Genomic DNA, 57,671 nt, shown 5'->3' with positions numbered 1-57,671 from the left:
CACGCCCAACATCGGCTTCCACCTGCACAATAGTTCCTTCAATGCCGCTGAGGCTGACTGCAAGAGCTGTACCGACAGTCATCTAGCAGTCCCACATGATCGCGTCGCTGATTGCGGGAATGTACGTAACTGCAACGACTGGAGGACCGGACGAAGGGCTGGACACTGTGACTTCTGCGCAGTCGATAACTACGGACTCTAACCAGTAGGTAGAACTCTCTGACAGCCACTGTGCCGCCGCCTTGCGCAAATGACGAAGCTTGGCTGCTGTGATGGACTCTCTGCCGTCCCCAAACTGACTACTTCGCGAGCTGCGCCGCGTTTTTACCTCCACAAAATGCAGCCTGCCGTCAACATCTTCAGCAATAAGATCGAGCTCATAGCGCCCCACCCGCTCATTCCGAGCAATAACTTCCCACCCCTGATCCTCCAACATCTCGGCGACGAAATCCTCCCCAAACGCGCCGAGCTGTCTCGTGGTTAGTTCTTCAAAGCTCTGTGTCATAGCCCCCGGTCCCCCTGGTTCCCCGTTGAATTGTGCCTAGGCTGTTTAGTGCCTAGACTTTTGCCGCCTTGGCGGTTCGGAAACACTCTTGCACAGCGGGCATGACAAAGGCCTTCCGATAGATGCTCGGAAGGCCCAAACTGTGGATAATTTTTCGACTGTGGATAACTGTTAGCAGCTAGCTATACCAAGAGATGAAAAGCTATAAAAGCTACGGCAGTCGTAGGTCAGGCTTATCCAGTTCCTCGATATTGACATCCTTGAAAGTGATAACGCGCACGTAGCGGACAAACCGAGCCGGGCGATGGACATCCCACACCCACGCATCCGACATCCGCAGCTCGAAATAGACCTCGTTTTCGCTGTTGTGCGGAATCAGCTCCACAGCATTAGCAAGGTAGAACCTGCGCTCCGTCTCAACAACGTACGAAAACTGACTAACGACATCGCGGAACTCCTTGTACAGGGATAGTTCAACGTCGGCCTCGTAGTTTTCTAGATCTTCTGCGCTCACGACCGCGACGGCTCCTTCGAGTGTTTACATGTTGCTCTTTTTGTACATGTTGGTCTATTCGGGGTGCTCAAGATACTCCGCGTGTGCCAAGCGCACATTGCGGTATGACCACCGATGCTCCGGGGTTGCGCCATGGCGTGAAATCGCTTCCATATGCGATGACGTGCCGTAGCCCTTATGCCCCGCCAGACCATAATCCGGATACTTCTCCGATAGGTCAACCATAATGCGGTCGCGGGTGACTTTGGCTAAGACACTCGCAGCAGCAATACATCGGCAAGCGGAATCACCACCAATCACGGGCAAATAGGGTGCCGTGAAGCCAGACACTTTGAGTGCGTCGGTAAGCACATAGCCAGGACGCTGTCCCAACCCGGCTACCGCGCGGCGCATTCCAGTGACATTCGCGTCCTGAATGCCGAATTGGTCGATGTAGGACGCGGGAATCGTCGTCACGCAAAAAGAGGTAGCGAAGCGTTGGATGAGCGGAAAGAGCCGTTCACGTGCGGCCGGCGTGAGCTTTTTAGAATCGGTGAGCTTATCCAGCTCTGCGATAGGGCGTTCTGGAAGGCAGCAGGCGGCGATAACTATCGGGCCTGCACAGGCGCCGCGACCAGCCTCGTCGACCCCGGCTACAGGTCCAAAGCCGCGCTTTGCCAGCGCGACCTCTATCGTGCGCGACTGCTTCAGCCTCCGCAGTTTCGGCGCCGGCGGCGTGAGCAGACTGTGCTGACTAGTTGTGCTGGATGTCCGGATCATCGACGCCACCGATGCGGTTAAACGGCAGGATGATTGCCTGCACCTTGCCGACGACGTTATCCAGCGGCACAGTACCCTGCAGCTCGTCGCCCATGTGATAGCGAGAGTCCGCAGAGTTGGTGCGGTTATCACCCATGACCCACAGATTCCCCTCCGGCACTGTTACCGGCCCGAAGTACGGGCCACCACACTGCTCTGAGCCAAGATTATCCACCACCGGCTTGTCTGCCGGAGTTTTAATGAAATCCTGCTCTGTCATCTTGCCGTCAACCATGATGCCGGGATCTCCTGGGCGACACTGCACAGTCTGCCCACCCGTAGCAATCACACGCTTGACCAACGCATTTTCATCCGGCGCAACAAGGCCAATCCAGGAACCAACCGTCTGCAGCGAGTTCGCCACCGGGTTAGTTGAACGCTGTGACACGTAGTTACTATTCCAGGACTCCGGGCCATTAAAGACGACAACATCGCCGGGCTTGGGATCTGAGAACTGGTAGGAAACCTTATCCACCCAAATGCGGTCACCGGTGCACCCGACACATCCGTTGAGCGTCGGCTGCATCGACTCGGATGGAATCACGTAGACGCGGCCGATAAAGGACTGCACACCGGCACTGATGAGCAGGGCAATCACGATAATGATTGGAATCTCGATGTACCACGGAGTGTGCTTTTCAGGCTCCTCGTCGAGTTTCCGGAAGCCTTTCAAGCCTTCAGTACGGTCTTCTTTTTGGCCGTCAGTCTGTTCGCGAGAATCGTCGTCGGTCATGGGAAAAGACTATACGCGATAGAAAAATCCCCACCGAGCTCAACACTCGATGGGGATTATTTTGCGCCAAAAGACTAGCGGCGCTCCTTGATGCGTGCAGCCTTACCGCGCAGGTTGCGCAGGTAGTACAGCTTCGCACGGCGAACGTCGCCCTTGAAGACAACGCGAATCTCGTCGATGTTCGGGGAGTGCACCGGGAAGGTACGCTCAACAGCGATACCGAAGGATACCTTGCGGACGGTGAAGGTCTCGCGGACGCCGCCGCCCTGACGACGGATAACGACGCCCTTGAAGACCTGAATACGCTCGGTCTTACCCTCGACAATCTTTACGTCGACCTCGACGGTGTCACCAGCGCGGAACTCCGGAATGTCGTCGCGCAGGTATGCTGCATCAACCTTGTCAAGAATGTTCATGGAAACTTATTCCTTTACTTTTTGCATAGACAGAGGACCCTGGCGGCGCTTTCCCACAGAGGGACGCTCGGCCGGTTCATGCCCGAAACAGGTAAAGCTGCCTATAAAGACAACCTGGAAATTATTACACACCCCCTGGTCAGAAACCAAACTCTTCCATGTTCGGCGGGTCTTGCGGGTCTTGGGGAGCTTCCGAGTCTTGGGGGTCTTGCGGGTTGGGAGTATCGGTGTCTTCTCCCCTGCGCGCTTCCTCGACCAGCTTCCGTGATTGCTCTATCAGCTCCTGGCGATACTCGTTATATTCTGCCAGCGCCTGCGTCATCCGCAGTCCCCGTTTGTCGAAAGTGTAGCGCCCGTGCCCGGCAAGCGGCCCGTCTTCCAGGCTCACCGCCTTTTTGCCCGTGCTTGACGACGTCCACAGTTCCACCCCATCCCGATCACGTGCAACATTCCACAGACCAGCTGTTTTCATGTTGTGGTGCCGGCGGCAGAGGCAGTGGAGGTTCGGCGTTTCTGTTGCCCCGCCCTCCTCTGGGTGCTCTTTGTCGTACGGCTCAATATGGTCAATGTCGCAGAGCTCCGCGGGTACATCACACCCCGGAAAGCGACACGTTCCGTCCCGACCTTTAACGAAGGCTCTCTGACTTTCGGTTGGGGCGTAGCCCTCCGCGGTTTCGTCGGCAAGCATACGAATATGCGTGACCTTATCAATCCACGCCTGCGTAGCTAACTGCGAGATCCAGCCAACGCCGCCAAGCCAGGCGGTGCGGGGACGCTCCTCTGTGGCAGGACAGTATAGGTTGAGTACGATTTTTGCCTCGGCGGTGCCGCGGATGAGGTGTGTCAAAGCTTCGACTCGAGTGCAGCCAGCTGAGCTGGAGATGGACTCGAGGGTGGTTTTGAATTCGAGAGCGCGGGTCTTTTCCAGCTCCATAAAAACTTCCGCGAAGTTGTCGCTCTCTTCAAAACCGATACTCTCTCCTACTATTTCGCGTTCTCCTGCAGGAAGCAGCGGATCGACATCACCCGGAAGGTTTTTGGGGCGAAGCTGAGGTTCAATTTCTTCGATAACCCGTTGCAGGAATTTATGTAGGCTGCGAACTCCCCGGAGTGCCTCGCCATGCTTTCGGGGAATGACAAAGCGGGCAATTTCTTCTTCAACAGCTGCACGCACCTCTGGATCGTGGAGCGGCGCTGTCGCGCGAGCAATGGTGATCAGATGCGCAAAGGGCAAATGAGCTCGAGCTTTAATAAAGGCACCCAGCCGGGGCATACGCGCTAACTGAATGCCGACCTCTACATACTCGAGCGCCTTACCGCGGGAAATACCCAACTCGGGTGCGATTTCAGCAATGTATGCATCCACATCAATCTCAAGCGACTTCGGCGTGCAACCGCAAGCTATACCCAGTTCCAGGCGATTGCGTTGGATACCCGCCACCGCCAACTGGTTCGTGGATGACTCGTGGAAAAACTGCGGCGCTTCAGGCAGCAGAGCCGCTTGGTAAACATCGGACGGTTGTTTGGCCGGACTATCTTTTTCAGACATTGTTCCCCCAAAGCCCCAACCCCGCTCAGTGTCGATAACCAGTGAATACCACTAGCCCAACGCCAAGAAGAGAAGCTCAAGCACTTTGTTCTTGATGCCTCCATTTTAGCACACCCATTCGATTGCGCAACCCCTTTAATAAAACTTTTTCGCTTGTACATTCGAGTGAATTGTTGAGCGTGTTATCAAATGTCACGAGGTGCATCTTCTGGCGAAACTCCGCGCACACTAAGACGGCACGCTACAACCGCTCGCTACAACGTCACGCTGATACAGCACTCCAATAACGACCGCTGCCGACCGTTGCTACAAAGCCCCCCCCCCAACTGCTAGATTGTCTCCATGCAGCAGATTCCACGCTTTGACCCCTGGATTGTTCGAGGAACAATCATCGCCCCGTGCGTTCTGGCGATTGCACAGCTTCTGTGGGTAATTGCCATTTCCGACCGACTACCGGAGCAGTTAGCAACGCATTGGAGCGGTAGCGGCACTCCCAACGGTTTCATGCCGCCAATTCAAAGCACATTGATTATGGCCATCATCGTCATCGCATGTGCGCAGATCGGTTGGCTCGGTGCAAAGACCAGCACGCCGCTTGTCGTGCGCAAGCCAATTGCAATAACCAACCTCGCCCTCTGCGGCTTCTTAATCGGCATTGAATTCGCGATTATCATCCCGCAGATCGGCACGACGGACCCTACGACCGCCCGAATCGGCTGGATCTATGCAATAGCCGGCGTCATCATCGGCCTAGTAGCGGCCCTGCTCGTGACGCGCCGCCTCAAGGACTACTCCTCGCTTACCGACGCCACGGTCACCGAGCCGACATCGCCACAGTTGCCCCATCGAGAAGGAGCCCCGACTCCCATCGATGTCAGTGTGACCATCTCTAAGGGGGTCAAGGTCACCCTCGCAGTCTGGTGCGTGGTGTCTGTAGCGCTCGCAGTGTTCCTGCCAAGCCTCGGCATTGTTTTTCTGCTGTGCACGCCGCTATTCCTCATCGCATATGAAACCGGCATGACACTAGACACGGACCCGAAGACAGATTCCATTACCGTTTTTAACGGCTGTGGACCGCTGAAGATGAAACACCCCATTGAGCTTCGAACCATCAAATATGCGAAGCCGGCCACTTATAACTGGGCCGACGGTGGCGGTATTGGGCTTCGACTTGGCAATGATGGCCGCATCACCGTGGCGGCACGGTCAGGCGAGGCAGTCAAGATTGAGACCTCGGGGTCCGATTACACCATCGTCGTACCGGATGGAATGGCTGCGGCTGTCGCGGGTGAGATCAACAGCCGCATCGACGCTATGCGCCAATAGGCTATGCGCTAATAAATCAAGCGCTAACAGATCAGGAGCTAAAAGCCTGCCCTGCGCAGCGCGTCGGCCATGGAACCGCCCTGCTTCTTGTTCTGGGAACCGCGCTTGCGCCCCTTGCCGCGACCATCACCACGACCATCACGGCGACCGCCGTCACGCTTTGGCTTGGCATCCGAGGCGTCGTCGTCAAGCCTGAGCGATAGACCGATGCGGTTGCGTTCGACGTCAACGTCGAGAACCTTCACCTTGACCACCTCGCCCGAGCGGACGACCTCGTGCGGGTCGGAGACGAAACCGCGGGCCATGTTGGAGACGTGGACGAGGCCGTCCTGGTGGACTCCGACGTCGACGAAGGCGCCGAAGGCCGCGACGTTGGTGACGGTGCCCTCGAGAATCATGCCGGGCTGAAGATCGGAGACCTTCTCCACGCCTTCCTTGAAGGTGGCGGTGACGAACTCGGGACGCGGATCGCGGCCGGGCTTGTCCAGCTCGGTCAAGATGTCCTGGACGGTGGGCAGGCCGATACCTGCGGACTCGTCGACGAAGTCTGCAGCACGCACCTTGGACAGGACACGGGAGTTGCCGATGAGCTCCTGGACACTAACGCCGGTCGAAGCGGCGATGGCATCGACGACGCGGTAGGACTCCGGGTGCACGGCGGAGGCATCCAGCGGGTTGTTAGCGCCGTGGATGCGAAGGAAGCCTGCGCACTGCTCGAAGGCCTTCGGGCCAAGACGCGGAACCTTCAGCAGCTCCTTGCGGGAGGTGAAAGCGCCGTTTTCGTCTCGGTAAGCGACGATGTTGTCCGCAACAGTCGAGGACACGCCAGCAACGCGACCGAGCAGCGGCGCAGAGGCGGTGTTGACCTCCACGCCGACAGCGTTGACGGCATCCTCGACCACGGCATCGAGAGAGTGCTCGAGCTTGGTCTGGGAAACGTCGTGCTGGTACTGGCCGACACCGATGGACTTCGGATCGATTTTGACGAGCTCAGCAAGCGGGTCCTGCAGGCGGCGGGCAATCGATACGGCACCGCGGAGAGATACATCCATGTCCGGGAACTCAGCTGCTGCCAGGGACGATGCGGAGTAGACGGAAGCACCGGCCTCAGAAACCACCACAGGGGTCGGCTTTTTGCCGCCGGCCTGAGCTATCAGGTCAGCGATTTCGCGGGCCAGGGTTTCGGTCTCGCGGGAAGCGGTGCCGTTGCCGATGGCCATGAGCTCCACGCGGTGCGTGGCGCAGAGAGTGGCCAGTTGCTCCTTGGCGCCGGACCAGTCATTGCGCGGCTGGTGCGGGTAGACGATGGCAGTGTCGAGCACCTTGCCAGTGGAGTCGACAACGGCGCACTTAACACCATTGCGGTATCCCGGGTCCAGGCCGAGAGTGGCGCGCTGGCCAGCCGGTGCGGCCAGCAGCAGGTCACGCAGGTTACGGGCGAAGACATCCACGGCTTCGGCCTCGGCGCGCTCCTTCAGTCGAGTGCGGGCATCGAGGGCAGCGGACACCTCCAACTTGGTGCGCCAACCGAAACGAACGGCCTGGTCAATCCACTTGGAGGTACCGCCGTCGGGAAGCTCAAAGGCCTCACGGATCATGTGCTCGTAGGTCTCATCCTCACCCGCATCGATGTTGAGCGTCAGGATGCCCTCGGCCTCACCGCGCAGCACGGCCAACACGCGGTGGCTAGGCATGGTGTCCAGAGGTTCGTTGTGCTCGAAGTAGTCACGGTACTTCGCACCCGCAGTCTCCTTGCCCTCCACCACGGCAGCGGCGGCGGAACCGGAGGACCACACCTGCTCACGGACAGAGCCAACCAAATCAGCATCGGTAGCGAAGCGATCGACCAAGATGGCACGGGCACCGGTCAGAGCGTCCTTCGCATCCTTACCAGCTGCCTCGCCGTACTTAGTGGCCAGAGTCTCGGGGTCCGCGGCTGGGTCGGCCAGCAGCTCCTCCACCAGCGGTTCGTACCCGGCCTCACGTGCAATATCGGCCTTGGTCTTGCGCTTCTTCTTGTACGGCAGGTAGAGATCCTCCAACCGCGCCTTAGTGTCGCAGGCGAGGATGGCGGCCTTCAGGTCGTCGTTAAGCTTTCCCTGCTCTTCGATAGCGGCGAGAATCGTTTGCTTGCGATCTTCTAGTTCGCGCAGGTAGACGACGCGTTCCTCGATGAAACGCAGCTGTGTGTCATCGAGTCCGCCGGTTACTTCCTTGCGATAGCGGGCGATGAAAGGCACGGTGTTGCCTTCGTCGAGAAGCTTGATAGCGGCGGCGACGGCACTTTCGGCAACGTCCGCACCAGTGGCGGCGAGTTCTCGGGCAATTACTGATGAAATCACCCGGGCAACTTTACTATCGTGGAAGTACCAATTGGCGAACGCCCCACAGAAGGCTCGCAGTAATCACCGGAAAAGGAGCCCCATGAAGCAGAAACTCTGTGCCGAATACCTGCGCATTTCCGATGAGGAGGCAGCGCGGTTAGTTGAGGTCGCAGCACCTGCGGCGACCAGCGACGGCGGCACGGCGGGGCTTGTTACCGACGGCGCGGAGAAGATTATCCTGCAGCACTTCGTCGACGTTCCGGACGAAGATGCCCTGGACATCGACACGGACTGGGAGTCCCTGCTGCGCACGTTGACCGGCAATCCCATCGACGGCCAGGCACTCGGCGACCCGCTGGCGGAGGCCATCCTCGGTGCCGACCGCGTCTGCCGCAAGCCGCTGTCTGCAGTCATCCGCGCCGATCGCGTCGGCGACGTGCACCAGACGCTGGCAAGCATCGATCTTGCCGCCCGCATCACGGACAATGGTTCGCTTATCGACGAAGCCACTGCGACACAGCGGTACCGCGAACTCGTGGCCTTCTACGAGGAGACTAAGGCAGCGCGTAGCGCCGTGCTCGTGGCCATCTCCTAAGAACTAGCAGCGCAACTGCTAAGCCGATAACTCCGGCGATGAGGCCGCCGATAACATCGGTGAGCCAGTGCGCCCCGACCCACACGCGCGACAGTGCCACAGCGCCGATAAGCGCGATGATGGCCAGGTCGAGCAGCTTGCGGGCTGTGCGGCGCAATACGGGGATGGCAAGCTGCATCGCGGCCATGCCACTGGAGGTAACCGCTGCCACATGTGCAGAAGGAAACGCCGCATCGTGCAGGTTGACCAGTGAGAACTCCTCTCCCGGTCGGTCGCGGTCCAAAAACCACTTCATGGCATAAGTCACCGCAATTGACGAACCGAATGACGCCGGCAGTAGCAACGCCCACGCACGGAAGCGGAACCACAGGAGTGCCGCAGCAACAAGCGTGACCGGCGCGATGTAAATCGGCCGGATAATCTCGCTCAAAGCCAGCATCACACTATCGACGCGGCCATCCCGCGCCCCATGCAGGTCACTGACCCAGCCCGCAAACGACTGATCCATACTCCCCGCCAGCTGCGTCTGAGTGAACCACGCCAGCGCCCCAAGGACAGCTAGCCAACCAATGACGTGCCGAGGTCGCGCAATTCGAACACGTGCCACTAGCAGTTCTCCTCGGTTACTTCCCCAATGACTCCCTGGATTATTTCCCGGTCACGGGCGCTGAGGTCGACGTCGGCAAGCAAATCGGGACGACGTTCGGCCGTGCGGATGAGCGATTGGTCGCGCCGCCAACGGTCCACCAGCGCGTGATTGCCGCTGAGGAGAACGTCCGGCACTGTCAGTCCACGCCACTCGCGCGGCTTGGTGTAGGACGGCCCTTCGAGCAGACCGTCAGAGAAAGAGTCCTCCTCGTGGCTTTTGCGATTGCCCAACACACCCGGGATCAACCGCACGACGGACTCCGCAATCACCAGCACCGCCACTTCCCCGCCGATCAGCACATAGTCCCCAATAGAGACCTCACGCACGCGGTAACGATTAGCGGCATCATCAATAACTCGCTGGTCGATGCCCTCGTAGCGCCCGCACGCGAACACAATGTGCTCCTCGTGTGAGAACTCCTGCGCCATCTGCTGCGTAAACGGCTCGCCCGCCGGGGTCGGGACGATCAGCAGGGGCTTCGCTGAATCTTCTTCGCTTAACGACGGCACTTCCGCTGCAGCATAGGAAGATTCCTCGACCAAGCCCAGTTTCTGATCATGGCGGACATTGTCCAAATGTGGCACCGCGGACGTGAGCGACTGCTCCGCTTTCAGCGTCGCCACCTCGTCGAGGGCGGGGCCCCAGACATCCGGCTTCATAACCATGCCGGGGCCACCGCCGTAGGGCGAGTCATCCACGGCTTGATGTACACCTGGCGCCCAGTCGCGCAGGTTGTGCACTCCGACACTCAAAATGCCCTGCTCAATTGCCTTGCCCAGCAGCGCATGACGCAGTGGCTCGAGGTACTCCGGGAAGATTGTGACTACATCGAGACGTAAGCTCACAGCTCCAACAGTCCTTCCGGCGGGGTGATGGTGACAGTAGAATTCTCAAGGTCAACTTCCGGAACGATGTCCTCTACCAGAGGGATGAGTACCTCCCGGGCCCCGTCGTCAAGCGTGACTTCAAGGAGACGATGAGCGGGCGCGCGGACGATAGAAGTGACCTCGCCTATATCGGTGCCGTTATGGACTACGCGCAGGCCTTCAAGTTCAAAGTCATAAAAGTCCTCGTCTTCGAAGACGGGCTCGGCATAAAACTTCATACCCCGATGACGCTCGGCCTCATTGCGGCCCGGAATCTCCTCGAAGCGAATCAGCAAACGCCCCTGGTGCGGGCGTGCCGTTTTCACAGTCAGCTGTTCCTCACGGCCGGCCTGTACACCCAACAGCGTGGCCCCGACTGCGAAACGCCCTTCCGGATCATCCGTTGTCGCATCGACGACGACTTCCCCGCGCACACCGTGGGGCTTGATCACTCGGCCAATAAGCACCATGTCAGCTACCGACACGCGCACACTCCCTCTCTTATAAAGGCTCTGTAAAACACCCTGCGTAAAGCAAAAAGGCGCCACCCAACACTTCGTCTTGAAGTATAAGGTAGCGCCCGGATTAGCTAAGCGGCGTACTCAGCGTCCTTATTACTCGGCGTCCTCGGAAGCCTCGGACTCAGCAGCCTCAGCCTCGGCAGCCTTTGCGGCCTCCTCAGCTTCCTTAGCAGCCTTAGCTGCTTCCTTGGCCTCGCGGCGCTTAGCGGTGATGGCCTCAGCGGACGGGCCATTGTTGGCCTCTTCCAGAGCCTTGTTGAACAGCTCGAGCTTGGTCGGCTTCGGCTCAGCAACCTTCAGAGTGCCCTCTGCACCCTCGAGGCCCTTGAACTTCTGCCAGTCGCCGGTGACCTTCAGCAGAGCCAGAACCGGCTCGGTCGGCTGTGCACCGACGCCCAGCCAGTACTGAACGCGCTCGGAGTCAATCTTGATGATCGACGGCTCTTCCTTCGGCTGGTAGATGCCCAGGTTCTCAATGACCGCACCGTTGCGACGGGTACGAGCATCAGCAACGACGACGCGGTACTGAGCAGTACGAATCTTACCCAGGCGCTGCAGCTTAATCTTGACTGCCATGAGGAGTTCCTCTTTCTTCTATGTCACTGGACAATACTTATGCATCCGAGCTCACGAGTAATTACTAACGAAGTGCCTCGGACCGGTTTTGCCCTTGGGATATTTACACTGCGCGTGACCACCGGGCGGCCGTGGCCGGATCCGATGAATTCGCAGTCGTGCCTCAGCTGAGGATTCTCATTGAGACAACTCGAGGTATGTTACCAGCAGTTTTTGGAAATTAACAAAACTGCGCACTCGAAACGCTGCATACCCACTAATGCTGAACGTCGTTGACAGTGCGGTAACGTAACATTCTATGAAAACCACCGGCACCCAATATAGGTATGACTTGGACGGACTACGGGGCATTTCGATTGCCCTCGTAGTCCTTTTCCACGTTTACGTCGGCCGCGTTTCCGGTGGTGTGGACGTATTCCTCTTGCTCTCCGGGTTTTTCTTCTTCGGCGCGCAGTACCGCAATGCCATCAATCCCCGGCAGTCCATCAATCCATGGTGGAGCATCTGGCGCACGCTGCGTCGCCTAATCCCGACACTAGTGCTGGTCCTCTTTGCGACAACCCTGTTTGTCATTTACTTCATTCCATCGCTTCGCACGATCGACATTGCCCAGCAACTCCGCGCCAGCCTGCTCTACTACCAAAATTATGAACTGGCACTCCAGGGCTCGGACTACGCAGCCGCAGAGAGCGAAACCTCCCCACTGCAGCACCTGTGGTCAATGTCGGTACAGGGCCAGTTTTATCTCGGCTCCATTTTGCTCATCTCCCTACTCGCCTGGATGACGCGCTCACCCCAGATTGTCGGCGCGGTTACCTCACCGGTGGAGGCGAAGCGCACCGACGCTACCGGCGGTAAACTCCGCCGAATCCTCACCCCTTTGCTGGCAGTTATCACTCTCGGCTCGCTTGCCTATGCCTTCTATATGCACTCCGAAAACCAGGGCTGGAACTACTACTCCACTGTCAGCCGCCTCTGGGAACTCTGCCTCGGCGCACTACTCGGACTGATTCTTGTCCGGGGCTCCATCCCCATGCCCAAGCCACTTCGAGTGCTGTTAGCCAGCATCGGCCTCGCACTGGTAGTCTCCACCGGTTTCATCTTCGACGGCGCCGCACAGTTCCCAGGCCCTTGGACCCTATGGCCCCTCGGTGGTGCTGCGCTGATTATTATCGCCGGCCCTGAGGCGGGCTGGATCTCCAAGTTCCTGGCCAGCCGCCCAATGCGCGAAGTAGGCCAGAGCGCCTACGCGCTCTACCTGTGGCACTGGCCTCTTCTCATCCTGGCCATAAACTACCTCAACCGCGATACTCCGGGGCTGAAACTTGGCACCACAGTGATCGTCGTTTCCTTTATTTTGGCCAAACTCACCAACAAGTATGTCGAGCTGCCGCTGGCTCAATCGACTCGCCGACCGACCCGGACTCAGCCCGTCGTTGGCGATGCAATCCACGCAATGAAGCATCGTCGCCCGGCTCGTCGTCTAGCGGCAGTCGGCACTGTTGTCGTCATTGCGTTGGTCGGCATGTCCAGCCTTGTCAACGTGCAACAGGTGCGCGTCGATCGCGCCTCCGCCACCAGCCTAGATCCAGAGGTCTATCCAGGTGCACTCGCGCTTACCGACGGGTACGAGGTCCCCAAGGCAGCCACAAAGCCGAATACCGATTTCATCACGGACCTTTGGCCGGAACCTGCCCTCGATGGCTGCCTTGCGACAGGCGGTGAGGACGTCGGATACTTCCCGCCGAATCGCCGTTGGCGCGATGAGACCCAGCCGTGTGTCTACGGTGATGCAGATGCTAGTGAATCGATTGTCATCGTCGGCGGCTCGCACATGGAACATTGGTTTGCCCCGATTGATGCCTACGGCAAAAACAACGGGTACCGAGTGGTGGTTCTTCTCCGACAAGGCTGTCCAGCGACCTTAGAACCGATCCACGGAGTCGGCGATATCTGCGTGGCCTGGACTTTCGAGGCTCTGCAGAAAATTGACGAGATTCAGCCAGAGATGGTTTTCACCACTGCAACCAGACCCTTGTTCCAGGCGGACCCACCGCAGCCCGGCGACTACACACCGGATGGTTACGTTTCGTTTTTCGCTGCTCTGCAAGAACGCGGAATTGATTTCTTCGCCATCCGCGATAACCCATGGGCGCTACGGGAGGACTTGGACCAATTCTCCCCCAGCGTATGCGAAGAAGCGGAAGAAGACTGCACTATCCACCGCAAAACTGCCCTAAATGCAGAAAATCCCGCTGAGGAGATTCTTGCGAACTTCCCCAACGGGCACAGTCTAGATTTCTCCGACATCTTCTGCGGTCCGACCACCTGCCGTAAAGTTATTGGCAATATCTACGTCTACCGCGACAGCAATCACATCACCGATGAACTAGCGGCCACTTTCAGTCCTGAAATGGACCGCCAGATTCAGAAGGCTCTGCGGGACTAGCTACTTCTAGTCCCCGCTACTTCTTGCCCTGTCCGAAGTCGAGATTGTTGAGGTCAAAGTCCTCCATACCTTCTGGCAGCTGATTACCCATCTGCTTCTGCAGCTTCTGCAGTTCAGCCATGCTAGGCATACCCGGCATGCCCTGCATACCTGGCATTCCAGGCATACCGGGCATTCCGCCACCGCGCATTGCCTTCGGCGGCGTTGGACCACGGTTAGCGCCCTTGCGCTTATTCTTGCCCTTGCCCTTTCGACCACGCTTGGCCTTGCGGTTCGATGGGCGACCACCGCCCATACCAAATCGGCCGGCCATCTGCGCCATCATCTTCCGCGCCTCATTGAAACGCTCGATGAGCTGGTTAACCTCTGAAACGGACACACCGGAACCGTTGGCGATACGACGACGTCGTGAAGCATTCAAAATCTTCGGATTCTCGCGCTCTTCCGGAGTCATACCGCGGATAATCGCCTCGATGCGGTCAAGCTGCTTTTCGTCGACCATTTCCGCGGCCTTGGACATTTCCGCGCCGCCGGGGAGCATCTTGAGGATGTTGCCGATTGGGCCCATCTTGCGGACCATCATCATCTGCTCGAGGAAGTCCTCGAGAGTCAGCTCGCCGGAACCAATCTTCTGGGCGGACTTGGCAGCCTGCTCATGATCGATTTCCTTGGAAGCGACCTCAACCAACGTCTTCAGGTCACCCATGCCCAGGATGCGGCTGGCCATACGGTCTGGGTGGAAGACGTCAAAGTCCTCCAACTTCTCGCCCGTGGAGGCGAACAGAATCGGCTTACCGGTGACCTCACGGATAGACAGTGCAGCGCCACCGCGCGCGTCGCCATCGAGCTTGGTCAGTACAACGCCGGTGAAGTCAACGCCGTCTCGGAAGGCCTTGGCGGTCTCTACCGCATCCTGACCAATCATGGAGTCGATGACAAACAGAACTTCATGCGGGTTGATGGCATCGCGAATGTCGCGAGCCTGCTTCATCAGAACCTCATCGATACCCAGGCGACCTGCGGTATCGATAATCACCACATCGTGGCGATGCTGGCGAGCATAAGCGAGGCCACGGAACGCGGCGTCAACTGGGTTGTCCTCGCTGGTGCCCATTTCATGGGTGGAATCGAGGCTGGTGCCCGGGAACGGTGCGAAGCACGGCACGCCTGCACGCTCAGCGACAATTTCCAGCTGCTGCACCGCACCTGGACGCTGCAGGTCACAGGCGACGAGGACCGGGGTGTGCCCCTGATCCGTGAGGTACCTGGCCAATTTACCGGCCAAGGTGGTCTTACCAGCGCCCTGCAGACCGGCCAGCATGATAACTGTTGGTGGCTGCTTCGACATATTCAGCCGTCGAGTCTCGCCACCGAGGATGTTAATCAGTTCCTCATTGACGACCTCAATAATCTGGTTTGCCGGGTTGACAGTCTGGCTGCCAATAATTTCGTTAGCGCGTTCCTTGATGCGCTTGATGAAGGTACGGACAACCTCGAGGGAGACATCGGCTTCCAGAAGAGCCAGCCGAATCTCGCGGGCGGTGGCGTTAATATCCGCCTCAGTCAGGCGGCCCTTCCCGCCCAGCCCCCGCAGGGCACCCGTCAAACGATCGGAAAGAGACTCAAACAAGTTTCCAGCTCCCCTTTTGCCTTGTTTTTTCTTAACTGTTCTACCGTACCCGCTGGATACTCCATTTGGCACATATCTACAGCTTCGCCTATCGACAACGATTGCAGCCCACCCACCCTAAATGCCCCGATTCGGGTGTAACCAATAGGAAGTAAAAAATAGCAATAGGACGAAGCTCTTTTATTCTCAAGGACGTTAGATTACTGTTCGTTATTTTAACGTGACAATTAAACGAGCCTCCAGATATGAATGCCCTACTGCATAAAGAACGTTTATCCAACCCAGTTACCACCAGCTAGGTAACAGAAAGATAACGCCAGTGGCTAGCTTTTGCTAAGGCCACCCTTAGTAAGAACCTCCCCCGGAATGGTGTAAGCCAAATAGCAAACCGGCGGCATTGCAGCAGGTCAAAGCACGCCACTGCGCACCTGATGTTATTCCTATAACTACCTCCAATACCGTTCATATATCAACCAGTTTATGGTTAATCATGAACCTAGTTAACCGCAGTTGGCCTGGTTTTATTTTCCGCCGTGCACGATGAGGGATGAACGGCGAAATCATATTCATTGGTCTCTGACCGTTTGACTCCTTGAGAGGTTTTCATGAAGAAGTTCACCACGGCTATCGCCGCCGCTGCCTTCTCCGCCAGCATGATTGCAAGCGCAGGCACCGCTACTGCACAGATTCCGGACTCAATGCCGACCGAGTGCCCCGCCGGCCAGCACTTTGAAAACGTCGGAGGCACCTTCCAGTGCGTCGCAGACCAGCCTGAGCAGGATTCCACTGACGGAATTCCGGCCCCAATGCCGGACAAGTGCCCAGACGGGCAGCACTTTGAGAACGTCGGCGGAACCTTCCAGTGCGTCGCGGACCAGGAAGCTCCTAAGCCCGAAACACCGGGCGACAATGAGTCCCAGCCGGGCGACCTGGGAAACCCAGGCATTTCTGATAAGCAGTGCCCGGAGGGCGAGCACTTCGACATGAGCAAGCCAGTCCCAGGCAACCCGAACGTCTTCGGTGTCTGCGTCAAGGACGAGGCGAAGCCGGACACTGACAAACCAGGCACGGACAAGCCGGACACCGAGAAGCCAGGCAAGGACGGCAAGGACGGTAAGCCGGGCAAGGACGGCAAGGACGGTAAGGACGGTAAGCCGGGCAAGGACGGCAAGGACGGTAAGGACGGTAAGCCAGGCAAGGACGGTAAGCCGGGCAAGGATAGCAAGGACGGTAAGCCGGGCAAGGACGGCAAGGATGTCAAGGTAAACGTTGACATCAAGATCTCTGCTGAGTGCAAGAACGAAAACAAGTGCACGAAGGAAGAGAAGAAGGCCAAGGAAAAGGCCGAGAAGAAGGCTTCCGAGTCCAAGAAGACGACCTCTTCCGAGAATGTAAAGAAGGTTTCGGACTCCAAGAAGTCTGAGCAGAATACCTCGGAGTCCAAGAAGGCTTCTTCGACTCAGAGCACTGGCCTGGCAGCCACCGGCGTTGACGCCACCACCCTGGGCGGAGCCGCTCTGGTTCTCCTTGTCGGCGGTGTCGCCGCTACCCGCATCGCCCGCAAGAACCGCTAAGAAGCTTGGGGTTCTACCCCGGTAACGAAACATAAAATGCTCCTGATGCCTATTTAGCATCGGGAGCATTTTTGTGCGCCATACCTCCGAAAAGTCATAGCTCCTATAGCCCGAAGCATAAAACCTCACAGGCACCGATTTTTTACCGAACCTCTACGCCCCATCCACCTTTCACCACCCGACACAATCAGGTACCACGCTTCGCTAGCGAAGACAGAAAAGCCCCCTACCGAGTCGACAGTGACTGGTTCTATAAACGCCCTACCCACAACGGGTGTACACACTCAGCGTTGTAAATATAAGTTCCCACTTCCCCTTACTGGGGTTTGGACAAGTCAACAATTTCTCTTTACCCCCCCCCTTCCCAAACCCATACCACCAAAGACTGTAATTAGTTATTAGAATCAAAAGTGTGAACAGTGTTCCCCCTTAAGTCCTTTGATTGCAGGGCTTTCCTATAGACATTGTGAGGTTTCCAAATGAAGAAGCTCTCTTCGACCATGGTGGCCGCTGCCGCTTCAGCCGGCATGCTCATCGGCGTTGGCGCCGCCACCGCACAGATTCCTGACCCCGCCCCGTCGGAATGCCCCGCCGGTCAACATTTTGAAAATGTTGGCGGTACTTTCCAGTGTGTAGATGACGCTGCAAATCCGGATCCAGGAGGTTCATCTAACGATGGCATCCCACCGGGCGTTGAGGACACCCAGACCTGTCCCGACGGTTCCCCGCGTGACATGAGCAAGATTGACCCGGCAACCGGGGCTTACGGTGCTTGTGGCACTTCAGATGATTCCGGCCCAACTCCGGAGCCTGATGAAGATGCCCCAGAAAATGACGGAATTCCGCCGGGAGTCGACGACACCGCAACGTGCCCCGACGGTTCCCCGCGTGATATGAGCAAGATTGACCCGGCAACCGGAGTCTACGGCTACTGTCCGACCTCCGATGACGAAACTCCGGGCGACGATGAAAACCCAGGTGACGAACAGCCCGGGGAGGACGAGAATCCTGGGGAGGAAAATCCAGGCGACAAGCCCGACACCCCTAAGAATGACGGTAAGCAAACCGGGACCAAGAACACTGGGCTAGCAGTCACTGGTGTTCAGGCGACTGCCCTCGGCGGTGCCGCTCTTGCACTCTTGGTCGGTGGCGTGGCAGCTACCCGCCTCGCACGCAAGAATTCTAAGGATTCCTAGCACAACTCTCCGCTAGATTCCTAGCACCTCAACATTAAAGGCCCCGGAGCCCCGCGTATCCTCTACAGAAATCTACGCGGTGGCTCCGAGGCCTTTATTTTTGCCGGGGGCAACGGGCGACGCTGTACTCACCAATCGATGGAAAATTCACTCATCGATGTTAGTTACTATTTGCGGCCGCCGAGCAGTGCGTCTACGAAGCTCTCCGGCTCAAACGGCGCCAGGTGGTCAGCACCTTCACCAAGGCCAACCAACTTCACCGGCACACCGAGCTCGTTTTGCACCTGGAATACAATGCCGCCCTTCGCGGTACCGTCCAGCTTGGTCAGGGCAACGCCGGTGATGTCTACTACATCCCGGAACGTACGAGCTTGCAGTAGACCATTTTGGCCAACCGTCGCGTCCAAAACCAGGATGACTTCGTCAACCTGAGCCTTCTTCTCCACCACGCGCTTAATCTTGTCCAGTTGGTCCATCAGACCGACCTTGGTGTGCAGGCGGCCGGCGGTGTCGATGAGCACCACATCAGCGCCGGACTCGATACCGTGAGCAACTGCCTCAAATGCAATAGAAGCAGGATCGGCGCCTTCAGCGCCGCGAACGGTCTCCGCGCCAACGCGTCGCCCCCAGGTCTCCAGCTGGTCGGCTGCAGCAGCACGGAAGGTATCCGCTGCGCCGAGAACAACACGGTGGCCACCGGCGACCAGTACACGAGCCAGCTTGCCCGTCGTCGTGGTCTTACCTGTGCCGTTGACACCGACTACCAGAATCACTGCGGGCTTGCCCTCGTGCGGAAGTGCGCGGATGGAGCGGTCCATCTCAGGCTTGCACTCCTCAATCAACACCTCACGCAGCAGGGCGCGCACTTGCTCTTCCGTGCTCACCTTCTGGCTGGCAATACGCTCGCGCAGCTTATCGACGACACGCTGCGTCGCAGCCGCACCGAGGTCAGCCATAACCAGGATGTCTTCAACCTCTTCCCACGCGTCCTCATCAAGGTCACCCGCGCCCAAGATGCCGAGCACAGACTGGCCAATTGCATTCTGCGACCGTGACAGACGACCGCGCAGGCGGCCCAGACGTCCCTCAGCCGGGTCGATGGAGTCAATCTGCTGTTCTGCTTCTGGCTCTGGCGTCGGCTCCGGCGCAGCTTCCGGCTCCGGCTCTGGCGTCGGTTCTGGTTCGGGAGTCGGCTCCGGCTCCAGCTCCGGTTCAGGAGCAGGAACTACCTCTACCTCAGGCTCTGCTTCGGGCTCTGGTTGTGGTTCCGGCTCGGGCTCTGATTCCTCTTCCCCGGCCGTTGGCAAATCGATTGGGATTTCCCGCATTACGCGGTCATAATCCCCCTCCATTTCGGTGGGGTTATCCGGAATAACCAGTCGACCTTCTGGTTTCAGCAGTGAACCGTCCGGCTGATCGGCAGGTATATCAGCCTGCTTTTCCTCTGGCTCCGGGGCCTGCTTTTCAATCGGCTTTTCCGCCGGTTTCGGCATCGGTTTTTCAACCGGCTGCTTCTCGCGGGTATCAGTCCCACCACCGGCCGGAGCGAAGTTAAAACCACTAGTGGCCTGGTAATTTCCAGACTTCTCCTGCTGGGTGAGTTCCTTAGTATCTTCCTTCGCAAAGGAAATGCGCTGGTTCTTCCTGCGGACATAGCCCACAACAAAGAGCAGCGCGATAATAACGACAATCGCGACGACAAGGAGTATCCACTGAGTTGGAGTCATAACTCTCATTATGCAGTATCAACGACTCTTCCTCACTTACTCCGCGCTTACTCCGCTCCTGTCGACGGAGTTGCGGATGCCGGTGACATTCGCTGCGAGATTACTCGAGTCACACCATCGCCCCGCATGGTCACGCCGTAGAGCACATTCGCAACGTCCATTGTTGGCTTCTGGTGCGTAATGACAATCAGCTGACTGGTCGCGCGGAGTTCCTCGAGCAGCGCAATAAGGCGACGCAGGTTAACGTCGTCAAGCGCGGCTTCCACCTCGTCGAGTACGTAAAAGGGACTCGGGCGCGCGCGGAAAATAGCGACGAGCATTGCCAGCGCCGTCAGCGACTTCTCGCCGCCGGAGAGCAACGACAGCCGCTTAACCTTTTTGCCCGGCGGGCGGGCTTCAACCTCGATACCTGTCGTGAGCAGGTTGTCCGGCTCGGTGAGAACCAGTCGTCCGTCGCCGCCCGGGAAAAGCGTTTGAAAGACTGCGGGGAATTCTGCCTCGACATCGTTCCACGCGTCTGTGAAGAGCTGCAGGATCGTGGCATCGACTTCCTCGACAACATCGGTGAGGTCCTGGCGGGCCTTGAGGACATCATCGAGCTGCGTGGATAGGAAAGAGTAGCGCTCCTCCATCGCCTTATACTCCTCCAGCGCCAACGGGTTGACGCGGCCGAGCACACGCAGATCCTTCTCCGCCTGTTTGAGCTGCTTCGTCACGGCTGCGCGGTCGAAGTTCTCATCAGGAGCAAAGTCCGCGAGCAGGTCATCGACAGACAGCCCCAACTGGTCGACGATGCGCTCTGCAGCCTCGGTCACGCGGACCTGCGCCTGCGCACGGGCGATGTCGCCCTGGTGCGCGGAATCCGTTAGCTGTGCCAGCTCACGTTGCGCCGCATTTGCCTCCGTCCGGGCCGCTGATAGTGCCTGCGACACTGTCTTCTTCTGCGCCTCGGCATCGTCGCGATCGGCCTCTGCCCGCGCCAACGACACGTTGACCTTCGCATGCAAATCCTCAGCCAGCTCCGCGACAACTTCTGCCAATTCGCGCTGGGCAACCTTCGCCATCTGCGCCTGCTCATGGCGGGCCTTCGCTACGCGCTCCGATGCAGCCTGGCGACGGAGCCGCTCGGCCTTGCCTCGTACACTCGACAGTCGCTCCTCTGCCGTACGCAGCGACAGACGCGCCTCTGTTTCCATGGCGCGCACAGCCGTCAGCGCCTCCGAGGCACGGTCACGTTCGCTTGTCGACGGTTCCCCCTCCTCGGGGTCACGGTCAACGCGAGCTAAGCGGTCTGCGACCACCGCCAACTCCTTCTGGAGCTTCGTTACTCGGTCCGCGGCTTCGGCTCCGCGCTGCTCAGCGCGTTCGGCATCATGCACCACGCCGGACAGCTGCGCTGTGGCCCGAGTTCGGGCATCCGTGAGGACCTTCATACGACTCTGGTGTTCACGCAGCGCAGCACGGGCGGCCGCCGCGTCCGTGCGGCGGTCCTCTTCTTCGGCCTGTGCACCGGAGAGCACACCACCGAGGTCACTCAAACGCACCTGTGCTTCTGCTAGTTCTTCGCGAGTCTTAGCAATGTCGGCGGCGATTTCCACACCTGATGCAGTGCCACCAGCACCGCCAGCTACCCAACCAGAGCCACGCAGCACACCATCGCGGTCAACAACGCGCAGTCGAGTATCCTGGGTCACCAGCTCACGGGCGACGTGCTCGTCGTCGCAGGCCACGACGTCAACGAGCAGAGAGGTCAACGAACCCGAAAGCTCCGCGGGCACTGTCACATGATCGAGCAGCCAGGATGCCTGTGCGGGCAGAGTGATGTCCAAGCGCCAAGAGTCGGATGCATCCGCAGAATTGATAACAACGGCACTGCCCTTGCCCGTGGCCACAAGCTCGTCGATAAGCGAATCTCCACTGCCCTCGCTGACCAGTGCTTCGGCGGCCGCGCCGAGGGCGGCAGTGAGCGCTTTTTCCCAGCCAGCGTCGACATCGATGACTTCAGAGAGAACGCCGAGTTCGTGTTTTTCACGTAGCCACGCGGTGCCGTCGTTGGCAGCGGCGGTGCGGGCGGTCTCCAGAGCTTCGATGCGGGCGGACAGACCTGAGACACTGCGTTCGAGGTCGCGCTCGTCAGCGCGGAGTTCTTTCAACCGTGTAGAGGCCAGCTCTGCTTCCCGGTTGGCCTGTTCATAAGCACTCTGCAGCTCGGGACCTTCGAATTCGGCCTCGGCTAGTTCCTGCGCGGCGTTTTCCACGGCTTCGGTGGCATCGGCACGGCGTTCGTCGGCCTCATTGGTTTGCTCGGCAAGGCGTGCAGCTTCGGCTTCGGCGGCTTCCAAGCGGGTGCGCAGAGATTCTTCTGCGGAAATGAGACGAACCACGCCTTCGCGACGGTCGGCGATTGCGCGAACGGCCGCGAGGTGCTCCGCTTCGGCTTCACGGAAAGTCTCCTCGGCGTCGAAGAGCGTTTCGCGGATTTCCTCCAGTTTTTCGCGGGCCTCTGCCTCAGCCTCAGCGAGCGTGGCTTCTTCGGTGGCGGCGTCGTCGGCCCTCTGCTCCAGGAAGTCCGGGTCTGGGCCTACCCACGGAGCGACGGAGTGGTCGGCCGCGCGATCGGCGGCGATGCGGGCCGTCGCTTGAATACGCTCACCGAGTGCGGAGAGACGAAACCACAAATCTCGGGCAGCATCGGCAGCTGGAGTGATGTCCTCCAGTTCGGCTTCGAGTTCTGCAGTGCGCTCAGCGGCAATCTCGGCTCGCTCCGTGGCGGCCTCCACCTTTTCCTCAATGAGCTTGGCTTGACCAGCAATGTCATTGAGGCTGTCCTGCAAATCCACGAAGTCCGCGGCAGCCAAACGCAACTTGGCGTCGCGCAGGTCTGCCTGCACAGTCTGGGCGCGAGAGGCGGCCTCAGCCTGACGCTTCAGCGGTTTGAGCTGACGGGAAAGCTCACCTGTCAGATCCTGCAGACGGTCGAGATTGGCCTGCATCGACTGCAGCTTGCGCTGCGCCTTTTCCTTGCGACGGCGGTGTTTGAGCACGCCTGCGGCTTCTTCGATAAACGCACGACGCTCCTCTGGCCGCGATTCCAGAATCTGCGAAAGCCGACCCTGGCCGACGATGATGTGCATCTCGCGGCCAATGCCGGTGTCGCTGAGGAGCTCTTGGACATCCATGAGGCGGACGCGAGAACCGTTGATTTCGTACTCACTTGCGCCGTCGCGGTACATGCGACGCGTGACAGAGACTTCCTTATATTGAATGGGAAGTGCCCCATCGGAATTGTCGATGGTAAGAGTGACCTCCGCGCGCCCCAAAGGCTTTCGCCCGGAGGTTCCCGCGAAGATGACATCTTCCATTTTGCCGCCACGGAGGGTCTTGGCGGAATGCTCACCCATAACCCACGCGAGGGCATCGACGACATTCGACTTACCAGATCCATTCGGGCCGACAACTGCGCAGATGCCGGGCTCGAATTTCATCGTCGTCGCCGAAGCGAAGGATTTAAAGCCCTTCAGAGTCAGCGATTTCAAATACATGGGGCAATATCTTACCCGTAGTTACGGTTTGGAGCTGAATTACCCCAAGCACGCACCCTGTTACACAAGATTGTTTACACAGCGTTGTTTACACCACTGCCTGCTTGGCCGACGTGTAGGCCGACTCACCGTGCTGAGCGACGTCGATACCAGAATGTTCCTGCTCGCCGTGGATACGCCAACCGACGGTTGCCTTCAGGACTCGGGCAATGATGTACGTCAGCACGCCCGAGAACACAGCTGCGATGACAGCAATAATGATCTGGATGGCAAACAACTTCAGCCCGTCGATGCCACCGCCGGTAAGCAATCCGCGATCGTTGGCCAGCAGGCCAACACCAATCGTTCCCCACATAGCTGCAACCAGATGTAGACCAACCACATCCAGGGTGTCATCGAAGTTGAACTTGTACTTTAAGCCAACGCCCCAGCAAGCCAGCGCACCGCCGATATAGCCCAGAATGATCGAGGTCACTGGGTTCATATCTCCTGCGGCCGGAGTAATAGTCACAAGCCCTGCGATGACACCCGAAGCGGCGCCCAGCGAGGTGGGATGTCCATCACGAATACGCTCGAGTGAAATCCAGCCGAGCATACCCACGCACGCTGCCACCGTCGTATTCAGCCATGCCAGACCAGCGACACCGTCGGCCGCAAATGCCGAACCGCCGTTGAAGCCGAACCAGCCGAACCACAGCAGTGCAGCACCCAGCATGACGAGTGGCAGATTGTGCGGGCGATGCTGGCTGCCATCGATGGACTTGCGCTTACCGACGATAATCGCCAGCACCAAAGCGGCAGTACCAGCAGCAATGTGCACAACCGTACCGCCAGCGAAGTCAATTGGAGCGATCAATGCTTCACCGTCAGCGGTACCGAACAGCTTTGCCGACAGCCCCTCTGCCGAGTGGCTCAGCAGGCCACCGCCCCAGACCATGAAGGCCATTGGGAAGTACACCAGCGTCGTCCAGAAGCCGACGAAGATCAACCAGGTGGAGAACTTCACACGTTCAGCCAGCGCACCGGAAATCAGCGCCACCGAGATAGAGCAGAACGTGAGCTGGAACCCGATGTCGATGATGTTCGGGTACCCGTTCGCACCTGCGATGTAGTTGCCGTCACCATCCGTGATTGAGTTACGCAGACCGAAGAACTCGAATGGGTTGGCAAAAACACCACCGATCGACTGCGATCCGTAGGACATCGACCAGCCCCACAGCACGTAAATGGCACCGACAACGCCGACCGCACCAAAACTCATCATCATCATGTTGAGCACCGACTTCTGTCGCGACATGCCGCCATAGAACAGCGCGAGCGCCGGTGTCATCAGCAAAACCAACGAAGCCGAAATCAGCATCCACGCTGAGTTTCCAGACTGTGCAATTACTTCTTCAGGCGTCATATGTGCCTCCCCTGCCTGTCAGTAGGTAGTTATTAACTTAAACCACCCGACTTCCGTATTTACGTATTCTTTTTCTCACTTGCGTAGTTGTTCAGCGCTCTAAGACCTCTTCAGCGTCCCAATCGACTACCTCAAGACACGAAAAATCCCCCGCTAACTGCGTAAAAACAATGGCGCAGAGCGAGGGATAGAACGTATTCGAATTTTTCGGATTCCTACACCGACATGGGGGGGGGAGGAAGGCAGTTGGCACCCCTTAACGACGGTCAAACGTGCTCAATGCACCCTTCGGTTCCTGCCATAACGGCACCACTGCCGTCACATCGCCCGGAGTATTCGGCCCCTCAAGCCAAGCGAGCAAACTCTCACAGTCTGCCCGTGGCCCTTCAGCAACAACTAACACCCGACCATCCGGGTAGTTCTGGGCATAACCAACCAACCCCAACTCCAGAGCCGTCGCGCGGGTGTACCAGCGAAAACCGACACCTTGAACACGACCGTGTACCCACGCGGTGAGGCGGACGTCGTTAAGCGACATCGGACTCACGCACTGTCATCGGGTCGGAACCGTCCCAGCACTCGATCTTGTCGTGGCCGCGGAGGTTTGGCAGATCATCGCGGTGGAATACCGGATTGAGCCCCTTGGACTTCTGCTCGGAGTAGTTCTTCAGCAGGGCGACAGCGACGCCACCCAGCGGGAGAATGGCAATGATGTTTATGGTGGCCATGAGGGCGGAGAAAGTATCTGCAAGCGACCAGACGAGCGGCACGGAACCGACAGCTCCGCCAATCACGCACAGGATGACCAGGACACGCACGGTGTTCAGGACAGCCTTGCTCTTTGACAGGAACGGGATATTCGCCTCGGCGTAGTAGTAGTTACCCACCAGCGAGGAGAACGCGAGGAAGAAGATGATAACCGTAACCGCGTGGATAGCCCACGTACCCACCTGCGCTGACAGCGCGGTCTGAGTCAGCGCGGTGCCCTCTACATCGCCGCCGAAAGTCGGGTCGGACAGCAGGATGATAACCGCGGTGATGGTACAGACGACCCAGGTATCGAAGTAGACGCCCATGGTCTGAATGAGGCCCTGCTTGACCGGGTGCGACACCGATGCCGTCGCCGCCGCATTCGGAGTGGAACCCATACCGGCTTCATTGGAGAACAGACCGCGGCGAATACCCTGCATCATGGCGGTACCGACAGCGGCACCAGCGATCTCACGGATACCGAAGGCGTGCTCGAAGATGAGCTTGATCATGCCCGGCACCTCGGTGATGTTGAGAGCCAAGACAATCAGGCCGAGGATAATGTAGGCCACGGCCATAATCGGCACGACAATCTGCGTCACCGCCGAAATACGCTGCACACCACCGAAGATGATGACACCAGCCAAGATTGCCAGCACGATACCGACACAGAACTTAAAGATCGGTGTCTCCTGCCCGGTCGACTGAGCCACAGCCGCCGTGATTGAGTTGGACTGCACCGCGTTGAACACGAAACCGTAGGTCACCGTGATAGCGATGACGAAGAGCGACGCCATCCAGCGCCAGTTCTCTCCCAGCCCCTTGGTGATGTAGTACGCGGGCCCTCCTCGGTAAGAGTCCTTATCCCGCACCTTGTACAGCTGTGCCAGCGTAGACTCCACGAAGCTGGTTGCGCCACCAATCGCGGCGAGCAGCCACATCCAAAACACCGCGCCAGGGCCACCGGTGGTGATCGCCACCGCCACACCTGCGACGTTTCCGGTACCCACGCGTGAGGCTGCCGAAATTGTAAAGGCCTTAAAGGCCGAGATGCCCTTGACGCCCTCAGAAATATCAGAGGGCTTTTCAGTGATGGCCCTGAACATCTCCGGGATGTACCGGATCTGCACCATGATGGTCCGCCAACAGAAGTACAAACCTGTACCAATCAGCAGAACAATCATGAGCAGCCAGTACTTGTCATTCCAAGCATTTACCCAGTCGGTTGCTTGCTCCATGAAACTCATAAGGAAATTCTAGCGCTGACAGGTGGGACACAGATAACTCGATCTATTCCCAAATGGCAGACGGACAATTGCGCGCCCACACCTCGGGCACGGCTCCCCCGCTTGTCCATAGGCGTTCAAGCTCCGCTCAAAATAGCCGCTTTCGCCGTTGACATGCACATATAACGCATCGAAGCTCGTGCCGCCGGCCGCTAGCGCCCGTTCGAGCACGGATTGTCCCTCGCGCAAAAGCTTCGCTAAACGACGGACCGAAAGGTCACACGCCGGCACGCGACCATCGACCTTCGCCGCCCAAAGCATTTCGTCGGCATAGATGTTGCCGATACCCGACACAATGTTCTGGTTGAGCAATACGGCCTTGATCGGTGAACGCGACTTCATCATGCGGTGTGCAAGTGCAACCACATCGACGGTGGGCTCCAATAGATCGGGCGCGATCTTGGCTGCGGGTTCCGGAACCACGCGTCCATGGGATTCGACCATTTCACAGGCCCAGACCCAACCAAAGGTGCGCTGATCGTTGAAGTTGATTAGGTGCCGAGCGCCGTCCGGCAGGGCGATGTCGAAAGCGGCTCGGGTGTGACGGCCAGGCAGCGTATCGGGAGTGTACGGAGCTTCCACGCGCAATTGGCCGCTCATGCCCAGGTGGATGGCGATTGCGGAGTCGTCGTCAAGCGTGAGCCACATGAACTTGCCACGACGATCCGTAGCGACAACCGTCCGCCCGCGCGTACGACCGGTAAACTCTGCGGCACCACCGGGTTGGCGCCGCACGGCACGAGCGTTGTAGACGAAGGAATCGTCGATGCGGCCACCGACGACGTAAGTGTCGAGACCGCGGCGTACGGACTCGACTTCAGGAAGCTCGGGCATTATGCCAGTGCAGTATGTGCCTGATGCGCGGCGTGCATCTCGGCTTCCTTCTTCGTGGCGCCGGTACCGCTGCCCTTAACCACGCCGTCAACCAGCACGTCGACGTAGAAAGTTAGGTCATGGTCGGGGCCGGTGGTGCGCACAGTGTACTCGGCAGCCGGTAGTTGCTTGGCCGCCAGGCGCTCCTGCAACAGCGTCTTCCAGTCCCGACCGCGAGACTCCGTCGGGGCATCGTCAATCATCTGGTTGAACAGGCGAAGCACGGTCTCGCGGGCAACCTCGAAGCCATGCTGCAGGTAAATAGCACCCAGCAGCGCCTCGGTGGTGTCCGCGAGAATCGAGTGCTTATCCGCGCCACCGGTGGCCTTCTCACCGCGGCCGAGGAGAATGTGCTCTCCCAGCCCGATACTGCGGGCCAGGTCAGCCAGCGCGTACATGTTCACGACACCTGCGCGCATCTTGGAAATATCCTGCTCAGCGCGGTCCGGGAAGCGACGGTAGAGTTCTTCAGCAACGCACATGCCCAGCACGGCGTCGCCCAGGAACTCTAGCCGCTCGTTATTGGTCAGCATGCCATTTTCATTCGCGAAACTGCGGTGGGTCAAAGCGAGCTTCAGGGACTCCTCTGATAGCTCAACACCGAGTTTTTCCAGCAGCGGGGCGTGATCGACGGCCTCGAAAGCCGCCTTTCTAGCCGCCTCACCGGTTAGCCGACGCTTGCGGCTCATCCGTTATATCTCCTTTAAAGTCTTCGTCTAAGTCGTCGTCGATTACTTCTCGTCGCCGAGCGAGCCAAACTTTTCCGCCAGGCCAGCCCAACGCGGATCAATGCGCTCCTCTTCACCCGAGATGCCGTCTGGCTCCGGCACTTCTGAGTCCGACTCAGCACAGCTGGAATCGAAATCCAGACAGGTCGGATTGAAGGGCAGATTCAAGCCCGCCTCATCGATGACGGCTTGAGTGATATCCACCGTATTGTCGACGATCTGGCCAACTTCGTCCTCAAGGTCTTCTTCCTCGGCATCGTCGCCTGTGATGAAGTCCTCGTTGTTGGAAAAGACAGCCGAAATGTGGAAGCTGAGCTCCGGATTCAGCGGGGCTAGGCAGCGGACACACTCGCCGGTGGCCTTGGCAGTCACAGTCGCGTCAACCATGACACCACTGCCGAGGTTCGTGACAATGCCGTCAACGACAACCTCCTCGCCAGCGGCGATGCCAATCATCTCGACACCAACGCGGACGGGGCTATCGCCTACCTTGCGGAACTGCTCGGGCATGCCGCCCTGCAGACATGTCGAAACGTCCAGAACAAATGGGGATGAGTCAGTCATGATAGACCTCAGTCTACCCCGAAGATGCGCTAACGCTCGTACCGGCGGCGTTCCTGCCCCTCGGAGAAGGAAGACGGCGCGCTCTGTGCCCCTGCACCACCGCCGACGGCACCGGCCCCCGAACGCAGTACCGAGCGATTGCGACCGACATTACGCAGGGTCTCCTGGAGAGTCTGTTCAAACTCGGCGAGCTTGGAATCAACGTAGCGGTCACACTCTTCACGGAGGCGAGAGGAATCCGCGTGTGCGTCGGAAAGCAGACGATTCGCCTCGTCGTTGGCTTCGCGGACGACCGTTGACTCAGCGACCAGGCGAGCCTGCTCCTCGCGGCCTTCCGCAACGGAACGCTCGTAGGATTCGTTACCAGCGTGAATCAGGCGATCGGACTCGGCAGAAGCACGATCCACAATGCTGTCGTACTCGTGCTGAGCATCCTCGCGGAGGCGACGGGCGTCGTCCTCAGCGGCCGCGACGGTGCCAGCTGCGTGGGCATTGGCATCCTCGACGGTGTGGTTAGCGCGGGCCTCGGCCTCGTCGACAATGCGATGGGCTTCTTCATCCGCAGTCGAAATGGTGTTGTTCGCCCGGGCTTCAGCATCGTTGATAATCTCATCCCGCTGGTCCAAGACATCCTGCGCGTCATCGAGCTCAGCCGGGAAAGCATCCCTCAGCTCATCGAGCAACTCGAGAACACGCTGACGCGGAACCATACAATTGGCCGACAGTGGCACGCCGTGTGCCTCTTCTAGGATCTGGACCAGTTCATCAAGAGATTCGAAGACGCGAAACATGACTTACATGCTACTTCAGTCGGCGCTGCAGGGCGTGCAAGACAGGCTCAGGAACTAGCCCTTCCACCGAACCGCCGTAGCGAACAACTTCCTTCATCAGTGTCGACGACACATGACCGTACTTCGGATCAGCTTCCACAAAGAGAGTCTCAATGCCCGTCATGCGCCGATTCATCTGCGCCATGGGAGCCTCGTACTCGTAGTCCGCCGCCGAGCGCAGCCCCTTGACCAGGCAGGAGATGCCCTGCGCGGAGGTGTAGTCAACCAACAGCTTCGACCAGGAGTCCACCTGCACATTGTCCAAGTGCTGCGTGCACTGCCGAATGAGGTCCATGCGCTCTTCGACATTGAACATGCCCTGCTTATTCGGGTTGTGGGTAACCAGCACGGTCACCTGATCGAATTGGCGCGCGGCACGCTCAATCACATCGAGGTGACCAGAGGTCATGGGATCGTAGGAACCGGGGCAGCATGCGTGAGTCATAGAGGTCAAACCACCTTTGGCCGTCGTAAAGCGTAAAGAAGAACGTTAAGCGTTGTAGATAGCGGTGTCGAAGCGCGCCAAACCGTGAATGCGACGCTTCAGCTTCTGCTGGAGCTGTTCGTAGCCCTCGGGCCACTGCGTCTCCTCGTCATCGCGGTGACGCTCCACAGTCACGACCGCGCCCGGCGCGAGGAAGCTACGCAGCGCCTCGAGCATCTCTGTAACGGCCTCCCCCACCAACTCATAGGGCGGATCCGCGATGACGCGGTCAAAAGGCTCGCCCGGCGCGCCCGCAAGGTACGACGACACTTTCATCGGAGACAGGGCCACATCGGGATGCCCCACGGTGCGAATGTTCTTTTCAATAGCGGCAATGGCGTTCGGATCGTTTTCCACCAACACGACGGAACGCGCGCCGCGAGAAGCCGCTTCCAAACCGAGCGCACCCGAGCCAGCAAACAGGTCGAGAACGCGAGTTCCCTCTAGCCCAAAGCGTGTGGACCAGGAGGAAAAGATGGCTTCCTTCGCGCGGTCACTAGTTGGCCGAGTGGTCTCTCCCTTAGGCGCGACTAGCCTACGACCGCGTGCCTCACCTGCAATAATGCGGGTCATCTACTTCCCTTCGTGCGATGTGTTCTCGTTGCCGTTGTGCTGTGCCGTGGCGCTGTGAGTTGCTGGCGTGATTCGTGCCAGCAGCTGACCGCCTTCGACATCCACAAATTGATCTGCCGCCACCTCCGCGACCGTGCCCGGGCAGGGCGCTAAAACCGGCGCTTCTAGCTTGACGGCCTCCACGACCGCAATGACCTGACCGGTCGTCACCGAGTCTTTCTCGGCGACCTCCCAGCGGACTACTCCTGCAAAAGGTGCACAGACATTTACCATGCCCAACAGTCTACTTTGGTCTTACTAGGAGCGGTCCAAGTAGTTCGACTGCTCTTCATCGATATCGGAGATAAGCTCTCCCACAAGCCTTTCATCACTGTCGAGGAGAGCCGTGGCATCGTGTCGGGTGCGCTCGATGATCTCGCCGTCGGTGGTGAGGTCCACCAGGCCGAGGCCTGTTGCCAGTCCCGATTGGTCATCGCCGAGCAGATCGCCGAAACTACGCGTGGCCAGGTCCAACTCCGCCAGTTGAATGCCGTCGGTGGTGGCGGCAATGCGATCTAGCCGGGTGCGCTCTGGTGTCTGTGAATGCGTGTGTGTACACAGGAAGCACAGTCCACCCCGGTCACCACGGCCGACACGACCGCGCAGCTGGTGAATCTGCGAGATGCCGTAGCTCTCGGCGCGGCGAATCATCATGATCGTGGCCTCTGGTACATCCACGCCGACTTCGATAACTGTCGTGGACACCAGTACATCGAGCTGTCCTGTGGCAAAGGCCTGCATCACGCGGTCTTTGTCCTCCGGTGCCATATTGCCGTGCAACTGACTGATACGTACACCGGGAAGTTTCTTCCTCGCTCGGTCGAACACCGCCTCCACGGACTCGTCGAGGAACTGTTCCTCGTCGCGGGTAATGCGGGGACAGACAATGAAGGCGCGGTTGCCCTTGGCCACTTCTTCCCCAATGCGTTCCCAGGTTCGTGCCTCCCAGCGCGGCTTTTCCAGCGTCGGTACGACAAAAGATTGGATCTCCTGACGTCCCCGTGGCAATTCCGTCAACTGCGAAACTGCGAGGTCGCCAAAAATGGTCATCGCTACCGTGCGCGGAATCGGGGTTGCCGACATCACCAACAGATGCGGTGTCATTCCACCCCGTCCCCTGCTTCGCAGCTGATCGCGCTGGCGCACACCAAAGCGGTGCTGCTCATCGACGACCACCAGCCCGAGATCGAAGAACTCCACGCCCTCACTGAGCAGGGCATGCGTGCCGACGACAATGTCAGCCTCCCCGTTGACTGCCTCCAACAGGGTTGCCCGGCGCTCCTTCGTCGACATCGATCCCGTCAACAGTCGTACAGTCACTGCTACTCCGGCTTGCTCCAGCATCGCTGTCAGCGATCGGTAGTGCTGTTGGGCCAGGACTTCCGTCGGCGCCAGCATCGCGCACTGCCTGCTGGAATCGACTGCTTGCAGCATTCCCAGTAGGGCCACCACGGTCTTACCCGAGCCGACTTCACCTGCTAGCAGGCGGTTCATCGGGTTAGACCTCGCTATATCCTGCGCGATATCGGCTGCGACCGCGACCTGACCGTCGGTAAGCGAAAACGGCAACCCCCGGCGTAGCTCGTCGCGAAGTCCCCCGGCGACTTCCATGCAGGCCGGAGCGGTGAGACTCGCTTGAGTACGCTTGCGTGCACCAACGGCGAGCTGGAGCTCAAGCGCTTCGTCGTACTTCAGTCGGGCAAGCGCGATGTCGGGGCCCGCGATGGAGGGAAAGTGTGCGCCACGCAGTGCGGAGTCGAAATCGGTAAGTCCCTCCGGCGTGGCGGGCAATGGGTCTGGCTGCAGCGGTAACCATTCGAGGATGCGCTGCATGTACAGAGCCAGGTGAATACCCGCTACTCCTTTACGGCCACGGTAAATGGGCAGATAGGGGCGCGTGAGCAGCCGCTGCATCTCCGCAATCCCCTTGGCTGTCTTCGTCAGTGTGGCCAGCTTGCCAGTGGCTGCGCCTACCGAACCATCGGCTTTAAGCACCATGCAATCAACATTTTTCAGCTGTAGCTCATTGCGGAACTCGCTGAGCGTGCCAACAATGAGTAGACGCACACCGGGGTGCAGCATATTGCGCAGCCATTCGGCACCGAAAATCGCGGCCGGAAGAATGCGCACGCCGTCGCTGACATAGATTTTCAGTGGCTTGCGTCGGTCGGCGAAGGCGGGCGCTGGCGAAATGCTGTGCACCTCCACGACTGTGGTGATGGTGTCGCCAATGTCGGAAAATGACACATCTAAGCTCTTACCCTGCGCCACGTAGCGCTTCGGGAAATTCGTCAGCGCATCCGAGATGGTCTCCATACCAAAAGCCGTATGCAGCTTTTTTGCAGTCTTTGGCCCCACCACGATATTCAGGGGCGTGCGCGCATAATCCGAGCCGAGCCATCCGAGCATCGCGCTACTCGATTCCTACCTGCACCAGCTCATCGATGCCGGTCGCATCATAGGCTACGACCTCCACAGGCTTGTCCAGCCGCGCCCGCACTTGCGCTATGTCCACGCCCTCAGCTCCGCGCCCGAGCAGCAGAGTCACTAGTTCCCCGCCGCCAGCCAACAGGTCTGAGATGGTCTCTGTGAGCGCGTCAGTCAGGGGCTTATCGACGTCCGCAGCGACTACAGCCGTTCGCGTGCCATTGGCAGCCTCTCCCATCGCATACGCAGCAACCGCCAGCGGCAGCTCAGCCGAATGCACGGCCAAGGCAGCAAGGCCAGCCGGAATGGAGTCTGTGGACACTACCGCGAGAGTCGGATTAGCCGCAGCAGCAGCGAATTCGATATCCGCCAATTCCTGGTCGCTGACCAGCCCATTTGGCAGCAGGATAACCTCGTCCGCGCCCCTCATGGCAGTCAGTGCCTTGGTGACCACATTGTCAGCGAACTCCTGGTCGGCGATGGCTGCGCGATCTGTGGGAGTGGATGTGGGAGTCGGAGCGGGGGTCGGGCTGATAGCAATCGCCCCAGAGGAGGTGATGAGATCATTCAGCGGACCATCCGGCACTACCGCAATGAGGATGCGAGTGGAGTCAGGTGTTGTCTCCGGCTCATCGAGCACCTCGATACGGATGCGTTCCGGACGACCGAAGTCAAGTGCTGCCTCGATAACCGCGCCCGGCTCCACTGTGTGGATATGCACCATGTACTGCGCGGTCTCCGCATTACCAGCATCACCTGCGATGATGAGCGAATTGCCCAGCGGGTTCAACCGCTCTCGCAGCGCTTCCACCGCCTGGGTATCCGCCAAGGAAATCAGGTACATGACCTCCATCTCAACGGTGGCTACGTGTGGCGCGTCGACATGCAAATCGACCGGTGCGGCTGCGCGGCCGCTGACTTCGTCGGCAAGCGCGTCGAGCAGAATGACCAACCCCGCGCCGCCGGCGTCGACCACGCCCGCCTGCTGCAGTGCCGGGAGCTGGCTGGGGGTTTTCGCCAGCGCATCGCGAGCGGCATCCGCGATCGTGTCGGCGAGCTCCTCAATCGAGTCGCCCTCAAATTCCTCCGCGGCAATCGCGGCGTGCCGCAGGACTGTCAGAATCGTGCCCTCCACCGGATTGGCAATCGCTTGGGAAACATGTTGCACAGCTAGCTTTAGCGAGTGTTGTACCGACTCAACGCCAATGCCACTACCGGAGGCAGCCTCAGCCACCGCGCGAAAAACCTGCGAGAGCACAGTGCCCGAATTACCGCGGGCGCCGCGCACTGCACCGGCAGCTAGGGCCGCGGTGACTGCGCGAACATCGGAAGCGTCAGCCTTTTGCGCTTCCTCATAGGCCGAACTCAACGTCGCGAGCATATTCGACCCGGTATCGGAATCCGGTACTGGGAAGACATTGAGACTGTTGATCTCATCGCGGCGGGATTGAAGCGCGTCAATCCCCCGGGCAACCCAGCCGACAATGGCGGCAGAACCAATCTGCAAAGACATGAATTCCTATTCTAGCGTCCAGTCGATAGGGGTAGCTCCCTGACGAATCAGCGACTCATTGGCCCGGCTGAACGGACGCGACCCGAAGAACCCACGGGATGCCGACAGCGGTGACGGGTGCGGCGAACAGATGCAGTCCACGCCGGGGAGCCAACGCTGCAAACTCTGCGCGTCGCGTCCCCACAGAATGGCCACGAGAGGCTGATCACGGGCGACCAATGCTTTGATGGCATGCTCCGTGATTGCCTCCCAGCCCTTACCGCGGTGCGAGGCAGCAGCACCCGGGCGCACGGTCAGTACACGGTTGAACAGGGCCACGCCCTGCCTACTCCACGGAGTGAGGTCACCGTTGGAGGGAGTCGGGAGCCCCAGGTCGGAGGAGTACTCCTTAAAAATATTCGCCAACGACCGCGGTACCGGCTTCACATCCGGCTGGACCGAGAAGCTAAGCCCCATCGCATGCCCCGGGGTCGGGTACGGGTCCTGACCGATAATGAGCACCTTGACCTCATCGAATGGATAAGTAAAGGCGCGCAGCACATCGGTGCCCGCGGGCAGGTAACCGTAGCCGGCCGCGTTCTCCTCGCGCAGGAACTGCCCCATCCGGTGGATGTCATCGGCCACTGGCTCCAGCGCCTTCTGCCACCCTTCTTCGACCGGCAACGGATCCATGTCATGCAGCCTTTCTTCTCAAAACCTCTTCGAACTCTTAAAAGGAAACCCAACCGGCATCGCGGGCAGGAGGTTTGCCGTCGATAAGCACCGAATCGAACTTTTCCTTCGACACCGTACCGATAGCGCGGAACCCCGTCGGAGGCTCCCCCGGCGTCGAACCGATCAGTGTATGGTCCTCCCCTCCGGTGAGCACCCACTCCCACGGGTCGATGCCCAGGTATTCACCAGCGGCAATCTGCAACTCATCGGGCGCAATAGCACTGCTGTCAACTTCCAAAGTAACCCTGGAGGCCTGCGCAATAGCGCGGAGATCCACCACCAGTCCATCGGAATTGTCCGTCAGTGAACGCACACCTGTGGCTCGCGCCGTGGCACCCCTGCGATATTCAAATTCGGGCGTACAGTGTGCTGCCACCAGCTGCGCAAACTCACTCGGAACCTTTGCCGGGCTTCCGCAGTGCTGCAGCAGCGCAAGGCCCGCAGCAGAGTAGCCGATGCGTCCCGACGCAATCACCGTATCCCCCGCGCGTGCCGCTGAGCGCAGCAGCGGCCGCCCAAGCCCACCGAGTTCGCCCATCGCACTGATGGAAATCACCAGAGAATCTCCGCTGACCATGTCACCACCGACGAGCTCCGCCGGACATTGCTTGCCTTCCTGCCACAACCCCTCGGCGATACCGGTGACCACACTCACCGGAGTATGCAACGGTGCTGAGATGGCGAAAAGCATGGCCGTTGGACGCGCACCCATCGATTCGATATCGGCGAAGTTCTGTACTGCGGCCTTAGCTCCAACTTGCTGAGGTGTCGACCAGTCCAGGCGGAAATGGCGCCCTTCCACCAACATGTCGGTGGAAGTGACAAAACGGGCGTTGGGGGTTGTCTGTGTCAAGACGGCGGCATCGTCGCCATTGCGTGCCGACGGGGCGATAGCCCGGATGGCCTCAATGACCCCAAACTCGCCAATATCGCCAATGGTCAATTCAGTCACAGTGTCGAGTCACATTCCTAATAGTCGATGGTTAACCGTTAATAGCGGAACCCGTCTCGGTATTGCCCCCAACCAATTGGAGTTGGTACCGGACAACGTAGAATCAGGCCCATGGTAGACGCACCCCCATCGGGAGAAACAGTTCAGTCCAAGGGTAGCCGGACACGCGCGGGCATCGCACTCGCTATCGCCATTATCTCTATCCTCGGCATCATTTTTGCCGCAAAGATTTACCAGGATAATCAGGCGACAAAGCCAGTCGCGATTTCCAACCCGGAGCTCCCCGCCAATGACTCGCCCGAGTGTGCGGAACTGCTCGACCGACTGCCAGATCGCGCCGCAGGTCTGGTTCGCGCCGACATTGCAGAGCCAGCTCCAGAAGGTGCCGCTGTGTACCGAAACTTGGAACAAGACCGCATCACGCTGCGCTGTGGCGCGAACGTACCTAGCCAGTACAACGAACTGGCTAAGACCGAAGAGGTCAAGGGCATTTCGTGGCTGCGTGTTGTCGACAGTACCGACGAGTCTTTGGCGACTTGGTTCACCGTCGGGCGCGAACCGGTTGTTGCAATTACCGCCGAAGGAAATGCAGAGGCGGAGGATGCCCTGAGTGACCTCGCCGAGGCGCTGCGCCCGGACTCCGCGTACAAGAACAAGCCGGAGCGCGGCGGCGTCCCACTGGTAGAACTGGCAGCTCCGGAAGCTGATAGGCGCTGCAGCGGCTTGGAGGCTGCCCTCCCCCGCGAGCTTGGCAACCGTCACCGTCTGAGCACAGAGGAAATGCCGGCTGACATGCCGAAGGACATGGTCATTTGGGGCGGCACCCCAGCCGATCCGGTGGTGCTGCGCTGTGGTGTCGACGAGCCGGCTGGCTATAGCACCACCACGCAGCAGCTGACGCAGGTTGGCGACATTGTCTGGTTCAACGAACCAACGCTTTCCTCCGGTACCTCCGCCACCTGGTACGCCATGGGCCGGGAGCGCTTCGTCGCCGTTGAAATGCCGATGTCGGAGGCCAGCTCACTGATGCCGGTGCTCTCCTCGGTCATCGCGGACAACCTGGAGAACATCTCGCCGAGCGAAGAAAAGTAAGAACCAACTTCTATCGACGAGCTACTAGCGCCCGCTCAATCAGGGCGCTGAGCAGCTCCTCGTAGGCAACACCGGAAGCCGCAAACATCTGCGGGTACATCGAAATCGGGGTAAAGCCCGGCATGGTGTTGACCTCATTGATAATCGGGCCATTATCCGTGACAAAAAAGTCCACGCGAGTCAGCCCATCAGAGCCTAGTGCCCTGAACGCCCGACGAGCATCCGTGTCCAGTGCCTTCAAAACATCCTCCGGCAGCTCAGCCGGGATCTGCGCCGAGACGACATCATCCAAGTACTTGGTCTCAAAACCGTAGAAGCCCTCGTCGGAGTCCTCCGTGCCACGCAGCAGGGACGGGACAGAGACCTGAAGGCTGCCGTCAGCGCGCTGCAGCACGCCAATCTCCACCTCGGCGCCGTCTACACCGGCCTCTACAATGACCTTCCAGTCGTGCTCTCGGGCCAGCTCTACCGCCGCATCCAGATTCGCCCAATCATCCACGCGGGAAATGCCAATCGACGATCCACCACGGGCAGGTTTAACGAACACCGGCAGGCCAAGGGTCTCCTTGTCCTCGTCGGAAAGCGACTCGCCAACATGCAAAACAACCTGCTTGCCAATAGGAAGCCCCGCTGCCTGCAAGAGATTCTTCGTGCGTTCCTTATCCATTCCCGCAGCGGAAGCGAGCACGCCCGGGCCGACATAAGCAATGCCGGAAAGCTCAAAGAGCCCCTGAATCGTGCCGTCCTCGCCGTGCGGACCGTGGAGGACCGGGAAGATAACGTCGACGGTGTCGAAAACCTCGCCGGCGCGATCACCGGTGACGAAGCGGAATTCACCGCGGCGTGACGGCGAGGTGCTCAGCGCAACCTCCTCGCCCGGGATGACCTCAGGCATCGTACGCCCCTGAGTGCGCAGCGTATCCGTCTCACGCGTCCCGACGGTCCAGACACCATCCTTGGTAATACCAATGGGAACCACTCGGAAGCGGTCTTCATCCAGGTGATCCATAATTGCGCCGGCCGAGACACAGGAAACACTGTGTTCAGGGCTTGCGCCGCCGTAGATGACGGCGACGGAAATGCGATCTGCAGACGAGCTATTCGACGAAGTCATGGTGACTAAGTTTAGCCCCGACCTCGTTTAAGTGGTTACTCCGACTTGCGGCTGCGCCCCATCAGCTTGCGAATTGTCTCATCGACCTTCGCGCCTTCGTGGCAGACGGCGTAAACGGCCTCAGTAATTGGCATTTCCACGCCATTGCGACGAGCGAGGTCACGGACCGAGATTGAAGAAATCACACCCTCAGCCACCTGACCGCGCGTAGCGTGCTGCGCCTGCTCCATCGTGTCACCGCGACCGAGACGATCGCCGAAGGTACGGTTACGCGACAGCGGCGAGGAACAAGTGGCCACCAAGTCACCGAGGCCCGCCAATCCCGCGAAAGTCTTATCTTCTGCACCAACCGCGTCGCCCAGACGCGTGATTTCCGCCAAGCCACGGGTGATAATGGTTGCCAGCGTGTTCTCACCCAATCCTTGACCAGCGGCCATACCGCAGGCCAACGCAATGACGTTCTTGCAGGCACCGCCGATTTCGCAGCCGATCACATCGGTGTTGGTGTACGGGCGGAAGTAATTAGTGGCAACTGCCGCCTGAATCATCTTGGCGTTGTTCTCATCGGCGCAAGCAATCACCGTTGCCGCTGGCTGCTCCATCGCAACTTCGCGGGCGAGGTTCGGGCCGGACAGCACCGCAATACGCTCTGCTGGCAGGTCTGTGACCTCCGCAATGACCTCACTCATGCGCAGATGTGTCTCGCGCTCCACACCCTTGGCCAGGCTGAGCAGAATCGTCTCCGGCCCGATGAAGTCCTTCCAGACCTTGAGGTTGTCACGCAGAGTCTGCGAGGGCACGCCCAGCACCACCACATCCGCGCCCTTCAGCGCGGCCTCTGCATCCGAGGTGGCTTCGATGTTGCGCGGCAGCCCCAGACCAGGCAGGTAGTCGTGGTTTTCGCGGCTGATCTCAATACGCTGTGCCTGCTCCGCACGTCGCGACCACAGCCGTACAGGATTGCCCGCATCAGCAAAAACCTTGGCGAGCGTCGTGCCCCACGAGCCCGCACCCATCACTGAAACCTGCACCATCGCCGCGACCTTCCTCCGTTAGTCTCTAATCTCCAACAAGTCTAGCGAGACGTTCTCACACTGCGATACTAAACTAGGTCGGCGACAAAGGATTGAAAGGGAATTCACGATGATGCACGAAGAGGACAAGGACCTCAAGGGCGATACCTCCGTGACCGGTCGCCTGCGCCAGATTCCAACGAAGCCAGGTCAGGATGTCACCAAGCCGACCTTCGCGGCCGGCGCGGTTCTATGGCGCGGCGATGTCCACAACCCTGAAATCTGCGTGATTCACCGTCCCTCCTACGACGACTGGTCGCTGCCGAAAGGCAAGCTCGACGCCGGCGAGAACCTCATTGCCACCGCCGTCCGCGAAATCTGGGAAGAGACCGGTTACCGCGTCCGTCTGGGCAAGCTCGTCGGCAACGTCTCTTACCCTGTCGCCGGACGCACGAAGCTGGTCTGGTACTGGACCGCTGAGGTTCTAGACGGCGAATTCGAACAGAACTCCGAGGTCAACGAGCTTCGTTGGGTCTCCTGGGACGAAGCCGAGGAGCTGCTGTCCTACGACCTCGACCGCGACGTGCTGGTCAAGGCCCGCAAGCGCATGAACAAGGAACCGGACACCCGTCTCATTCTGGTTCGCCATGGGCGTGCGCACCGTCGCACCAACTGGAACGGCAATGATGCACTGCGGCCACTGGATAAGAAGGGACGTCGTCAAGCGGAACTGCTCGTCTCTGCCCTGGAAGGCTTCCGCCCCGAGCGGGTCTACTCCGCCGAGCCCGTGCGTTGCCAGGACACCGTCGCGCCACTCGCCGCAGAGCTGGGCATGCAGGTCACAGTCGACGAACGGCTTGGCGACGAGCACTGGATTGCCAACCAGGTGGAGTCCAAGAAGGCCTTCGAGGACATTGTCGCGCTCGGCGGAGTCAGCGTGATCTGCTCTCAGGGCATCACCATCCCAGACCTACTTGCCGCCTGGTCCGCTGAGGGCACCCTGCCATTCGACGAGGAAATCTTGTGCAAGAAGGGCTCTGCCTGGGTGCTGGGCTTCAACGACGGTGTGATGACCACGGCTGATTACTACGCCTCGGCGCTGCCGGTGAAGTAGCCCCTACAACCTCGGATCCATCGGCTCTGACTCCAGCGCCAACACGCCGAAGACAGGGACGTGGATTCGATGCAGAGGCTCGCCCGCCGCTAGACGTTCCAGCGACTCAATGCCGAGGGCATACTCGCGCAGCGCTGAGGACTGCTTGTGCTGCAGATTTCGCCGCTTCAACTGCTCTTGACGCTGCGGGTGCAGGTAGTCATGCCCATAGATCATGCGCAGATACTCCCGCCCCCGCACCTTCATACCGGGCTGCACCTGGCGGTCCACTGCCGCGTTTTCCATTGGCTTGACGACGGCCCCCTCCCCGCCCGACTCTGTCAGTTGCAACCACCACTGCGATGCGGCCTCCACCTGTTCCGGGTCACTGGGGTCGAGGACGAAGCAGCGCGTCTGCTGGTAGATCTCACTGTCAGCTGCTACCAGCTGGTTCGCGATATCCAAGTGCCATGAGTGCGGCTTGTGGTGCCAGGTGGCATCCTCACTTGCCAGCACTTGGAAGGGTGCGAACTGAATCTTGTTGTCGCTGTCGACATAGCGGTTGTAAGCAGCGCGGAACTTCTCGAGTTCGTCCAGAGTCTGTTCTGGAGCGGGACCGCCGACCTCTACTCCCCTATCGGTTGCCGCCTGCAGAGCGACCGCGAGCTGTCTGGCAGCACCAATACCGGCGGCAGCGGTGGGTGCATAGATGTCGTCGATAAGCCCTTGTGCCTTGAGATTCCAAGGCAACATTTCACCGTCGAGCAGGACCCAGTCGCCGAATTGATCGAAAAGCCCGGCGCGCTCTGCGGCCTTGGTCATTTCGTCGAGTGCTGGATTCTTACCTTCGAAGAAGGCGCGTCCGGTACGGGTATATGCGTAGGTGCTAGCACCGAAACGGGTCTTTGCCCCTGGCCGGATCAGGCAGAGCACAGCTCGGGAACCCATGTGCTTCTCCTGACAAATGACCTGGTCAGTGTGCGCTGCGTAGTAGCGGAATGCCTCCTCCGGGTGTTCCAGGAATCCCTCTCGCTGCGAGGTCGGCGCCGGTGACATTGTCGGTGGCAGGTACGGAATTTTCTCCGGCGCGAGCGTAAAACGACTAATTGTTTCCAGCGCTGCAGCCGCGCGGTCACTATCAATGCGGATGCGGCCATGGCGCCCAGTCTGGATACCATCGACATCCAACACGTCAGTGATGCGCAGCTCGGACTCCGTGCGATTGGTGGTCTTGCGGGATGGGGCCTCCCACCAGGTGTGCTTTGCATCAACCTGCACAGTCTCTAGCTCGGGATAGCGCAGCGCAGAGAGCTTGCCGCCAAACACGCAACCAGTGTCGATGCACATGGTGTTATTGACCCAGCGCAGACGGTCCGCTTCCATGTGGCCATAGACCACACGGGCGGAACCGCGGTAGTCCGCTGCCCAATCCAAACGTTCTGGCAGGCCATTTTCATCACGCTTGCCAGTAGTCGCACCGTAGAGCGCGAACTCGCGGACCTTGCCGGAGGCCCTGCCATGGAGGTGCTCAGGCAGTCCCGCGTGGGCTACGACCAGGGCGCCGTCATCCAGCACATAGTGCACCGGCAAGTGGTCGATGAAGTCGCGGACGTCCTTCCGGAATTCCTCACTTTCGTCGGCGAGCTGAGTGAGCGTTTCGGCCAGCCCGTGGCCCGTGGTGACGTTGTGGCCGTCGAGGGCGCGCACCAACTTAGAGTCGTGGTTTCCGGGCACGCAGAGAGCATTGCCGTCCGAGACCATCCCCATGACCAGCTTCAAGACGGCTGGGCTATTGGGGCCGCGGTCAACGAGGTCACCAACGAAAATGGCCTTGCGGCCATCTGGGTGATGAGCATTGCTGCCATCCGCCGAGAGCTCGTAGCCGAGCTTCTCCAGCAGTGCGGTCAGCTCGTCGAAGCAACCGTGGACATCGCCGATGATGTCGAAAGGGCCGTGGAGATCGCTGCGATCGACCTTCAGCGGCACACGTTCAATGGTGACGTTGTCGATTTCCTCCGCGGAATTCAAGATGAAAACGTTGTGAATCTTCTCGCGCTTCAGGTGCTTGAGCCCTCGGCGCAGGTCACGGTGCTGGCGCTCCAACACCTCTACTCCGAAGTTGCGGTCAGTGCGCTGCCTGTGCCGCTCCTTCACCTCCGCCAACGGAAGATTCAAAACGATAGCAGCACTGAGCGCATGGTGTCTGCGCGCCAGCTTCACGAGCCGGGCGCGGTCCTGCGGTTTCACATTCGTCGCATCGACCACGGTGAGTAAGCCTGCTTCCAGCCGCTTGCCGACGATCGTCTCCAGCAGCTCAAAAGCAGGCGCCGTCGCCGCCTGGTCATTCGGATCGTTGGAAACAATGCCGCGACAGGTATCCGAGGAAACGACCTCAAATGGACCAAAGTGTCGTGCCGCAAAGGTCGACTTTCCAGCACCGGAGACACCGACCAGCATGACCAAGCTGAGGTTAGGAAGTGAGATGGTACTCATAATTAGCTCTCCTCTGCTCCGGTGAAGTCGTAGGAAAAGACCGCCATTTCTGTCGGTTGTCCATAGGTTTCGTGCACGTCCCCAATACCGTCGAAGTCCACCAGATAACCGAACTTCTCAGCCACGCCCTTCGCCCACTGTCGAAACTCCACGCGACTAAACTCGAAACGGTGATCCAGGTGTCGGAACTGCCCGGGCGCTAGGTTTGGATAGCACGCGTTATAGTCGCTGTTCGGCGTGGTGACGATGACGTACTGTGGCCGGGCTGCTCCAAAGACGTTGTTCTCCAACGCGGGCAGTCGGTCGGCATCAACATGCTCGATGACCTCCATCAGGATCGCCACGTCCATGTTCGCGATGCGCTCATCGGCATAGGTAACCGAGGATTGGAAAAGCTCAACCCGCGCGGCTTGGCGCTCCGGCATACGATCTAGGTTCAGCGCCTTGTGCGCCTTACGAAGCTCCCCCACAGAAACATCGGTACCAACGATCTGCGCGATTCGCGGATTCTCCAGCATCGGCCCCAGCAACACGCCGGAACCACAGCCGATGTCCACAACGCTGCGCGGGCGCAGGCTAAATACCTCACGCAGGACCCGCTCTTGACGCTGTCGATTTAGTGGGTTGGCTGGCTGGTCACCGCTGAACAGTTCGATTGCACCGGCTTCCCCGGCTTCCCCAGCAAGCTTCACGACGGCCTCGTTGACCAGGCCTTTTTGATCCGCAAGGTAGCGCCCCAGGATTCTCTCCCGCTGTGGGTGCTCCGGTAGCCAGTCCTGCGCACGCGCGGCGAGCTTGTCGATTTCCCGGTCATCGACCCAATAGTGTTTCCCACCGTCGAGGACAGGAAGCAGAATATACAGGTGATTGAGCAAATCGCGGACGGTTGCTCTACCCGAAAGCGTTACCGTCGGTGAGAACTTCTGCCCGGCAACATTGTTCGAAAAATCGCAGGCAACGTTCCACCCCAGCGGCTCGAACAGAGCGCGAATCTCTTCCTCGGTGCCGGGTACCGCGGCGACCGTCGCGGTGAGGTCGCTTGGCACTTCGTCGTAAGGCGAGGGCTTCTCCATGACCATCGCTGTGGAGAAGACGGACTTCAGCGCCACTGTCATAATCGATGACGCGGCCCATTGCCGGTCATTGATGTAGCCGGTCAGATTGAACGTATCAGCGCGGTACTGCTTGAGTTTCAGCAGCTCGTCGCGGTCAATATCAACCCAGAGAACTGCCGTGCATTCGGCATCGGTAGCCGTGGGGAAAAAGACTCTGGCAACACCGAACTTTAACTCGGACTCATGCACGCGATCGGGATGCTTTCGCAAAATAAATCCCAAATCGCGTGCCGATTCAGCAGGCGAAGATTCACCGAGCCGAGAGTGTTTAGTGATTGCCAGATACATACGGCAAGTCTAACGCCTACCGCGGATTGGACTAGAGCATTTTTTGACCTACAGCGTCTTCGGCTTGTGGGCCGGACGACTCTCCTCGTAGGTCACAATGTCCGCTTCGTTGCGCAGAGTCAGGGAGACGTCGTCAAGCCCTTCCATCAGACGCCAGCGGGTGTAGTCGTCCACCTCGAACGGGAAGACCTGCTCACCTGCCTCGACGGTGCGGGTCTCCAGGTTGACGGTGAGCTCCATGCCGGGGTTAGCTTCCAGCAGCTTCCACAGCAGCTCGACATCGGACTGCTGCATCTGTGCGGCGAGCAGCCCCGCCTTGCCGGCATTGCCACGGAAGATATCGGCGAAGCGGGAGGAGATGACGACGCGGAAACCGTAGTCCATCAGTGCCCACACGGCGTGCTCACGGGAAGAACCGGTACCGAAGTCCGGCCCTGCTACGAGGACGGAGCCCTTTGCGTACTCCGGGCGGTTGAGCACAAAGTCGGACTCATTGTTGCGCCAGTTGCTGAACAGGCCATCCTCGAATCCGGTGCGGGTGACGCGCTTTAGGTAGACGGCCGGGATGATCTGGTCGGTGTCGACGTTGGATCGCTGCAGGGGAACGCCGACGCCGGTGTGAGTATCAAACTTTTCCATGGTGAAAGGTCCTTAGAAGTTCTGCTTGGGTCTGTTGTACAAAGATCGGCGGTTAGAGTCAGTTAGAGATCAGCCGGTGCTGCGAAGTGACCGGCGACGGCAGTGGCTGCGGCGACAGCCGGGCTGACCAGGTGGGTACGACCACCCTTGCCCTGACGGCCCTCGAAGTTGCGGTTGGAGGTCGAAGCGCAACGCTGGCCCGGGGTCAGCTGATCCGGGTTCATGCCCAGGCACATGGAGCAGCCCGGCATACGCCATTCAGCGCCTGCCTCTTCGAAGATCTTGCCCAGTCCCTCTTCCTCAGCCTGCGCACGGACCTTTGCGGAGCCCGGCACGATGAGCATCTGGACGCCGTCGGCAACCTTGCGGTCCTTCAGCACGTCGGCGACGGCGCGCATGTCCTCGATGCGGCCGTTGGTGCAGGAACCGACGAAGACCACGTCGACCTTAACGTCGCGCATCGGGGTGCCCGGCTTCAGATCCATGTACTCCAGTGCACGTTCGGCGGCGATGCGGTCGGAGTCCTCAGCGATGAACTCCGGGTCCGGCACGGTCTCACCCAGCGGCACGCCCTGGCCCGGGTTGGTACCCCAGGTAACGAATGGGGTCAGCGCGGAACCGTCGATTTCGACGACCTTGTCGAACTTCGCGTCCTCGTCAGTAACCAGGGACTTCCAGTATGCGACAGCCTCGTCCCACTGCTCGCCCTGCGGCGCGTGCGGGCGCCCCTTCAGGTATTCGAAGGTGGTCTCGTCCGGAGCAATCATGCCGGCGCGGGCACCGGCTTCGATGGACATGTTGCAGATGGTCATGCGAGCTTCCATCGACAGCTTCTCGATGGCCTCGCCGCGGTACTCAATAACGTGGCCCTGGCCGCCACCGGTGCCAATCTTGGCGATAATCGCCAGAATCAAATCCTTGGCGGTAACACCATCCTGCAGTTCGCCGGTGACGTTGACCGCCATGGTCTTGAAAGGCTTCAGCGGCAGAGTCTGGGTAGCCAGAACGTGCTCAACCTCCGAGGTACCGATACCGAAGGCCATGGCGCCGAAAGCACCATGGGTTGCGGTATGTGAGTCACCACAGACGACGGTGGTGCCCGGCTGAGTCAGGCCCAGCTGTGGGCCGACGACGTGCACGATACCCTGCTCGCGGTCGCCCATCGGATGCAGGCGGATACCGAACTCCTCGGCGTTCTTGCGCAGTGTGGCAATCTGGGTACGTGAGGTCGGTTCCTCAATCAGATTGATTTTGCCGCCGGCGACAGTGGTCGGAACGTTGTGGTCCTCGGTTGCGATGGTCAAATCCGGGCGGCGTACCTTGCGCCCTGCCAGACGGAGGCCATCAAAAGCCTGCGGCGAGGTAACCTCGTGGACGAGGTGCAGATCGATATAAATCAAATCTGGTTCGCCGTTGTCGCCTTGCTTGACTACGTGGTCATGCCAGACTTTCTCGGCCAGAGTCTTCGGGCTGGTGTCCGTGGTGCGCATAGTGGGTGAGCCGCCTTCCGGATATATCTCTTTTATCTCAAGGAATGAGATGTTAATATCATGGCATGGGACAGATTAGCACATCCGAGACGCCAGCTCTAAGTGGTATTAAAGTTCTCGACCGTTCGGTACTCATTCTCAAGTCTGTTGCAGAAACTCCACGCACCCTCGCCGAGCTCTGCGACAACACCGGCCTGCCCCGCGCCACCGCCCATCGGCTGGCCACGGCGTTGGAAGTACACCGCCTTGTCACCCGCACTCCGGACGGCCGCTGGACGACGGGCCCCGGCCTCACCGAGATCACGCCTGTCACAACCGACCTGCTTGCCGACGCCGCAGCGCACATCCTGCCGAAGCTAGTAGAGGTAACCGGAGAGTCCGTGCAGCTCTACCGTCTCACCGGCGATACCCGCACCTGTATTGCCTCCATGGAGCCCGCCACCGGACTGCGCAACACCGTGCCAGTTGGCTCTCGCATGCCGCTAACCGCCGGCTCCGCCGCACGTGTTCTCCTGGCCTTTGGCCCGGCCAACCTCGCTGAGCGAATGCTTCCCGACGCCGACTTCAACCAACAGGACCTCGACGACTGCCGACGTCTCGGCTGGTCCGAGTCCATGGGTGAGCGCGACCCCGCACTTGCCTCCGTCTCCGCCCCGGTTTTCGACAGCAACCAGCGCATGATTGCAGTCCTATCCGTCTCCGGCCCCGTGGAGCGCATGACTCCGTCGCCCTACGAATGCTGGGGCGCAAAGGTTCTCGGCGCCGCTGAAGAGATGAGCTCCCGACTGTAATGCCCGCTTACCGTCACCTTGTCCTTCTTCTGTCCATGTTCGCGGCGGTCGGTTCGTCCGTCGTTCACATGGGTGTGCCTTTTCTCATCCCATCCCTACAGGAAAACGGCTTAAGCCTCTCCGCCGCCGGCCTCGTCGCAGCAATGCCGGCGGCCGGTATTGTCTTCACGCTCATCGCCTGGGGCTGGTTTGTCGACCGCTATGGCGAACGCGCAGCTCTGTTCGCCGGCCTGACCTCTACTGCCTTAACGACGGGGCTTGCGGCGCTAGCTTCGTCGTCAAGCCCGGCTCTGCTCGGGGCCACGCTCTTTCTCGCCGGGTGTGCGGCGGCGAGCGTGAATTCGGCATCCGGCCGCGTGGTGTCGGGCTGGTACCCACCGCATCAGCGCGGCACTGCGATGGGCATTCGCCAAATGGCTCAGCCCCTCGGCGCTGCACTATCAGCGGTAACCCTGCACCCTCTCGCGCAGAATTACAGCATCGGAGTCGCACTCGCGATGCCCGCAATCCTGTGCGCCGTGCTGGCGTTGCTTGTACTGATAGGCGTGAAGAATCCCCCTCGCCCTGATGCCTCGAACCCCACCGTCACGGCCAGCCCCTACCGGGACGGCAAGTACCTCGTGCGCATCCACATCGCCTCGGCGCTGCTGTCCTGGCCGCAGTCGATGATGGGTGCCTACATTCTGGTGTGGTTGCTGTCTGTGGGGTACTCCGATGGCACGGCGGGCACAATTGTGATGGTCTCGCAGCTGCTCGGTGCCGGATCGCGAGCACTGATGGGTGTGGTCTCTGACCGAGTGCGATCTCGCATCCGCCCCTACCGCTGGGTCTCGGGTGCGACCTTTGTTTTGGCTGTCGCAATGATGATTGCCAGCTGGGCTGATTGGCGCACGCTTGGAACTTTGCTGGTCTGCGCACTGGCCGTTGCTGTGGTCAGCCCGAATGGACTCGCCTTCACCGCAGTTGCTGAATACGCAGGTCCCTTCTGGTCCGGACGCGCTATGGGTACGCAGAACACGTTCCAGAACATTATCTACGCTGCAACGCCTCCGGTTTCGGGTGCGATTGTGGCCGCTGCGGGCTTCCCCGCGCTGTTTGCCGTCACGGCTCTGTTCCCCGCCGCCGCGCTGGGTATTGCGCCACGAGAAGACCAGAACCGCCACGGGCGGGTGCGGGTCGAGCTTGACTAGCTAGCTCCGCATCCACCAACCAAATCGAGCCACGCACGCTACCCAGTGCACAGCCAATAGACACAGCAGTCCGGCACTAACGGCGTACAGCCACTGCGCGCCGATAGTGTCACCCAGGTTGTGCGTACCAAGACTCAGAGTGCCCACGGGGAAGGTTGCACCCCACCAACCAGGGCTGTATCCCGCCCAACGGATCACGGCGCGGGTGAATCGTCGTAAAGCAATGGCGGCGAGGAAGACACCGACAATGAGCACGGTGGTACCGTAAGCGACAGCGAAGGTTCGGTTGAAAAGCAGCTGGGCAGCGGCCGTGGACTGACCGACCAATCCGAGCGGAATCCAGGCAGTACCGGCGATGGAATCGGGGATACGCATGGTGCCGGAGAACAGCGCGACGTAGCAGCGTACGAAAACCGGCAGAACCGTAATCAGCGCCATCCAAAAGAGTATTTGTGCGCAGACCTGATAGAACGTGCCGTAGTCAACGCTCAGCTGCGCGCCGCTTGTCGCCGCCACCATCGGGGCGACCAGTGCAAGGCCCCACTGAAAAGTCGGCTCGCCTTCGAATCCTCGCAGTTGACGAAGACTGACGTAGATTGCCAGCGGCGCACCGATCCACCAGGACATCAGCTGCCACGATGAGTTACTAGCTAGCGCAGTCGCAGCACTACCGAGAGCCATGATGCCCATCGAGAGCATGCCCCACGGCGCCATCAGCTTCGAGTGGAAAGGCGGGTTTCGAAGGCGCAGCCAACCGACCACTATGAAACCGAGAATGCCACCTGCCACGACGAGAAGCAGTTCCGGAACCACCGGCACATCATGAATGTGCGTAAGCGTGGCGAAGATGGAGGTGCCCATCAGCGATCCTGCCCACGCAGGCCCGGCGGGCGCAAGCACATCACTGCAAGGAGAGTTGGTCATGCCCATACCGTATTTGTTCTTGCTGCGGTCACCGCTATCACGAAACTCTGTGAGGGGTACCATTGACGCATGTACCCCTCCGCTGTGGCCGAACTCGAAGCACTTTTCACCGTCGCCCGTGCGGGGTCGATCTCGAAGGCCGCGCGTGAGCTCGGCACCAACCAGCAGACCATGTCCGCACGCATCGCACGGGCGGAAAGAGCGCTGGGAATCACCGTCTTCGAACGCTCCCCTTACGGCGTCTCACCTACAGAAACAGGGCAAGTGCTTATCGACGCCCTCCCAGATCTCCTCGCCGCCTGCCACAGATTTTCGGGCATTGCCGCCAGCTTGCGTTCCGACAATGTTCCCCGCCACCTCACCCTTGCGGTGTCCAACACTGTCGCTGAGCTCTACTACCCCGGCTGGGCCGCAGAGTTCCACCGGCAACATCCCGCAGTCAAACTTTCGATGGTGCAGGCAAACTCCCGTGAGGTGCGGCAACTAGTAGCCGACAGTGCGGTGGACTTCGGGCTGGTAGAGGGCGAGGCTGGTCGGCACGACCTCGAAGAACGAATCATCGGCACCGACGAATTGGTCCTCGCCGTGCCGACTGGCCATCCGTGGGCTGAGCGGGCCGAGATATCCGCCGAGGAACTGCGCGCGACGCCACTCGTTATTCGCGAACCGGGTTCCGGCAGCCGACAGGTGGTGGAAGATGCACTGGGCACTCTCACCGAACCCGCCGGAGAATTTGGCTCCCTTTCAGCACAGCGCGCTGGAATGATTGCGCTGGCAGCGCCAACAATCATCGCCCGCGGCGCAATTCGCGATCAGGTAACGCTCGGGCGCATCGTCATCGTTCCCACCGACACCGTTTTTACTCGCAACCTCAGCGTGGTTATGCGTCGTGGCAGTAAAGCTAGTGGGGACATTTCGGAATTTATCCGCATTGCTAGTCCTATACTTAGCAAGCATGAGCAATTCGAATGATGAACTCTTTTCCTCCGACCGCTACGATGCCGGTATCCAAATCCGCCGCGAGGTAATGGGCGACGAATTCGTCGATGCCGCCCTCGCCCGCAATGCTGGCTCCGACGGAGAGACCCTGCAGAAGCACATCACCGCCACAGTCTGGGGTTCTGTCTGGAGCCGCGAAGGGCTGGCCAAGCGCGATCGCTCTCTGCTCAACATTGGAATGCTCGTCGCTCTGCGAGCCACCGAGGAACTGCGCGGCCACATCAAGGGCGCCCTCGCCAACGGTCTGACCCGCACCGAGATCACCGAAGCCATCGTCCACGCTTCCGGTTACTGCGGCGCACCGGCCGCACTGTCCGCAATGAAGGTCGCGCAGGAAGTGCTCGTTGCCGAGCTCGGCCCGCTTGACGACGACGATCAGTAGGCAGCCCACGGGCTCTCAGGCCCTGGCCTCCGCATTAGTACATCAGTGATGCGGCGCAGCAGCCACGACAATGGCAGGGCGATGGCTGTGGTGACAATTGCCACTGCCAACATCGAGCCCTGGAAGGTCTGATAACCCATCAAGCTCATTACCCAGTCCATGACCAACACGTGGACGAGGAAGAACTCGTAGGAGACCTCCCCCAACCACATCAAGGCTGGATGACGAAGCCACCTTACCTCCGTACCCAGCGCAATCGGGGCCACGAATGCGCCTGCGGACAAGCCATACAGCGTGGTCTTCCACAACGCCTGGTCGACATCATCCGGCACCAAGGTTGCTGGCCCCACGTGAGTGGTTGTGGATAGGAAAAACAGGACTAGCGCTATCAGCCAGCTGGCCGCCAAATTAACGCGCCAGCCAACTTTTCGCCCGTAGGCCAGCAGCATTCCGATGGCGAACCAGTCGAAATACGCCATCGGCCACAGCCGTGCCACTACCGGCAGCAGGTTTTCCTGGTGCGATAGCACAGTCCAGACCGGGCCAATGAGGCCAAAACCAATAATGATGGCCAACGTTGGACCAGGCCGTAGCCGCCCCTTTGTGATCGTCCAGATGCCAAGCCCCACCAGCGGCAATACCAAGTAGAAGCCGACTTCCACCACCATCGACCACATCTGCGACAAGCCCGGTGAATCCAGCCGAATTGGAGCGTCTGGGTAAACGACATCGTGCGCAACCAGCCCTGTAGCCCTCCACCCGATGGTGGCGGGTCATCTGCGGCATGAATGAGGAATGCCGCAGTAACCACAATCCAGTAGGCCGGCAGAACTCTCTTCGCGCGACTGGTGAAGTACTTCCGCAAGTCCGGTCGATTCGCAGGGACGTCGTCAGGCGAACCGAGCCAACGCCCTGTGAGCAGAAACGCACTGAGCACGAAGAAGATGGTGACGCCAATTTCGAATCGACCGTTGAGACGCCCCCACCAATCGTCCGTGTAATGTCCAGTCCAGAACGCGGCATGCGTAAGCAGGACACCGAACGCACCGATGGCTCGAATGCTGGTCAGCTCCGGAACGTAGGAGGACTTGGCCGAATTCATGCCAATATTTTATGACTGCAAACTACTTGGCGTGCTCGTTTTGGCACAAGCCCGGTCTACAAAATCTTGCTACCTCAGTACACACCCCGGAAACTGTTCTGTGACCAGCGAGGTTCAAATATTGATGCGGAAGGTCTGGTTCCCCTACCGTGCTCAGCAATCCTATCCAGCTAGCGGGGGCATTGTCCCAATCGCGAGTTGGAAATAAAAGTCGAAGTGCTTCTGCTTCTCGTAGAAGCGGAGGAAACACTCATGCTGAAAGCGGGTTACTTTTTGGGTATCCGTATGTCTATATACGGTAACGGGAATTGGGTTCTTGCCGTTTTTAAGACAGATCTAGACGATCATCATGTGAAGAAAGATTATGGTTTTTCCCATATTTTCTCTCGATAAGAACCATCGCTTCGAGAATTTTTACGATAACTCTATTAGTCGAGATGGAAGCGCATTTTTCTTCAGCTCGTCTTAGCTCTGGAAGGGTAGACTTTATCCATACTTTTGCTGCTGGAGCATTGTCTATCTCTTCTTCACGGAGAACTGACTCCAGGATGTCAATGACATCGTGGAGCGACAAGTCCGTTTCAGGAGGAAATTTTGCCATTGCATCTCTCCAGAGTTCGTGTTTCTTTAATGGTGAACCTAGTTGAGGGAAAAGCATGAAGAGAATAGCAGTTGCATCTATCGCTTCCTTTTTTCGCTGTGTTTTGGCCTAAGCGGAGTTGCTGCGGCATCGCCTTCTGCCGAAACAGCAAATGGCATGGCTGCCACTACTCTAGCCGGGAATGACCTATACGGAAGAGTAATCAGTGTGCACTTATCAGCGAACGACTGTGAGACGGCTAAGTTTCGGTACTGGCTTGTAACCGATGCATTTGGCTCAGTTACGTGCATCCCAGACCCTAATAACGATGGAGATTGGTTACTCATCACTACGTAAGCACGTTATACGCGTTATACGCGAGATTCTTCACTCGCGTATCTATGAACTGTGCCAACGAAGTACCCAGTTTCCTGTGCTATCGCTCGGATGGTTAGGCTCCTGGCACGTAGCTCGCGTACGCGTTGGCGTTTTTCAACTGCTCGAGCGAGATAGCTCGCTCTTGGCTCGCTTGTACAATTAGAAATTGCACGGGTAAATACTCCGGTTTTTCAGCAAGTTCCCGAACTGACCACCCCTTTCGTGGATAACCCGGATATCTATTTCTTGGATCCCTACTCATGGCCAGCCTCAATCCATTTGTCGGTTTCAGCTCTTCTTCCTTGACGTTTGCTACGAGATTCTCTCCCTCGTGCGCTTTGGATGGTGCTAAAGGTTTCTTCGTAGATTGCTGAGCCGTCTGCTCACATGCGTGAGCGGTTGACGATCCATCAGTGGATAGATCGGGCAATCTGGTCGACTTCGCGTGTGGAAAGTGGTCCGCTGAAGAGTTCTGGTTCATGGATTGCGCTGCGGTTTGGATAGCGAGACCAAGCCCATCGGGGTCGCCGAGGTGGTGGCGGATTTCGAGATAGGCTCAGGTGCGTGCTGATTCGAATAGTGCGCAGTTGCGGCCTAGCCCGACCAGATTTTGCAGCGGGTTTTCTTCCAGGACTTCGGTGGCATGAAGCCGGTTTCGGTCAGCCAGAAGGCTAGTTCATCAAGTGTGTAGAGTTCGACAGCGCTCAGAATATACTGCGCAAATGCGTGCACCGGCTGCAATCTCAGAGTCGAAGGTCGGACAAGAAGTACTCCTCGCTGAGCTCAGCTCATTTGAAGACAGCAATGAGTAGTGAGTCCACGGACTCGTAAGTTGACCTTCACATGCACGGTGCTACAGAAAAATCATCCGTGAAATTCACCGTCGGGGAACGCGTCAGCCCACGTGCTTTCATCCCTGCCAAGCGCATCAATAATCTTTTCAATGAGCCCGGCATGAGCCTTGATGTCGAGCGCAGGTGGATCCGGCATCGTAATACAGTCTCTCGGATTGAACGTATCGAGATACTTCTCAGCCCACGAGATCCACGGGCTGTCAGGCTCAATTCGCTTCACATATTCGAGATAGGAACACACCGCTTCAAACTTTTTTAACTCCTGAGAGCGCTGATACAACGCGTTGAAATAGAAATCCTTCGCGACAGTCTTCGCAGCGATTGGCTTAGCGAACTCATATTGCTTCGCTCGGAGCGCCCTCTCTCTGCCCGCAATCTCATAATCTGTCTTCTTCCAGAATTCTCGAATTTGATGCCACTTGAAATAGGCCTCAATGCCGTCGGCAAACGCTTCTGAGTTCTTCTTCGAATCACGAGCGGACATCCCTCGAAATTCAAGGACAAGTTGACCATTCGGGATTTTTTCCCAGAAGCGCCTCATCTTTTCGCCCTCGTGCCAACGGTTGTGATAATCGATTTCATCTTGTGTTGGCTCACGCTGCACACGGTTATATCTCTCGCGGAACTTGAGATCTTGAAGATCGAAATCAAAGCCGAGCTTAACTGCACGAAGCACTTTCTCTTTAGACCATGAGTCGTACCAAGTCTCTAGTTCTATCCGGCCACCGTTCAGTTCAATCTCTGTGAAGAGCACATGCAAAACTCGCTTAATCCGCAATTGCACATCGGAACTAAACTGCCTCTTGTAGTATCCAAACGCTTCGACAGCTTTCTTATTGTATTTCGCCACGCGTTTATCGCCACGTAAAATCTCCCTCCACCCAACCAGTTTCATTGGCTCAATAGAGATAACAGCGGCCTTGAATCGGGGCTTCTCCTGGCCATATACGTAGGTACTTCCTGCGTAGTCAAAAACGTGGCCATCTTCCAACCAAGACCTATCACGGGATAGTTTCGCCGCCGCCGGTAACCAGAAGTCGCGAATCTCACCGGCCGAGGCCACGATTGTGAAAACGTCGAGGTCTGACTCTCCAATACCATGGCGTATTCGAGCCATGTAAGGAGTTAAATCAACTTCAGGCTCGTCGGGTTTTGGCGTTGGTTTTGGTTTTCTCAATGTGGAGGGTACCGGTGGCTCCTTCGCCGCCGTGTTCTTCCGCCGCTTCTTATTGACTACAAGCGCTTCGGTACCGGCGTAAACCCTCTCACCACGTTTTGTAGCTACAGCCTTCCACTTATCACCGTGACCTGAAATCTTGACTAACTTGTGCCCCTCTAGCATGCGCGCTGTATTCTTATAAAATTCATGCGGAGGGTCACCGGCGCAACCATCCACGATCCATCCAAGAATCTTCTTCTGTCTGCTGGTTAGCTCTTTCGCAGCCATACCTCTATTGTCACCCACCCCAATAGCAGCGAAAAAGAGTTTCTTGCTGCTAACCCTGTAATTGTCATGGAATAGGGTTGAAGGACATTTGAAAAGGCAAAATCCCGATTCGCATTCAGCCGAATCGGGATCCCGTGTCGCAAATTCCGTTTTCATGAACTGTCTAGGTCAGAAAAGCGAAACTGCCACTTTGTACCCCGTACGGGATTTGAACCCGTGTTACCGCCGTGAGAGGGCGGCGTCCTAGGCCGCTAGACGAACGGGGCTTAGAACTTTTCATCCGCGCGCTGCGGACTTGTTAAACAATACACTAGACGTGGATAGTAACTGCAAATCCGCAGGTTAAGGCATTAAATCCCTAGCGTTTTCGCATTGTTGGCCAGCTCGTTTGCAAGCTCCGCTTCATCCATTTTTCGCAAGGCCGCAACCTCGGCGACAGTTTCCCGCAACGCAGCGACTACCTCTGCAGCGACCGCTTCCACCGCGTCACCGCTTCCAGGCTCGCGCGGAAGGTCTGTCTCCAGCAAGAGCCTATCGACGGGCACCTGCGACACATAGGCCCGTCCGCGTTTGGTCCGCAACATGAGCGGATTGACGGAGATGTAGCCACCGGCTCGGATAAGCCTGGTCAGCTCATCGTTGGTGCCACCGAAACGGTGAAAGATGGGCACGAGATTCTGACCGAGCCCTACCCCTTTGCCGGAGTCCAAGCGTGGTTCCAGCAGATCAAGCACCGTATCGGCGCTGCGGACTGTGTGAATGGACAGGATATGCGGCTGGCTCGAAGCTTGGACAGCATCGAGGATGCCGGTGAGGACATGGATTTGAGTCTCGGCGGGAACGTCGTCAAGCCTGCGGGGCGCGAAGTCCAAGCCAATCTCACCGACGAAACGGGTGTGTGGAAGGGCCTCGCGAAATATCTCAAGCTCGCGCTCGTAGTTGCCGTCGATATACCACGGGTGATAGCCGACTGCGGCCATGGGGAGATTTTCGCGCTCTAGCTCGACAAATCCGGAGGGGCGGACTGTCTGCGCGATGATCTCCACGCCTTCCTGCGCAATATCGGCTTTGAAGCACTCGCGCGAAGCCGGTGGCAGGAAATCGTAGTGAAAGTGGGTATCGATGAGCCGCATCATTTTTCCGTTGGTGGCTGGTTTTCGTCGGCCGGACCGCCGATGCGCGGGGCCAGCGGGGTTTCCTCGAACCCGAGCAGACGGCGAATGACCTTTCCGGCCAGCATCTGCCCCATGATTGGCGGTATGTAGCTCATGGTACCGAGGGTTTCCGCCTTGGTACCGCTGCCCTTGTCCGCAATTCTCACTGGCTCTTCGGATGAGTACAGCACCTCAAGACCGCGAATGCGTCGGCGGATACACACCTGACGGACGACCTTCGCCAGCGGACAGACCTTTGTCTTATTGATTTTCGAGAAGGTCAGCCGAGCTGGGTCGAGCTTATTTCCGCCGCCCATAGCGGAAATGAGGTGGACACGATTTTCCGCGCACCACTGCGCGATCTCAATCTTGCCGGTGACATCGTCGATAGCGTCGATGATGTAATCCGGACGCGGGAACTGCTCGAAGGTCTCCGCCAGGTTTTCGCGTGTGAGAAAAATCTGGCGGGCATAGGTCGTACAATCCGGGTTGATATCGGCAACCATCGCCTCCATGACCTCGGCTTTGACCCGGCCAATCGTGGAGACAAAAGCCAGCGCCTGACGGTTGAGATTGCTCGGCTCTACGACATCGCCGTCGATCAAGATGAGGTTGCCCACGCCGCCTCGGGCGAGAGCTTCGGCACAACTCGACCCCACGCCTCCGAGTCCGACAACCATGACGGTAGATTCAGCCAACGTTTCTAGCCCCTCCTCCCCTAGGAGAAGCTTCAGTCGTGCGAAACGTTCACTGGTCATAGTCGCCCCTGGTCATAGTCGCCTCGATGCTTAAAAAACAAAAACTCCCCAGCCGACTGACTGGGGAGTAACTTTGTACCCCGTACGGGATTTGAACCCGTGTTACCGCCGTGAGAGGGCGGCGTCCTAGGCCGCTAGACGAACGGG

The 57,671-nt window shown here is 58.9% G+C and carries 51 protein-coding genes, 2 tRNA genes and 1 pseudogene (1 of these 54 running past the window's edge); 11 read left to right on the top strand and 43 right to left on the bottom strand.

The window, feature by feature from the left end; genetic code table 11:
• The 7 genes from QP977_RS05915 to QP977_RS05885 all read right to left on the bottom strand — a co-directional run.
• Positions 1 to 82, bottom strand: partial view of a YifB family Mg chelatase-like AAA ATPase gene (locus tag QP977_RS05915; RefSeq protein ID WP_049170772.1) — the 5' end (the start) only. 1,451 nt of this gene lie to the left of the window's left edge; 82 of the gene's 1,533 nt are visible here — the first part of the coding sequence; its start codon is at positions 80 to 82; the stop codon falls past the left edge of the window.
• Entirely contained in the window at positions 83 to 505 is a 423-nt protein-coding gene (locus QP977_RS05910; RefSeq protein WP_065421646.1) for a YraN family protein, read from the bottom strand. It lies immediately after the preceding gene.
• A 211-nt stretch (positions 506 to 716) separates the two neighbouring features.
• On the bottom strand, positions 717 to 1,019 hold the full coding sequence (locus tag QP977_RS05905) for a DUF2469 domain-containing protein (protein ID WP_005509529.1): 303 nt from the start codon (positions 1,017 to 1,019) through the stop codon (positions 717 to 719).
• A gap of 54 nt (positions 1,020 to 1,073) precedes the next feature.
• On the bottom strand, positions 1,074 to 1,778 hold the full coding sequence (locus QP977_RS05900; protein WP_224783775.1) for a ribonuclease HII: 705 nt from the start codon (positions 1,776 to 1,778) through the stop codon (positions 1,074 to 1,076).
• Positions 1,753 to 2,550 (bottom strand): signal peptidase I, encoded by a 798-nt coding sequence (gene lepB / locus QP977_RS05895; protein ID WP_070767565.1) that lies wholly within the window; start codon positions 2,548 to 2,550, stop codon positions 1,753 to 1,755. Before lepB ends, QP977_RS05900 begins: the two co-directional genes overlap by 26 nt.
• A 74-nt stretch (positions 2,551 to 2,624) precedes the next feature.
• On the bottom strand, positions 2,625 to 2,966 hold the full coding sequence (gene rplS / locus QP977_RS05890) for a 50S ribosomal protein L19 (protein ID WP_048761860.1): 342 nt from the start codon (positions 2,964 to 2,966) through the stop codon (positions 2,625 to 2,627).
• 139 nt (positions 2,967 to 3,105) lie between these two features.
• On the bottom strand, positions 3,106 to 4,515 hold the full coding sequence (locus tag QP977_RS05885) for an HNH endonuclease signature motif containing protein (RefSeq protein ID WP_049170763.1): 1,410 nt from the start codon (positions 4,513 to 4,515) through the stop codon (positions 3,106 to 3,108).
• Between the two features lie 342 nt (positions 4,516 to 4,857).
• On the opposite strand from QP977_RS05885, the gene QP977_RS05880 reads away from it, so the two are divergent.
• Entirely contained in the window at positions 4,858 to 5,841 is a 984-nt protein-coding gene (locus QP977_RS05880) for a DUF1648 domain-containing protein (RefSeq protein ID WP_048735516.1), read from the top strand.
• A gap of 38 nt (positions 5,842 to 5,879) precedes the next feature.
• Here the strand turns inward: QP977_RS05880 and QP977_RS05875 are convergent, their stop codons facing one another.
• On the bottom strand, positions 5,880 to 8,183 hold the full coding sequence (locus QP977_RS05875; RefSeq protein WP_070767137.1) for a Tex family protein: 2,304 nt from the start codon (positions 8,181 to 8,183) through the stop codon (positions 5,880 to 5,882).
• 82 nt (positions 8,184 to 8,265) lie between these two features.
• Between QP977_RS05875 and QP977_RS05870 the strand changes: the two genes are divergently transcribed.
• Positions 8,266 to 8,760, top strand: coding sequence for a DUF1877 family protein (locus QP977_RS05870; RefSeq protein ID WP_049171521.1), 495 nt, complete (start codon positions 8,266 to 8,268; stop codon positions 8,758 to 8,760).
• Here QP977_RS05870 and QP977_RS05865 read toward each other — a convergent pair.
• From QP977_RS05865 to rpsP, 4 genes are all read right to left on the bottom strand, one after another.
• Complete coding sequence (locus QP977_RS05865) at positions 8,720 to 9,367, bottom strand: phosphatase PAP2 family protein (RefSeq protein ID WP_049171524.1); 648 nt, start codon at positions 9,365 to 9,367, stop codon at positions 8,720 to 8,722. The genes QP977_RS05870 and QP977_RS05865 overlap by 41 nt on opposite strands.
• Complete coding sequence (gene trmD / locus QP977_RS05860) at positions 9,367 to 10,254, bottom strand: tRNA (guanosine(37)-N1)-methyltransferase TrmD (RefSeq protein WP_049171525.1); 888 nt, start codon at positions 10,252 to 10,254, stop codon at positions 9,367 to 9,369. The genes QP977_RS05865 and trmD overlap by 1 nt, the downstream gene beginning before the upstream one ends.
• Entirely contained in the window at positions 10,251 to 10,745 is a 495-nt protein-coding gene (gene rimM / locus QP977_RS05855) for a ribosome maturation factor RimM (RefSeq protein WP_049171609.1), read from the bottom strand. Before rimM ends, trmD begins: the two co-directional genes overlap by 4 nt.
• A 144-nt stretch (positions 10,746 to 10,889) precedes the next feature.
• Positions 10,890 to 11,372 (bottom strand): 30S ribosomal protein S16, encoded by a 483-nt coding sequence (rpsP, locus tag QP977_RS05850; RefSeq protein WP_038628648.1) that lies wholly within the window; start codon positions 11,370 to 11,372, stop codon positions 10,890 to 10,892.
• Between the two features lie 331 nt (positions 11,373 to 11,703).
• On the opposite strand from rpsP, the gene QP977_RS05845 reads away from it, so the two are divergent.
• Entirely contained in the window at positions 11,704 to 13,821 is a 2,118-nt protein-coding gene (locus tag QP977_RS05845) for an acyltransferase family protein (protein WP_284807128.1), read from the top strand.
• Positions 13,822 to 13,837: 16 nt separating this feature from the next.
• Here QP977_RS05845 and ffh read toward each other — a convergent pair whose 3' ends face one another.
• On the bottom strand, positions 13,838 to 15,451 hold the full coding sequence (gene ffh / locus QP977_RS05840; RefSeq protein WP_048735500.1) for a signal recognition particle protein: 1,614 nt from the start codon (positions 15,449 to 15,451) through the stop codon (positions 13,838 to 13,840).
• 605 nt (positions 15,452 to 16,056) lie between these two features.
• Here ffh and QP977_RS05835 point away from each other — a divergent pair.
• Positions 16,057 to 17,025: a hypothetical protein gene (locus QP977_RS05835; protein WP_284847205.1), complete on the top strand. Its 969-nt coding sequence runs from the start codon at positions 16,057 to 16,059 to the stop codon at positions 17,023 to 17,025.
• Between the two features lie 479 nt (positions 17,026 to 17,504).
• A complete protein-coding gene (locus QP977_RS05830) occupies positions 17,505 to 18,221 on the top strand; it encodes a hypothetical protein (protein ID WP_049171534.1) in 717 nt (238 codons plus the stop codon).
• A 167-nt stretch (positions 18,222 to 18,388) separates the two neighbouring features.
• On the opposite strand, the gene ftsY is transcribed toward QP977_RS05830, so the two are convergent.
• From ftsY to QP977_RS05750, 16 genes are all read right to left on the bottom strand, one after another.
• The gene (gene ftsY, locus QP977_RS05825) at positions 18,389 to 19,948 is read right to left on the bottom strand and encodes a signal recognition particle-docking protein FtsY (RefSeq protein WP_049171536.1); all 1,560 of its coding nucleotides are present in this window, start codon (positions 19,946 to 19,948) and stop codon (positions 18,389 to 18,391) included.
• Positions 19,949 to 19,995: 47 nt separating this feature from the next.
• Positions 19,996 to 23,490, bottom strand: a complete 3,495-nt coding sequence (smc, locus tag QP977_RS05820) for a chromosome segregation protein SMC (protein WP_049171541.1) — start codon at positions 23,488 to 23,490, stop codon at positions 19,996 to 19,998.
• A gap of 88 nt (positions 23,491 to 23,578) precedes the next feature.
• Entirely contained in the window at positions 23,579 to 24,895 is a 1,317-nt protein-coding gene (locus tag QP977_RS05815) for an ammonium transporter (RefSeq protein WP_049171543.1), read from the bottom strand.
• A gap of 256 nt (positions 24,896 to 25,151) precedes the next feature.
• Entirely contained in the window at positions 25,152 to 25,433 is a 282-nt protein-coding gene (locus QP977_RS05810) for an acylphosphatase (RefSeq protein WP_069358780.1), read from the bottom strand.
• Positions 25,423 to 26,883, bottom strand: a complete 1,461-nt coding sequence (locus QP977_RS05805) for an alanine/glycine:cation symporter family protein (RefSeq protein WP_070827420.1) — start codon at positions 26,881 to 26,883, stop codon at positions 25,423 to 25,425. Before QP977_RS05805 ends, QP977_RS05810 begins: the two co-directional genes overlap by 11 nt.
• Before the next feature lie 18 nt (positions 26,884 to 26,901).
• Entirely contained in the window at positions 26,902 to 27,765 is an 864-nt protein-coding gene (gene mutM, locus QP977_RS05800) for a bifunctional DNA-formamidopyrimidine glycosylase/DNA-(apurinic or apyrimidinic site) lyase (RefSeq protein WP_070595145.1), read from the bottom strand.
• On the bottom strand, positions 27,765 to 28,493 hold the full coding sequence (rnc, locus tag QP977_RS05795) for a ribonuclease III (protein WP_049189534.1): 729 nt from the start codon (positions 28,491 to 28,493) through the stop codon (positions 27,765 to 27,767). The genes mutM and rnc overlap by 1 nt, the downstream gene beginning before the upstream one ends.
• Before the next feature lie 42 nt (positions 28,494 to 28,535).
• Positions 28,536 to 29,096 (bottom strand): YceD family protein, encoded by a 561-nt coding sequence (locus QP977_RS05790; protein WP_048735478.1) that lies wholly within the window; start codon positions 29,094 to 29,096, stop codon positions 28,536 to 28,538.
• 29 nt (positions 29,097 to 29,125) lie between these two features.
• Positions 29,126 to 29,887 carry an SPFH domain-containing protein gene (locus tag QP977_RS05785; RefSeq protein ID WP_049171555.1) on the bottom strand — a complete coding sequence of 254 codons (762 nt, stop codon included), beginning with the start codon at positions 29,885 to 29,887 and terminating at the stop codon, positions 29,126 to 29,128.
• A gap of 10 nt (positions 29,888 to 29,897) precedes the next feature.
• The gene (gene coaD, locus QP977_RS05780; RefSeq protein ID WP_049189535.1) at positions 29,898 to 30,371 is read right to left on the bottom strand and encodes a pantetheine-phosphate adenylyltransferase; all 474 of its coding nucleotides are present in this window, start codon (positions 30,369 to 30,371) and stop codon (positions 29,898 to 29,900) included.
• Between the two features lie 45 nt (positions 30,372 to 30,416).
• Positions 30,417 to 30,983 carry a 16S rRNA (guanine(966)-N(2))-methyltransferase RsmD gene (gene rsmD / locus QP977_RS05775; protein WP_049189536.1) on the bottom strand — a complete coding sequence of 189 codons (567 nt, stop codon included), beginning with the start codon at positions 30,981 to 30,983 and terminating at the stop codon, positions 30,417 to 30,419.
• Entirely contained in the window at positions 30,984 to 31,256 is a 273-nt protein-coding gene (locus tag QP977_RS05770; RefSeq protein ID WP_070439653.1) for an acyl-CoA carboxylase biotin carboxyl carrier protein subunit, read from the bottom strand.
• 24 nt (positions 31,257 to 31,280) lie between these two features.
• Positions 31,281 to 33,338, bottom strand: coding sequence for an ATP-dependent DNA helicase RecG (locus QP977_RS05765; RefSeq protein WP_284847204.1), 2,058 nt, complete (start codon positions 33,336 to 33,338; stop codon positions 31,281 to 31,283).
• Between the two features lie 97 nt (positions 33,339 to 33,435).
• Positions 33,436 to 34,962, bottom strand: coding sequence for a DAK2 domain-containing protein (locus QP977_RS05760; RefSeq protein WP_048735464.1), 1,527 nt, complete (start codon positions 34,960 to 34,962; stop codon positions 33,436 to 33,438).
• 6 nt (positions 34,963 to 34,968) lie between these two features.
• The gene (locus tag QP977_RS05755; RefSeq protein ID WP_048735462.1) at positions 34,969 to 35,634 is read right to left on the bottom strand and encodes a uracil-DNA glycosylase; all 666 of its coding nucleotides are present in this window, start codon (positions 35,632 to 35,634) and stop codon (positions 34,969 to 34,971) included.
• A 37-nt stretch (positions 35,635 to 35,671) separates the two neighbouring features.
• Positions 35,672 to 36,628: a thiamine-phosphate kinase gene (locus QP977_RS05750; protein WP_049171566.1), complete on the bottom strand. Its 957-nt coding sequence runs from the start codon at positions 36,626 to 36,628 to the stop codon at positions 35,672 to 35,674.
• A 111-nt stretch (positions 36,629 to 36,739) separates the two neighbouring features.
• On the opposite strand from QP977_RS05750, the gene QP977_RS05745 reads away from it, so the two are divergent.
• Positions 36,740 to 37,720 (top strand): DUF3515 domain-containing protein, encoded by a 981-nt coding sequence (locus QP977_RS05745; RefSeq protein WP_048735456.1) that lies wholly within the window; start codon positions 36,740 to 36,742, stop codon positions 37,718 to 37,720.
• A gap of 10 nt (positions 37,721 to 37,730) precedes the next feature.
• Here QP977_RS05745 and QP977_RS05740 read toward each other — a convergent pair whose 3' ends face one another.
• Together QP977_RS05740 and QP977_RS05735 are read right to left on the bottom strand one after the other, a co-directional pair.
• Complete coding sequence (locus QP977_RS05740; RefSeq protein ID WP_049171570.1) at positions 37,731 to 38,834, bottom strand: D-alanine--D-alanine ligase family protein; 1,104 nt, start codon at positions 38,832 to 38,834, stop codon at positions 37,731 to 37,733.
• A gap of 35 nt (positions 38,835 to 38,869) precedes the next feature.
• Positions 38,870 to 39,868 (bottom strand): NAD(P)H-dependent glycerol-3-phosphate dehydrogenase, encoded by a 999-nt coding sequence (locus QP977_RS05735; protein WP_049171574.1) that lies wholly within the window; start codon positions 39,866 to 39,868, stop codon positions 38,870 to 38,872.
• A gap of 112 nt (positions 39,869 to 39,980) precedes the next feature.
• On the opposite strand from QP977_RS05735, the gene QP977_RS05730 reads away from it, so the two are divergent.
• Entirely contained in the window at positions 39,981 to 40,961 is a 981-nt protein-coding gene (locus tag QP977_RS05730; RefSeq protein ID WP_187269737.1) for an NUDIX hydrolase, read from the top strand.
• Positions 40,962 to 40,964: 3 nt separating this feature from the next.
• Here QP977_RS05730 and QP977_RS05725 read toward each other — a convergent pair whose 3' ends face one another.
• From QP977_RS05725 to leuC, 4 genes are all read right to left on the bottom strand, one after another.
• Positions 40,965 to 43,433: a polynucleotide kinase-phosphatase gene (locus QP977_RS05725; protein WP_070827374.1), complete on the bottom strand. Its 2,469-nt coding sequence runs from the start codon at positions 43,431 to 43,433 to the stop codon at positions 40,965 to 40,967.
• Positions 43,434 to 43,435: 2 nt separating this feature from the next.
• Positions 43,436 to 44,836 carry a 3' terminal RNA ribose 2'-O-methyltransferase Hen1 gene (locus QP977_RS05720; protein ID WP_048735444.1) on the bottom strand — a complete coding sequence of 467 codons (1,401 nt, stop codon included), beginning with the start codon at positions 44,834 to 44,836 and terminating at the stop codon, positions 43,436 to 43,438.
• Positions 44,837 to 44,884: 48 nt separating this feature from the next.
• A complete protein-coding gene (leuD, locus tag QP977_RS05715; protein ID WP_048735441.1) occupies positions 44,885 to 45,475 on the bottom strand; it encodes a 3-isopropylmalate dehydratase small subunit in 591 nt (196 codons plus the stop codon).
• A gap of 62 nt (positions 45,476 to 45,537) precedes the next feature.
• Positions 45,538 to 46,965 (bottom strand): 3-isopropylmalate dehydratase large subunit, encoded by a 1,428-nt coding sequence (leuC, locus tag QP977_RS05710; RefSeq protein WP_284847203.1) that lies wholly within the window; start codon positions 46,963 to 46,965, stop codon positions 45,538 to 45,540.
• Positions 46,966 to 47,030: 65 nt separating this feature from the next.
• On the opposite strand from leuC, the gene QP977_RS05705 reads away from it, so the two are divergent.
• Together QP977_RS05705 and QP977_RS05700 are read left to right on the top strand one after the other, a co-directional pair.
• The gene (locus QP977_RS05705) at positions 47,031 to 47,756 is read left to right on the top strand and encodes an IclR family transcriptional regulator (RefSeq protein WP_070827378.1); all 726 of its coding nucleotides are present in this window, start codon (positions 47,031 to 47,033) and stop codon (positions 47,754 to 47,756) included.
• Entirely contained in the window at positions 47,756 to 48,946 is a 1,191-nt protein-coding gene (locus QP977_RS05700) for an MFS transporter (protein WP_187400480.1), read from the top strand. The genes QP977_RS05705 and QP977_RS05700 overlap by 1 nt, the downstream gene beginning before the upstream one ends.
• Here QP977_RS05700 and QP977_RS05695 read toward each other — a convergent pair whose 3' ends face one another.
• Positions 48,947 to 49,870, bottom strand: a complete 924-nt coding sequence (locus tag QP977_RS05695; RefSeq protein ID WP_284847202.1) for a TDT family transporter — start codon at positions 49,868 to 49,870, stop codon at positions 48,947 to 48,949.
• A gap of 69 nt (positions 49,871 to 49,939) precedes the next feature.
• On the opposite strand from QP977_RS05695, the gene QP977_RS05690 reads away from it, so the two are divergent.
• The gene (locus QP977_RS05690) at positions 49,940 to 50,842 is read left to right on the top strand and encodes a LysR family transcriptional regulator (RefSeq protein WP_049171594.1); all 903 of its coding nucleotides are present in this window, start codon (positions 49,940 to 49,942) and stop codon (positions 50,840 to 50,842) included.
• Entirely contained in the window at positions 50,826 to 51,251 is a 426-nt protein-coding gene (locus tag QP977_RS05685) for a carboxymuconolactone decarboxylase family protein (protein WP_049171597.1), read from the top strand. The genes QP977_RS05690 and QP977_RS05685 overlap by 17 nt, the downstream gene beginning before the upstream one ends.
• Here QP977_RS05685 and QP977_RS05680 read toward each other — a convergent pair.
• The 7 genes and pseudogenes from QP977_RS05680 to QP977_RS05645 form a co-directional block, all read right to left on the bottom strand.
• A pseudogene (locus QP977_RS05680) lies at positions 51,245 to 52,284 on the bottom strand (acyltransferase family protein). The gene QP977_RS05685 and the pseudogene QP977_RS05680 sit on opposite strands and share 7 nt — an antisense overlap.
• Before the next feature lie 394 nt (positions 52,285 to 52,678).
• Entirely contained in the window at positions 52,679 to 53,011 is a 333-nt protein-coding gene (locus QP977_RS05670; protein ID WP_126107984.1) for a hypothetical protein, read from the bottom strand.
• Between the two features lie 1,164 nt (positions 53,012 to 54,175).
• Positions 54,176 to 55,612, bottom strand: a complete 1,437-nt coding sequence (locus QP977_RS05665; protein ID WP_049171601.1) for a hypothetical protein — start codon at positions 55,610 to 55,612, stop codon at positions 54,176 to 54,178.
• Between the two features lie 193 nt (positions 55,613 to 55,805).
• A tRNA-Glu gene (locus QP977_RS05660) sits at positions 55,806 to 55,878 on the bottom strand.
• Positions 55,879 to 55,962: 84 nt separating this feature from the next.
• Positions 55,963 to 56,748, bottom strand: coding sequence for a TatD family hydrolase (locus QP977_RS05655; RefSeq protein ID WP_246839560.1), 786 nt, complete (start codon positions 56,746 to 56,748; stop codon positions 55,963 to 55,965).
• On the bottom strand, positions 56,745 to 57,524 hold the full coding sequence (locus QP977_RS05650) for a tRNA threonylcarbamoyladenosine dehydratase (RefSeq protein WP_048735404.1): 780 nt from the start codon (positions 57,522 to 57,524) through the stop codon (positions 56,745 to 56,747). Before QP977_RS05650 ends, QP977_RS05655 begins: the two co-directional genes overlap by 4 nt.
• A 76-nt stretch (positions 57,525 to 57,600) precedes the next feature.
• A tRNA-Glu gene (locus tag QP977_RS05645) sits at positions 57,601 to 57,671 on the bottom strand.

The sequence above is a fragment of the Corynebacterium sp. MSK012 genome (genome assembly GCF_030232435.1).
Classification (GTDB): domain Bacteria; phylum Actinomycetota; class Actinomycetes; order Mycobacteriales; family Mycobacteriaceae; genus Corynebacterium; species Corynebacterium jeikeium_D.
The sequence above is the reverse complement of the archived record's forward strand: the minus strand, read 5'-3'. Positions and strand labels throughout refer to the sequence as shown.

Excerpts from the sequence above, each read along its gene's own strand:
- QP977_RS05785 (WP_049171555.1), bottom strand. The coding sequence starts at position 29,887 with ATGTTTCGCGTCTTCGAATCTCTTGATGAACTGGTCCAGATCCTAGAA.
- leuC (WP_284847203.1), bottom strand. The coding sequence starts at position 46,965 with ATGCGCACCACGGACACCAGCCCGAAGACTCTGGCCGAGAAAGTCTGG.
- QP977_RS05695 (WP_284847202.1), bottom strand. The coding sequence starts at position 49,870 with ATGACCAACTCTCCTTGCAGTGATGTGCTTGCGCCCGCCGGGCCTGCG.
- QP977_RS05665 (WP_049171601.1), bottom strand. The coding sequence starts at position 55,612 with ATGGCTGCGAAAGAGCTAACCAGCAGACAGAAGAAGATTCTTGGATGG.
- rimM (WP_049171609.1), bottom strand. The coding sequence starts at position 10,745 with ATGGTGCTTATTGGCCGAGTGATCAAGCCCCACGGTGTGCGCGGGGAA.
- QP977_RS05910 (WP_065421646.1), bottom strand. The coding sequence starts at position 505 with ATGACACAGAGCTTTGAAGAACTAACCACGAGACAGCTCGGCGCGTTT.
- rsmD (WP_049189536.1), bottom strand. The coding sequence starts at position 30,983 with ATGACCCGCATTATTGCAGGTGAGGCACGCGGTCGTAGGCTAGTCGCG.
- QP977_RS05685 (WP_049171597.1), top strand. The coding sequence starts at position 50,826 with ATGAGCAATTCGAATGATGAACTCTTTTCCTCCGACCGCTACGATGCC.
- smc (WP_049171541.1), bottom strand. The coding sequence starts at position 23,490 with ATGTATTTGAAATCGCTGACTCTGAAGGGCTTTAAATCCTTCGCTTCG.
- QP977_RS05670 (WP_126107984.1), bottom strand. The coding sequence starts at position 53,011 with ATGCTTTTCCCTCAACTAGGTTCACCATTAAAGAAACACGAACTCTGG.
- QP977_RS05830 (WP_049171534.1), top strand. The coding sequence starts at position 17,505 with ATGAAGAAGCTCTCTTCGACCATGGTGGCCGCTGCCGCTTCAGCCGGC.
- leuD (WP_048735441.1), bottom strand. The coding sequence starts at position 45,475 with ATGGAAAAGTTTGATACTCACACCGGCGTCGGCGTTCCCCTGCAGCGA.
- QP977_RS05885 (WP_049170763.1), bottom strand. The coding sequence starts at position 4,515 with ATGTCTGAAAAAGATAGTCCGGCCAAACAACCGTCCGATGTTTACCAA.
- rplS (WP_048761860.1), bottom strand. The coding sequence starts at position 2,966 with ATGAACATTCTTGACAAGGTTGATGCAGCATACCTGCGCGACGACATT.
- QP977_RS05765 (WP_284847204.1), bottom strand. The coding sequence starts at position 33,338 with ATGGAGACCATCTCGGATGCGCTGACGAATTTCCCGAAGCGCTACGTG.
- QP977_RS05755 (WP_048735462.1), bottom strand. The coding sequence starts at position 35,634 with ATGGATCCGTTGCCGGTCGAAGAAGGGTGGCAGAAGGCGCTGGAGCCA.
- QP977_RS05650 (WP_048735404.1), bottom strand. The coding sequence starts at position 57,524 with ATGACCAGTGAACGTTTCGCACGACTGAAGCTTCTCCTAGGGGAGGAG.
- rnc (WP_049189534.1), bottom strand. The coding sequence starts at position 28,493 with ATGAGCCGCAAGCGTCGGCTAACCGGTGAGGCGGCTAGAAAGGCGGCT.
- QP977_RS05740 (WP_049171570.1), bottom strand. The coding sequence starts at position 38,834 with ATGACTTCGTCGAATAGCTCGTCTGCAGATCGCATTTCCGTCGCCGTC.
- coaD (WP_049189535.1), bottom strand. The coding sequence starts at position 30,371 with ATGACTCACGCATGCTGCCCCGGTTCCTACGATCCCATGACCTCTGGT.
- QP977_RS05835 (WP_284847205.1), top strand. The coding sequence starts at position 16,057 with ATGAAGAAGTTCACCACGGCTATCGCCGCCGCTGCCTTCTCCGCCAGC.
- QP977_RS05700 (WP_187400480.1), top strand. The coding sequence starts at position 47,756 with ATGCCCGCTTACCGTCACCTTGTCCTTCTTCTGTCCATGTTCGCGGCG.
- QP977_RS05655 (WP_246839560.1), bottom strand. The coding sequence starts at position 56,748 with ATGATGCGGCTCATCGATACCCACTTTCACTACGATTTCCTGCCACCG.
- QP977_RS05810 (WP_069358780.1), bottom strand. The coding sequence starts at position 25,433 with ATGTCGCTTAACGACGTCCGCCTCACCGCGTGGGTACACGGTCGTGTT.
- QP977_RS05770 (WP_070439653.1), bottom strand. The coding sequence starts at position 31,256 with ATGGTAAATGTCTGTGCACCTTTTGCAGGAGTAGTCCGCTGGGAGGTC.
- QP977_RS05725 (WP_070827374.1), bottom strand. The coding sequence starts at position 43,433 with ATGAGTACCATCTCACTTCCTAACCTCAGCTTGGTCATGCTGGTCGGT.
- QP977_RS05805 (WP_070827420.1), bottom strand. The coding sequence starts at position 26,883 with ATGGAGCAAGCAACCGACTGGGTAAATGCTTGGAATGACAAGTACTGG.
- QP977_RS05720 (WP_048735444.1), bottom strand. The coding sequence starts at position 44,836 with ATGTATCTGGCAATCACTAAACACTCTCGGCTCGGTGAATCTTCGCCT.
- QP977_RS05745 (WP_048735456.1), top strand. The coding sequence starts at position 36,740 with ATGGTAGACGCACCCCCATCGGGAGAAACAGTTCAGTCCAAGGGTAGC.
- QP977_RS05880 (WP_048735516.1), top strand. The coding sequence starts at position 4,858 with ATGCAGCAGATTCCACGCTTTGACCCCTGGATTGTTCGAGGAACAATC.
- QP977_RS05730 (WP_187269737.1), top strand. The coding sequence starts at position 39,981 with ATGCACGAAGAGGACAAGGACCTCAAGGGCGATACCTCCGTGACCGGT.
- QP977_RS05705 (WP_070827378.1), top strand. The coding sequence starts at position 47,031 with ATGGGACAGATTAGCACATCCGAGACGCCAGCTCTAAGTGGTATTAAA.
- QP977_RS05735 (WP_049171574.1), bottom strand. The coding sequence starts at position 39,868 with ATGGTGCAGGTTTCAGTGATGGGTGCGGGCTCGTGGGGCACGACGCTC.
- rpsP (WP_038628648.1), bottom strand. The coding sequence starts at position 11,372 with ATGGCAGTCAAGATTAAGCTGCAGCGCCTGGGTAAGATTCGTACTGCT.
- lepB (WP_070767565.1), bottom strand. The coding sequence starts at position 2,550 with ATGACCGACGACGATTCTCGCGAACAGACTGACGGCCAAAAAGAAGAC.
- mutM (WP_070595145.1), bottom strand. The coding sequence starts at position 27,765 with ATGCCCGAGCTTCCTGAAGTCGAGTCCGTACGCCGCGGTCTCGACACT.
- ftsY (WP_049171536.1), bottom strand. The coding sequence starts at position 19,948 with ATGACTCCAACTCAGTGGATACTCCTTGTCGTCGCGATTGTCGTTATT.
- QP977_RS05760 (WP_048735464.1), bottom strand. The coding sequence starts at position 34,962 with ATGTCTTTGCAGATTGGTTCTGCCGCCATTGTCGGCTGGGTTGCCCGG.
- QP977_RS05815 (WP_049171543.1), bottom strand. The coding sequence starts at position 24,895 with ATGACGCCTGAAGAAGTAATTGCACAGTCTGGAAACTCAGCGTGGATG.
- QP977_RS05900 (WP_224783775.1), bottom strand. The coding sequence starts at position 1,778 with ATGATCCGGACATCCAGCACAACTAGTCAGCACAGTCTGCTCACGCCG.
- QP977_RS05790 (WP_048735478.1), bottom strand. The coding sequence starts at position 29,096 with ATGACTGACTCATCCCCATTTGTTCTGGACGTTTCGACATGTCTGCAG.
- QP977_RS05870 (WP_049171521.1), top strand. The coding sequence starts at position 8,266 with ATGAAGCAGAAACTCTGTGCCGAATACCTGCGCATTTCCGATGAGGAG.
- QP977_RS05690 (WP_049171594.1), top strand. The coding sequence starts at position 49,940 with ATGTACCCCTCCGCTGTGGCCGAACTCGAAGCACTTTTCACCGTCGCC.